Raw genomic sequence first — 55,314 nt, forward strand, 5'->3', positions numbered from 1 at the left:
ATTGTACTCCAAAGCGCCGGCTGTTCGTTAATGCATGCGGAAGGGCCACCGGCAGGATCTCTCAACTTGCCCCTGAGATGCCGTCGGTTGCGCGGTTCTCCCCGAGAGGCTCGGCGTCTACGAACACGCCGGTGCGGGGATAGTATGTAATGCGCGCAATGCCGTTGGCGTCCACAATCTGCCGGAGCACGGCGCGGTCCTGTTCCTTGATGGACAGGCGCACAGATTGGCCGTCCTCTCCGATGAATTCGACGACGAGCTCCGCGGTGCTCAGTGAAGCGAAGCGGCCAGTGGGGCGGTGCTCGTCGAATCCGCTCAGGACGCATGTCTGCTTTCGAGGGCCTTCGAGGGTGTCGGCGGCCGCGCGCGAAGCCTGCAGGCCGCCCGCTGTTGCCGCCGCCGCGCTGAACGCGAGCATAACGAGCACGATGCCGATAGGCTTGATCAGTTCGTATGTTTGGCGGTTCCTCTTGCGGTGCCGTCGGTACAGTAGAAACGTGGCGACGCAGAGCACGAACGTCGCGCCTGCGGCTATCGGCGCGCGGTCGAGCGCGGTAAGGGCACCGAGCGCGACGAACGCCGTGCCGACGTAGCATACGAGGTTGAGCGCGATGATGCCCGCCTCCCGCGCTGCCTTGCGCCGTGCCATGCGTCGCCCCTCCGAGGTGCGCGGACGCGCGCGCCATGGGTCGCGCGCGACGAGTGGCACGAAGCAAAGAACGCCGGCCCCCATGGCCAAAAAGCCCGCGCCGCCGATGCCCTGGTCGACGAGGCCTTGGAATCCCACGGAAGGGGCGAACTCCCCATATATGAGCGCTGCGAACCCCCCGAACAACGCAACAAGGCCGCCTATGGCGAGCACCTTCTCGGCCAAAACTAAATCGGGGCGCAAAAAGGCCATGCGGTTTCATCCTCCCGGGATCGCGCGACGATACGAGATCAGTATAACGCGAGCAGGCGGCCGGCACGCCAGAGCCTTGACGTAGGATCAGGATGACGCGTACAGCGCGTACGGAATCGCGTGACAAGAGGACGCTTTGCAGCGCGCATGCTCTCCTTTGCGCGCAAGGGAGAGCATATGTTCAGGAAAGCTTCCCCATCCTTTAACGAATCTTTAGAAACGAGGCGCATCCTGTTCTCGAAGCTAGAGAAAGGAAAACGAATGGCATATATGCTGGAAACGAACGCGCTCACGAAGACGTTCAAGGGACAGGCGGCGGTCGACCATGTGTCGCTGCACGTGCCGGAGGGCTCGGTGTACGGCCTTTTGGGGCCGAACGGCGCGGGGAAGTCGACGCTGCTTAAAATGGTGTGCGGCATGCTGCGCCCCACGTCGGGCAGCATCGCCTTCGCGGGGCGCCCGTGGACGCGTGCCGACCTCGACGGCATCGGCGCGCTCATCGAGACGCCGCCGCTCTACGACAACCTCACCGCGCGCGAGAACCTGCGCGTGCGCACGACGCTCCTGGGCGTGCCCGAGAGCCGCATCGACGAGGCGTTGGCCACGGTGGAGCTCGCCCATACGGGCTCGAAGCGGGCGGGGCAGTTCTCGCTCGGCATGAAGCAGCGCCTCGGCATCGCGCTCGCGCTCGTGGGCAGCCCGCGCCTGCTCATCCTCGACGAGCCGACGAACGGCCTCGACCCGGTGGGCATCCAGGAGCTGCGCGCGCTCATCCGGTCGTTCCCGGAGCGCGGCATCACCGTGGTGCTGTCGAGCCATATCTTGAACGAAGTGGAGCACGTGGCCGACCTCGTCGGCATCATCGTGGAGGGCCGGCTGGCCTTCGAGGCGCCGCTCGACGCGGGCGTCGATCTGGAGAGGCTGTTCATGGACGTGTGCATGGGGAAGGCGGTGGCATGATGGGAGCCGAAGCGGGAACGTTTCCCTCCGTGTTCAAGGCGGAGGTGCTCAAGGGCCGCCGCAGCGCCCCGCGCAAGGTGGCGCTCATCGCGCCGCTGCCGTTCTGCGCGCTGGGCGTGCTGTCCTCGGGCGTGATCCCGGGCACGGGCGCCATCGGCGGCATCGCGACGTGCTTGTGGAACTACTGGTACGCGCTCATGATGCCGGTGGCCATCGCGCTCATCTGCGCGTCCATCGCGAACCTCGACGCGCGGCAGAAGCTGCGCCCGGTGCTCGGGCTTCCGCTGCCGCCGGCGCGCACGTGGTGGGCCAAGGTGGCCTACGCGCTCGCGCTCGTGCTGGGGGCGAACCTCGTCGTGCTCGCCTGCTCGACGGTGCTCACGGCGCTCGGCGCCGAGGGGCCGAGCTTCGCCGAGGGGCTGGCCGCGGCGGTCCTGCTGACCCTCGCCAGCTCGTGGATGGTTCCCGCCGCGCTCGCGCTGACCCTGCGCTTCGGCACGCTCGCCGGCATCGCGATTCCGGCTTTGGCGCAGGTGGGCGTGGGCATCGCGCTGTGGACGTCGGGCGCGTGGTTCGCGTTTCCCCCGGCCACGACGCTGTGCGCGGTAGCGCCGCTCTTGGGAGTGGCGCCTTCGGGCGTGCCGCTCGAGGCAGGGGACGCGCTCGGCACCTTCGGCGGGGACGCCGTGCTCGGCATCGCGGTGGCCCTCGCCCTGTTCGCGGCGCTCGCCATCGCCGGGGCGGCGTGGTTCTCGAAGCGCGAGGCCGCATGATGGCGCGGGTGACGTTCGCGCACGCGCTGCGCTCGGAGGCTGCGCGGCTGCGCCGCTCGCCCCTCGTGTGGCTCCATGCGGTGTTGGCGACGGTCCTCGGCGGGCTGGCGGGCGCGTACTTCGCGTTCTCGGCCTGGGATTCGCTCATGGGGACCGACGCGTTCTTCCAGCTGCTCGGCGCCGGCGCGCCGCTTTTGGCGGGCATCTCGTGCGGGCTGGCGGCCGACGCGGAGCAGCGGGCGGGCGAGGCGGCGAACCTCTTGGGCGTGTCGTCGCGCAGAAGCGCGCTCGCGGCGAAGATCGTCGCGCTTTTGGGGCTCGGCCTTGCGGCGGCTGCCTGGGCGGCGGTGCTGTTCTGCGCGGCTTTGGCGCTGGCCGGGCGCCCGATGCCGGAGCTTCCGGCCCTCGCGCTGGCCGTGCTGGGCATCGCGCTGGGAAGCGCGTGCTCGTACGCGGTCTTCCTGATCGTGGCGCTGAAGTGGGGGCGCAACGCGTCCATCGGCCTGGGAGCGCTCGGGTTCATCGCCGCGATGGCGCTGCTCGGCGGGCTGGCGAACGGGCTGGTGACGGGAACGCTGTCGGGCGCGCTGGGCGTCGAGGCGGCCGCGCTCGTGCCGTTCGCCTGGCCGTCTCGCCTGGCGACGCTGCCCCTCGAGGCATCCATCGCCTCGGCGATGGGCGCGGCCGGCCAGGCCCGGGCGCTCGCGTCGGCCTGGATAACGGTGGCGCTCGCATGCGTCGTCCTGACGGCCGTCGTGGCAGCCGCGGTGCTGGCCTGCGCGAACCGTTTCGAAGGCCGGCGCGGCGGGGAATAGAGCGTACCCGCTTCGTCCGCATCGTTGCCCGATGCTGGTTGCCGCGGGAGAAATCGCGCTCTTCGGACGACAATGCAGGATCGAGATTCGGGCGGGTACGGAAACGAGGACCCATGTTACACTCGGCGGCGATAGGAAGGAGATCGCGGATGGCGCGGATACTGGCGGTGGACGATGAGCCGGCGATCAGGAACCTGCTTGCGCGCGTGCTGATCAAGGACGGCCACGACGTACGCTGCGCGGCGTGCGCCGAGGAGGCGCTCGCTGCGCATCCCGAGCGCTACGACCTCGTGCTGCTCGATGTGATGATGCCCGGCATGGACGGTTTCGAGCTGTGCCGCATCGTCCGTCAGCGCACGGATGCGCCCATCGTGTTCCTCACGGCGAAGGCCGCGGAGGAGGATGCCGTGTTCGGTCTGGGCGTGGGCGCGGACGACTACATGCGCAAGCCCTTCGGCGCGGCCGAGCTGCGCGCAAAGGTGGCGGCGCATCTTCGGCGCGAGCGACGAGAGCGCACTCATGCGCTCACGTTCGACGATGTGCGGCTTGACCTGGGATCGAGGATGGCTTACGTCGCAGGAGCCGAGGTGGCGCTCACGCCGAGCGAGTACGCTATCTGCGAGTTCTTGGCACGTCATCCCGGTCAGGTGTTCTCGCGCGATCAGATTGCCGAGTCGGCCTTCGGCTGGGACGTCGGTGCGAAAGGAGCATCCGTGCCGGTGCACGTGGGCAATCTGCGGGCGAAGTTCAAGGAGCGCGGTGTCGATCCGCTGCGCACGGTGTGGGGGATGGGGTACGCATGGAATCTGTAACGAAAGTGCGTTGCGACGACGCTGGCCGTGCGTCCTTTTGGTCGGGCATGGTCGATCCTGCCGCAGCCCCGGATTCCAAGGCGGCGGGCGCGAAGCGCGGTCTGCGTTTCCCCCTGAGCGCGCTCATCCTACGCTACTTCTTCTATGTGCTGGCGGTGACCATCGCGCTCGCGCTGTGCGTGTACATCGCATTTGGTCTGCTCTTGGAGACGGGCGTCGCGTATCCGGCCAACTACGGCGACACGATGCTCGCGGAGACATCGGAACGTCTCGCCCCGCTTGGTTCGAACGACGTGGAGGCGATCGATGGTGCGGTACCGTCGAGCTTCCGCTGGGCTGTGTTCGCGGCAGACGGTGCGTACGTAGCCGGAGATGCGTCCGAGAGCACCCAGGAAGCGATGCACGCCGCTGCGTTTGATGGCTTGTCCGTCGAGTACGGGGCGCTCAGTACGACCCGTTATGATCCGGTCGAACTGGCTGACGGATCGGTGTGCGTGCTGATGCACGACTATCTGCCTCAGTTCGTATCGAAGGAGGTGCGTGATGCGCTGCCTAACCCGCAGAACCTGCTTCTCGCCTTGTTCGCCCTGCTGTCGCTCGTCGCGCTCGTCGGTATCGCCGCGCGTGCCTCGCACGTGCTGCAGCGGAAAATGGATCCCCTCGTCCGGGCTGCAGGGCGCATTGAGGATCGAGATCTGGATTTTGACGTGGGCAGCAGCAACGTGAAGGAGATCGACATGGTGCTCGCGGCTATGGAGCGCATGCGAAGCTCACTTGAGGAATCGCTCGATGCACGCTGGCGTTCAGAACGGCGTCAACGCGACCAGGTGGCTGCGCTCGCTCATGATTTGAAGACTCCGCTCACCGTGGTGCGCGGCAACTTGGACATGCTTTTGGAAGAAGACCTGGGCGTGGAGGCGCGTGCATGCGCGATCGATGCGGCCGCGGGCTGCACTCAGATGCAGCGGATGCTCACGGCGCTTCTGGAGGTGTCTGTCGCTGCGGATGATCAGGACAAGGACGGCAGGATCCGATCGAAGCTGGCACTGCGTCCGTTCGCGGCCGATATGTGCAGACAGGCCGAGGCGCTTGCGGCGACGGGGCGAGTCAGGCTCTCGTACAACGAGCGTGCGCTACCGGAGAGCGTTCCAGGTGACGAGGAGCTGCTCGCGCGCGCTGTCATGAATCTTGTGGCGAACGCCGTGGATCATGCGCCTGCAGACTCGACGGTCGAACTCTCTTTCACGGTCGAGGATCCGGCAGCGCCAGCTTACGATGAGCCGGCGGATGAGTATGGCGGGAACGGCGGCGCGGGCGGCAGTGTTCAGGTAGAAGGGAGCGCAGTCCGAACGCACGGAGCTTCCGATTCCGCAATGCTCTCAATTCGCGTGAGAGACGAAGGACCCGGCTTTTCGGCGCAGGCCCTCGTGCATGCCGTCGAGCGCTTTTGGCGCGGAGATTCGGCACGTACGGTTGGCGACCATAGTGGATTGGGTCTGTCCATTGCGGCCTCCATCGCGCAGCGCCATGGAGGAAGGCTCGATCTGGCGAACCGAGAGGATGGAACAGGGGCCTGTGCGACGCTGCGCATCCCCCTCGTGCAGTCGATACCGGCGTAGCCGGGCATTCGGATCAGACGCTGCAAGCACTCCGACTCAACGCCGTATGATGATTTCGCGAAGCGCAGCGATGAGCTTCTCGTTGTCGGCGCGCGTGCGAACAGCCACGCAGAAGAACCGCTCGTCCAGACCGGTCGTGCTCTCAAGCTTGCGGATGAGGAAGCCGGCGAGTTGAAGGCGACTTGCCAGCTCGTCGGTGCTCGAGACGCCTAGATCGAGATCCGATCCGCCGTCGAAGGTGCACATGACATAGTTCGCCTCGGCGGGAAAGATGTCGATGCCTGGAATGAGGTTAAGCATGCACTGCATCCAGGGGATCTCGGCGTCTAGGAACTCGCGCGTTCGTTCCAGGTGCTCGGTCTCGGCGAGTGCAAGCTCTCCTATGACCTCGGCGAACATCGGAACGCCGGAACTGTCGTAGAAGCGCGCGATCTGAGCGATGGTATCGGTATGGGCGATGCAGTAACTCACGGGAATGCCCGGCATGGCGAATGGCTCGCAGAGCGATCGCACCACGATGAGGTTGCGATGCTCGGACACGAGCGGCACCATGCTCTCCCCGCCGAGCGTGAGTTCGATCGAGCGCTCGTCGACTACCACCCAGGTGCAGGACTTCAGATATGCGAGAAGCGTCGGCACCGGCAAGAGGCGACTTGTCGGGTATCCTGGATTGGCCAGCACAGCCGCGTCGAATTCGATGCCGCAGCGCTCGGCGGCCGAGGGGTCGGGCACCACGAAGCCTGCAGGGCTGGCGATGTCCACGACGCGGTGCCCGGCGTTTCCTGCGGCGAGGGCGTACTCGACCGGTCCCGGCACGGCGACGCCCACGGTGCAGGGCTGATAGGTTTGAGCGACGGCGCGCACCATGTCGCCAACGGTGGAACCCACGAGAAACGACCCGACGGGAAGCCCGAACTTGCGTGCGAGCACGCTTCTGAGCGCATGAGCCTCGCGATCGGGAGGGTAGTTCAACTCTCCGGCCTCCAACGCGCACTTCATAGCCTCAATAAACGAGGGAGGCGTGCCGAGTGGATTGGCCGTGCCTGAGAAGTCTATCCAGTTCATCTCAGTGCGGAGCTCGTAAGGAGGGGAGAGCAGCTGCTCAGGCAGTGCGGTCACGCAGTCGCGCACGTTGGGACGCGCATCGGCTCGCATCGTCTCTCCTTTCCGGCATGTCCTTGTCGGACCGCAGATGAGCTCGATGTCTGAACCGGAGGGATGTTCCAGCTAGCGGGTGTGCGGTCTCGCTTGCAATGCTCACGCCCCGGAAGCGGGACGAGAATCCATATCCTAGCACAAATTGGTTGCATGCGAGCCGCGCATGGTAGACTTATTCAGGCAATGACCGATAGATTTCAGCATACGCGTTTCGAAGAACCTGCCGTCGGCGGCGGGCTGCCGCCGCTTGATCCCTGGGAGGGGCCCGCTATCCTGCTCGTGGATCTCGATGCGTTTTTCGCTTCGGTCGAGCAACTCGACCATCCTGCTTGGCGCGGCAAGCCCGTCATCGTGGGGGGCGATCCCGACAAGCACGGCGTGGTATCCACGGCATCCTACGAAGCGCGCCCCTTCGGCGTGCGAAGCGCCATGCCGTCCTCCACGGCCAAGCGCCTCTGTCCCGATGCCATCTGGACGCATGGGCACTTCGACCGCTACCGCGAGATGTCCGATGCCATTATGGGAATCCTTCGTGCCGAAACGCCGCACGTGCAGCAGGTGAGCATCGACGAGGCGTTCCTCGATGTCACGCCAACCGCGGTGAACCGCGAGCATCCGGCGCGGGTGGCAGAGCGCATCCAGCGCCGCGTGGAGGAACAGGGCGTGACGTGCTCGATCGGCGTTGGCACGTCGAAGACTATCGCGAAGATCGCCTCCGACATGGACAAGCCGCGGGGCTTGACCTTGGTGTACCCCGGCGGCGAGCGCGACTTTTTGGCGCCGTTGCCCGTGCGCACGATGAGCGGGATCGGCGCGGCGGCCGAGGAGAAGCTGAGATCGCGCGGTATCTGCACGCTCGGGCAGCTGGCCGACGCCGACCTGCGCATGCTCGAGCGCGTGTTCGGCAAGCTGGGGCGCGTGATGCACGTGCGGGCCAACGGCGGCGATGACGCGCCTGTCGAGCAGGACGACGAGGTGAAATCGGTGTCGAACGAGATGACGTTCGCTCATGACCTCACGAAACGCCAGGATGTGGAGGCGGCTATAGCCACCATGGCTGCGAAGGTAGGCCGGCGCCTGCGGCGCAAGGGCCTCCGCGGCCGCACGCTGGCCCTCCGCGTAAAGTTCGACGATCTGAGCGTGCGATCGGTGCAGCGACAGCTGATCGAGCCGAGCGATGACGAGCTGGCGTACACGCCCCTTTTGTACCGTATGATAGACGAGGTATGGCGGCCCGGTACGCCTGTGCGGCTCATCGGCGTGGGTATGAGCGGCTTCGAGGAAGAGGGTGCTGTGCAGGAGAGCCTGTTCGACGTAACCGAAGCCGCACCGTCGACAGGCGACGTTGAGCCTGTCGTGCGCGACAAGTGCAAGCGTCGCGGTCTCATCGAGGCAACCGACCTCGTGAAGAATCGTTTCGGCGAGACAGCCGTCCGTTTCGGACGCGAGCTGCGCAACGAGGAGAACACGACCGGCTCGTCCAGCAAGAACCCGGCGGATTACAAGTAAGAGAAGCATCGCAGGTTGTTCCCCAAAGCGAAGCCGGTCGCAAGCCCCCCCAGTTTTCAGCCTGCAAACGACGAAGGGAGGCCAACGGGGCATGCCTCGCGCAGTTCCGCACGAGCCGAAGCGTCCTGTGGACGCTTCGCGCGAGCTCAGGACTGTCCGAGCACGGCATGCCCTGCCGGCCTCCCCGGCAGGTTAAATCAGGTGGAAAGAGCCTAGCGCTTGTCGGCCAGGAAGAACAGGGCCATCGTGCCGGGACCGGAGTGCGCGCCGATGACGGGGTCGACGTAGTTGATGACGACTTCTTTCACGCCGAAGCGCTCCTTCACCTGATCGGCCACGTACTCGGCCTCCTCCAGGCAGTCGCCGTGCGTGATGAACACCATCTGGTTGTCAATGGGTTGGACGGCGCTCTTCTCCATATGGTCAACGAGCGCGTTCAGAGACTTCTTGCGCCCGCGCACCTTTTCGAGGGGGATGAGGTGCCCATCGTCGTCCACGTGCATGACCGGCTTGATGTTGAGCATGGTGCCTGCCCAGGCTGCCGTCTTCGATACGCGCCCGCCGCGGAACAGGAACATAAGGTCGTCCACCGTGAACCAGTGGGCCAGGTGCAACTTGTTCTCCTCCACCCAGTCGCGCACCTCCCCGATGGTGGCGCCGGCGCGGGCGCGCTGCACGGCGTGCCACACGAGCAGGCCCTCGCCACCGGAGGCCGCCAGCGTGTCGACCGCGTACAGCTTGCGCTCGGGAAATTCTGATGCAAGGTCGCGAATAAGCAACTCAGTGGCCTCGAACGTGCCGGAAAGCCCGCTTGAGAAACCGAGGTACAGGATATCGCGCCCTTGCTCCAGAAGGCCGCGCATGAGCGCTTCAGAGTCGGCCAGGTTCGGCAGCGAGGTGGTGATCACTTTGCCCTCGCGCATCATGGTGTAGAACTGCTTGAGGTCGGTGTGCCGACCTTTGAGATAGCTCTGGTACTCCTTGCCGTCCACCATGAAGGTGAGGGGCAGGATATGCAGCCCGAATTCGTCGATCATCTCCTCGACGAGGTTGCTGCTCGAGTCGGTGACGATTTCAAAATCCATGTCGTTCCTCCGATGTGCGGGGCCGCCGCGAAAGGGCGCCGTGGTTACCTTCTAAAGTATACCTATTTCCCTGCAATTTCTTGTGTCGCATTTTTGAAATGTGGCTGAGGGGAGGGGAATATGCCCCTGGCGCGCGTGCAATCCGCGCACAATCGCATATACTATACAGGTTTGAATCGGAAACGCCCTGAAACTCATGCACAGGATGAAAGGTACTCACAACCGTGGCGAACAGTTACAAGGAAACGATGAACCTGCCCAAGACCGACTTCGCGATGCGGGCGAACCTGCCCGAGAACGAGCCGAAGCGCCTCGCGAAGTGGGAGGAAGAGCGCATCTACGAGCAGGTGCTCGAGAAGAACAAGGACGGCAAGCCCTTCATCCTGCACGACGGCCCCCCGTACGCCAACGGCCCCATCCACATCGGCCACGCCTTCAACAAGATCCTCAAGGACTTCGTGAACAAGTCCCATGCGCAGCGCGGCTTCTTCACGCCGTACGTGCCGGGTTGGGACTGCCACGGCCAGCCCATCGAGCACATGGTGGAGAAGACCCTCGGGCCCGAGAAGATGGCGAAGATCGACCAGCCCACGCTGCGCCGCCTGTGCCGCGAGTGGGCCGAGAAGTACGTCGACGTGCAGCGCGAGGGCTTCAAGCGCCTCGGCGTGAACGGCGACTGGGAGCACCCCTACCTCACGTTCACTCCGAACTACGAGGCGGGCAACGTCGAGGTGTTCAAGAAGATGTACCTGGACGGCTCGGTGTACCGCGGCCGCAAGCCCATCCACTGGTGCAAGCGCTGCCACACCGCGCTCGCCGAGGCCGAGATCGAGTACTCCGACGAGACGTCGCCGTCCATCTTCGTGAAGTTCAAGATGGACCTCATGCCCGGCATGTTCGAGGCCGCCGGCGCGACGGGCGACGCCTACGTGCTCATCTGGACCACCACGCCCTGGACGCTGCCGGCGAACACGGCCGTGTCGCTGGCGCCCGACGCCGACTACGTGATGGTGCAGGTAGCGGGCTCCAACATGATCATGGCGCGCGAGCTGGTGGAGCAGGTGGCCGAGATCGCGGGCTGGGAGTCCTACGACCTCGTGCGCGGCGCGGACGGCGAGCCCGTCTCGCTCAAGGGCCGCGAGTTCACGGGCCTCACCTACACGTGCCCCATCCGCCAGGACCTCAAGGGGACCATCATCTATGGCGACCACGTCACGCTCGAGTCGGGCACGGGCGCGGTGCACACCGCCCCCGGCCACGGCCAGGACGACTACCTGGTCGCCCTCGAGTTCGACGTGCCGCTGCTCATGCCGGTGGACGACAACGGCGTGCTCACCGACGAGGCGGGCCCCTTCGCGGGCCTCGACGTGGACGAGGCGAACCCGGCCATCATCGCGTGGCTGCGCGAGCGCGGCACGCTCGTGGCCCAGAAGGAGATCCTGCACAGCTACCCGCACTGCTGGCGCTGCCACGAGCCGGTCATCTTCCGCGCCACCGACCAGTGGTTCGTGTCCATGGACAAGAACTCGCTGCGCGAGAACGCCCTCGACGCCATCGACCACAAGGTGGAGTGGATCCCCGCGTGGGCGAAGAACCGCATCGGGTCCATGGTGGCCGACCGCCCCGACTGGTGCATCTCGCGCCAGCGCTCATGGGGCGTGCCCATCCCCGTGTTCAAGTGCGCCAAGTGCGGCAACACCGTGGCCACGGCCGAGACGTTCGACGCGGTGATCGACCTGTTCTACCGCGAGGGCGCCGACGCGTGGTTCACGCACGATCCGTCCGACTACCTGCCGCGCGGCGTGAAGTGCGAGACGTGCGGCTGCACCGAGCTGACCCCTGAGAAGGACATCCTCGACGTGTGGTGGGAGAGCGGCGTGTCGCACACCTCCGTGCTGAAGCACCGCGAGGCCGAGGGCCTGCGCTTCCCGGCCGACATGTACCTCGAAGGCTCCGACCAGCATCGCGGCTGGTTCCAGTCGTCCCTGCTCACCAGCATGGGTGCCTACGGCGTGCCGCCGTACAAGTCCGTCATGCACTGCGGATTCACGATGGACGCCGAGGGCAAGAAGATGTCGAAGTCGGCCGGAAACGGCGTCGACCCGGCGGACGTCATGGCGAAGAGCGGCGCCGACGTGCTGCGTTTGTGGGTGGCTAGCGTCGATTACTCCCAGGACGTGAACATCGGCGACGAGATCCTCGAGCGCACGAGCGAGGCGTACCGCCGCATCCGCAACACCTTCCGCTTCCTGTTGGGCAGCCTCGACGACTTCGACGACGAGCGCGACGTCGTCATGGATTGGGACGCCCTCGAGCCGCTCGACCAGTGGGCGATGGTGCGTACCCGGCACCTGCTGGCCGACGTGGACGCCGCCTACGACGCCTACAAGTTCCACTACGTGTACCGCGCGGTGTACGACTACATCGTGAACGACCTGTCGGCCGTGTACATGGACGCGACGAAGGACCGCCTCTACTCCGAGGCGCCCGACTCGCCGCGCCGCCGCGCCGTGCAGACCGTGCTCATGAACATCCTCGAGGTGCTCGTGCGCGTGTTGGCGCCGGTGCTCACATTCACGACCGACGAGGTATGGGAGCACTATCCGCGCGCCCTGCGCGAGCGCGAGGGGCGCCCGTCCAACGTGCAGCTGGCTGGTTGGCCGAAGATGTCCGACTTTGCGCCGGCGGTGCCTGCCGGCGAGGGCGAGCGCATCGCCGAGGACTTCGGCGTGGTGATGGGCGTGCGCGAGGTGGTGACGAAGGCGCTTGAGGACGCGCGCGGACAGAAGGTCGTGAACAAGAGCCAGGAGGCCGCCGTGACCGTGACGGCGCCGCGCAGCGTGCTCGACGTGCTGGAGCGCTACGACGCCGCCGCGTTCGAGGAGCTGTTCATCGTGGCGTCGGTGGCGTTCGTCGAAGGCGGGGAGCTGTCGGCGGCAGTGGAGAAGACCGACGCCGAGAAGTGCCCGCGCTGCTGGAACTACCGCGCGCTCGGCGGCAACCCGAACCATCCGGATGTGTGCGAGCGCTGCGGCGACGCGCTCGACGCCCTCGGCTATGCGGAGGGCGAGTAGCACGTGGAGCAGGCAAACGCCATAAAGTCGCACCGTGGACGCGCCGCGTTGTTGTTTGCGGCCGTCTTCGTCGTCTGGCTCGCCTTCGACGTGGTCACGAAAGGTTGGGTCGCGGGCGGGTGGTCGGAGGGAGAGCTCGTCACGGGACCCATCCTGGGCCTCGTGCGCTTCCATCTCGTCCATAACACGGGCATGGCCTGGGGCATGTTCGGCGATTCGACGTTCGCGCTGGGCGTCATGTCGCTTGTGGTGTGCGCGATTATGGTCCTGTACCTGTTCGCGTTCTCGCCGAACGCCGGCAAACTGGAAATCGTGGGGATCGCGCTTGTGGTGGCGGGCGGCATAGGTAACGCGCTCGATCGCTTTACGCTCGGTTACGTGGTGGACTTTATCGAGCCGGTGTTCATCGACTTCCCGGTGTTCAACGTGGCCGACATCGGCGTGACGTGCGGATTCGTTCTGTTTCTTGCAGGCATGCTGCTTTCATGGCATCGCGGCGATCGCGCGGATGCCCAGGCTGCGCCAGGCCCCGGGGAATCCGACGCTCGATGACGCGCCTTTTGAGCCATATCGTCGACCCTGCTGACGCGGGGCTGCGCCTCGACGCGCTCCTCGCCGCGCGCGGACTGTATCCCAGCCGCAGTGCGGCCGCTCGGGCCGTGGACGAGGGAGCCGTGTACGTCAACGGCTCCACGGTGCCCAAGAAGCACGCCGTGACCGCAGGCGACACCATCGTGTTCCAGGTAGAGAACGCGCCGACGCCCGGGCCTGTGGCGGGGCAGCCTATCGATCTCGATATCCGCTACGAGGACGAGCATCTCATCGTGTTGTCGAAGCAAGCGGGTCTCGTGTGTCATCCGTCCGTCGATCACGACGACGGCACGCTCGTGAATGCGCTCATCTATCATTGCGGCGCGGATAATCTGTGCAACGTGCAGGGTCAGGATGATCGCCTGGGCATCGTGCATCGGCTCGACCGCGACACCACCGGGCTTATGCTGGCGGCGAAAGACGATGTGACCGGCTCTGCCCTCATGGCCGATATTCGCGACCGCGCGGTCGATCGCCGCTACTTGGCGCTCGTTCACGGCGTGATTGCGCATGACACCGGCATGATCGATGCGCCCATCGCGCGTTCCGCCTCCGAGCGCACGCGCATGGCCGTGCGCGACGCGCCGTCGGCTCGCGAGGCGGTCACGACGTTTCGCGTGCTCGAGCGCTTCGAGCATGGATCACGCGACGACGGTTACACCCTCGTCGATTGTAAGCTGTTCACGGGGCGTACACATCAGATCCGCGTGCACATGGAATACGCGAAGCATCCCCTCGTAGGCGATCCGTCGTATACGGCGAACGCACCGAAGGATCCTACTGCTGATCTTGGACTCGCGCGACAGTTCCTCCACTCGTTCCAGATTACCTTTGTCCATCCCGTCACGGGGAAGGAGATGCATTTCCTCGATGCGCTGCCCGTTGACCTTCAAGATGCGCTCGACAGCCTGGCTTCGCGCAGCTTGGGACGCACCATGGCGGGCGAGGAAATGCTCGAACTGCTGAGGGGGCGGACCGAGGCCGGGGCAGGAGAAGAAGGCTGACTCCCTGTCTGAGAGACGCTCGCTGCTCGGTTGCTTTCGTCAATCTCTGCCGTACACGCTCATGTTCTGCATGCGGGATTGGAGGTAGTCGTCGGGAAAGTGCTCATCGAAGAACAGCTGCTCCCAGGTGGTTGCCGGCACGCCGATGGCACGCTGGCTTTCTCGATCAAGCGCGAGCAGCGTCACGACCACATCGAGAGCCAGGAATATGCTCAGAGCACCTGTGAAGAGGCGGGCGGCAAGGCTCTTTGCGCTCACGTAGGCGAAAACGTTCTTGATGGCGGGAAGGACCGTGCGTACCCATACGAGGCCGAGCAGTCCCCACATCACTCCGAATGCGAAATTCGTTCGTCCATGAATGGATCCGAAGGTGCCATCGTAGTTCCAGGCAACCGCGCCCCAGAGCTCCTCCATCATAAGGCTCGCTGAGTATTCGATAACTGAACCCAGCAGCATGGAGACCAGGAAAATAATGAGGTTGTGCGAATGGTAAAACCGGTTGAGGAAGGCGGTGAGCGCTACGGCTGCCACGCCATAGATAGGCGAGAAGGGCCCCCACACGAGCCCTGCCCGGCTTTCGTAGCCGCCGTACACAATGGCATGGAACACCGTCTCTACGACAAGGCCGAATACGCATCCCGCCACGAAGATCCAGAACAGCGTGAAGTAGTCGATGCGAAGATAGCCACTATCGGGTTTGACCTGCTCTTTGACCTCCTGGCCGAGCTCCCTGAGAACGCCGGGCGATGACTGGACGTCAAAGGAAGAAGCGCCGTCTCGATCCGCCTTTCGTCTGCTGATAGGCAAAGAGCCGTGCGGCGCATGCCCCGCCGCCGTTTTTTTCGGTTCTTTCCCCATTCGCCTGCCCTCCGATAAGCCAATGGGCTAAACTATATCAGATTTTGAGAGGCGGAATCCGACCTTTCGTCCTGTCCCTGTTTCTGGAAGGTGATGGTCTACGTGGCTGCGAGGGATCGCTGCGGAGTACTCCTCGTGAACACGGGCACGCCAACGGAGCCCCGTCCGCGTGCCGTGCGGAAGTATCTTGCAAAGTTCCTGATGGATCGCCGTATAGCTCCTATGAATCGCGTCGCGTGGTGGTGCATCCTGCACGCAGGCATCCTGCCCAAGCGCGGGAGGGCATCGGCGGAGAAGTATGCGCGGATATGGACCGAGGAAGGCTCTCCATTCACCATCGTCCATACCAGCCTCCAGGCAGGACTCGCCGATGTTCTCAAGCAAGAGGGGTTCGATGCCGTGGTTCGCTGCGGCATGAGTTACGGCGAACCGGCGGTGACGGATTGCGTGCGCGAGCTCAAAGAGGCGGGCTGCACGCATCTTGTTGTGCTGCCGCTGTACCCCCAGAGCGCCTATTCGACGACGGGGGCGGTGTCTGATGGTGTACAACGCGCGCTGCGTAAAACGCGCTGGGATGTGCCATGCGATTTTATCGACAACTACCACGACCATCCGACCTACATTGGCGCCATAGCGGCTTCGCTGCAGCATGCGGGCTTCCGCATCGATTCCGATGACAAGGTACTGTTCTCCTACCACTCGATTCCGTTGAACGATATCGAAGCGGGCGATACCTATGAGCTGCAGACCGGTGCCTCAAGCCTGCAGATTGCCGGCGAACTCGGTATCGATCGCACCCGCTGGACCATCGGCTATCAGTGCCGCTTCGACAAGAACCGCGAATGGCTTTCGCCCTTCACCCGTGATGTGCTGTCGCGCTGGGCTGAAACGGATGCGCCGCGGGTGTTTCTGATATGTCCGAACTTTGCCGTGGACTGTCTCGAAACGCTCTACGATATAGACTATGAACTGAAACCGCATTATTTGGAGCGGATTGCAGCGGCAGGACGCGAGCCCGGACAGGAGGCGCTCGTGTACGTTTCCTGCCTCAATCGGAGCCGCGCACACCTCAAGGTGCTTGCCGATGTGGTTCGACCGCATATGAAAGGGGGCCGCAATGGCCGATATGACCGGTGAAGCAGGCAGCTCGCAGCAGGGTTCTGCACAGAAGACGGTGCTCGTGGGTGTCACGGGCTGCATTGCCGCATATAAAACCTGTCTGATCGTGCGCGGACTGCAGAAGGCGGGTGTTCGCGTGAAGGTGGTCATGACGGAGCACGCGACCGAGTTCGTGGGTCCGGCAACCTTTCGCGCGCTCACGAACGAGACGGTGGGCGTCGGTTTGTTCGACGACCCGTCCGATCCCATTCATCACGTTTCGCTCGCCCAGGAAGCGGATGCGTTCCTTATCGCGCCGTGCACGGCGAACGTCATTGCGAAGATTGCCAACGGCATCGCCGACGATCTTCTGACGACGACCGCACTTGCTGTCACGGCGCCGCTCATCATCGCGCCGGCCATGAACGTGAACATGTACGAGAACGCCGCGACACGGTACAACATCGGCAAGCTGCACATTCGCGGAGTCCGCATCATCGAGGCGGGCGACGGCTACTTGGCGTGCGGCGACGTGGGCAAAGGCCGTTTGGCTGACGTAGACGACATCGTTGCGGCCACGCTCGACGAGCTGGGGATGTCTCGCGATCTGGAGGGCCGCCACGTGATGGTGACAGCTGGACCGACCGTCGAACCTATCGATCCTGTGCGCTATTTGACGAACCACTCGTCGGGTAAGACGGGCTATGCAATCGCGCGCGCCGCGTCCTTGCGCGGAGCCGACGTCACCTTGATATCGGGCCCCGTCCCTTTGCCGGCGCCTGAGGGAGTTCGCCTTGTTCCGGTGCGTACGGCCCTCGATATGATGGCGGCGGCTGAAGCGGCATTTCGCGACGCGGATATTGCGGTGTTCGCTGCGGCGGTGGCCGACATGCGTCCGAAGAAAGCAGCCGAGCACAAGCTGAAGAAAGGGGTTGCCGATGCCGAGCTGGGCACGATCGAGCTTGTTGAAAACCCCGACATTCTCGCCACGCTCGGTGCGCGCAAGGAGCACCAAGTGGTTGTGGGCTATGCAGCGGAGACGCACGATGTGGTAGGGAACGCACAGAAGAAGCTTCTGGCAAAAAACGCCGACTTCGTGGTGGCCAACGATGTGAGAGAAGGCCGTGCGTTCGGAGCCGATGTCAACGAGGTGCTATTCGTAGATGCGGAAGGGGTTGAAGAACTGCCCCTCATGACGAAGGAGCGCCTGGCAGATGCCGTGCTCAACAAAGCGCTTCAGTATCTGCGCTGATACAGGCGGCTTGACGCGTCGCACACGTCCTGCACCGCGGGGTTGATGCGGTATCTGCGCGTGAGCGTATCAGGAGTCTTCTTCTTCGAAATCCTCCGTGTCCTCCGCGCTAGGATCCCATTTGAATTCCGTCGTGAATTCGATAAACGTCTCCACCGCTCTCGTCTTAAAGGCGCGTTCCTTGTAGACGAGGCAGATCGGATGGAAGTCCTTCGGCACGTCCGAAAGGGGTACTGCCACCAGATTGATGAAAGGCGCGAGACCGAGCGTATTGAGCACGAGTCCCACCGAATCGTTCTCGGAATCTACGAGCGCGCCCAGCGAGATCTCGTCGTCAGCATGCGCGGCGGCTTTCAAGCCTGCCGCATCGAGATGACGGGCGACTTCCGTTCCGATGGGCGTTTCCGGCCGGTAGGTGATAATGGGGCAGTCATGAGATGCGAGCTCTGCGAGCGAAAGGCTTTCACGCGAAGCGAGCGGGTGGTTGCGGTGTAACAGCGCTACGAGCGACTGCGAGAGCACGGGTACGAAGGTGAGACCCGGGCGGTTCTCGACGTAGGCTGCGAATGCGAGTTCGTAGCGGTCGCGCTCCAGATCTTCAAGGAGGGGCAGGGTGAGACCCTGAAACAGGTTCACGGTTAGGCCGTCGCCGTAGGATGCTCGGTAGGCGCGCATCAGAGCGGGAAGATAGCTATCTTGGACAGTGTAGACGGTGCCGATGTCGATAGTCCCGGTCAAAAGCTCTGCCTGTTCGCGAGCTCGCTCAACGCCTTTGTCAAGCGCATTGAGCGACTCGATAACCGCGGCTTCGAATTCGCGGCCGTACTTTGTGAGCTCGACGGTCCGCCCCTTGCGGGCGAACAGTGGAACGCCGAGCTCGCGCTCGAGGTTTGCCATGGCATTTGAGAGGGTGGACTGGGCGATGAACAGCTCGGCAGCGGCCTTCGTATAGTGCTGCAGCCGCGCAAGTGTCCTGAAATAGTACAGTTGCGAAAGGTTCATGCCGCCTCCTCCGTTGTTCGTCACCTACATCGCCTGCAAAGACGAACTGTGACTCGAACCGTACCCACTGTATCATAGGCCATGCGGGTGTCCGGGCAAACGGAGACATCGGTAAAAAAACAGGATCCGCAGGAAGTTTCTGCGGATCCTGTTTTCATGAGACGATCGCGTCGGCGAATTAGAACTGGTAGTTCAGCCTTCCGCCGCGGTTCTGGCAGCCGCGCGCAATGGTGATGCGCTGGACGTTAGGAGCGCCCTCTTCCAACCACATGGCGCGTGCGTCGCGGTAGAGGCGCTCGACCGGACCGTAGGGGCAATCCTCGAAGTAGCCGTCGCCACCGAAGATCTCGAGCATGCCGTCGGAAACGATGCGCGTCGTGTAGATGGAGAACAGCTTGCAGATGGCGGCCTTCTCCTCGATGTCGATGCCGTGCGGGTCGGCGTCGAAGTCGCGGGCGAAGTCGTAAACGAGCGTGCGCAGAGCGTGGGTGTAGGTCTGCATCTCGGCGATCTCGCGCTTGATCATCTGGCGGCTGGCGATGGGCTTGCCGAAGGTGATGCGGTCGGCGGCGCGCTTGAGGCTGAGCTCGAGCATACGCTGAGCCATACCCAGGTTGGAGCAGGCGATATGCACGCGGGAGACGGAAAGCGAGTGCATCGCGATCTCCATGCCCTGGCCCTCCTCGCCGAGCAGGTAGATGGGATCGAGTTCGACATCATGGAACACGAGGCCTGCGTGGCCTGCGCCGCGGCAGCCCATCATGTGGGGCATCGGAACAATCTCGAAGCCGGGGGCGTCGTTGGGAACGAAGAAGGCCGAGAGGCGGGAATCCTTGTCGGAGTCGAGGTCGGTCGCCGCGATGACGTAGGTGAAGTCGCTGCAGTCCGTGTGGGAGATGAGCCACTTCTCGCCGTTGAGGACGTATTTACCGTCGGCGTTCTTGACGGCGGTGGTGTGGATGTCGGCACCGGTGCCGCCCGTCTGCTCGGTGATGGCGAAGTTGCAGTAGATAGTCTTGTCCTGGAACTTGTCCATGTACTTGGCCTTGAGCTCCGGCTTGCCGTAGTCGTCGAGGATGCGCCAGTTCATATCGGCCGCATGATGCAGGTGCATGCGCATGCCGCCCGGTCCGCGGGAGAACTCTTCCTGCACGCGCAGGATCTCAAGTTCGTTGAGGTCCCATCCGCCGTACTCGCTCGGCATATAGAAGCGGTACAGATCGTTGTCGCGGGCAAGATCGTAGAATTCCTGCGGGAACTTGTTGGAAATCTCGATCTCCTTCTGCATTTCCTCGAACGGGCCTTCGGCCAGCTCGCGAATCTGCTCCAGATAAGCCTCGAACTGCTCGTCGGTGATCTTGGCGTTCGGATTCATAGCGCTCCTCCGTCTCTCGTGCCCGCTCGGCGCCCTCCGCCGTGCGCGGCGTTTCATTCATTATGCGACTTGAAAGGGGAGGATGTCCAATTCACATTATAGCTGATTCGGGGGTAAATCGATCGATTTTGCGAATGAAACTGTTTGCGGGATCGATGGTGGGACGAATGCAAGAGCTCCTACGAGCCGGCAGAGGCCGTGTCGGGCGACTCGTAGGAGCATACTGGACGAGGCGGCTTACAGGTTGCGGAACCGATACTTCTGGGGATCTGCTTTGACCGCTTCTTTGTTCTTCGGATTCATCTTCAAGCGGCCCATGCGGCCATCGTCGGTTATGGTTCCGAGCACCTGGTTGCGGTTCTCCATCTTGATCTGCGTCTCGAAACACGTGCCGTCGATGGAGGAGAGCATCGCCTCTTTGGTGAGCCTGAGACCGAAGGGCGAGGTGGTCTCGCACAGATGGTGCGCGAGTGCCACCGCTTCGGCCACTGCCTCATCATCGGGAACCACCTTTAGTCCGAAACCCCAGCTGTGCAGTGTTTCGGCGTCGAAGCGGTCAGTGGATGAGAGCACGCGGTATGCCCGCTCGTAGCCGATGATTTTCGGAAGGTAGAACGAGCCGCTCATATCCGTTCCCGTGAGTCCGATGGCCAGGTAGCCTGCGTTCATCTTGAAGGACTCGCCCAAGATGCGCATATCGCAGGCGCAGGCCAAGGAAAGGCCTCCGCCCACAGCATAGCCTTTGAGCGCGCCGATGATGGTCTGCTCGCAGCGGTGCATGTAGACAGCCTGATCGGAGCAGATACGCTGCATGATGTAGTACATGTACTGCGTTTCGCCCATGTCGTCGGGATGCGGCAAAGCGTGGTCATCCAGGTTGAAGCCTGCGCAAAAAGAGCGTCCTTCTCCGGTGAGCACAATTACGCGGCAGTCCTTGTCCAGGCGTACTTTGAGAAGGAAGTCGTTGAATTCGCTCATCTGCAGGTAGGACATAGCGTTCAAGTTGCCCGGATCGTCGAACGAACAGATGTAGACCGGCCCGTCCTGCTCGATCTTGATCTTCTCGTAGCTGCCGTAGTCGAATGCTGGAAGATGGTACTGATCCTGATAGACGCTCATTCGGTCTCCTTCTCCTCGTATGTCTGTCCCCCCCCGGCCGCTGTTCTTCATCTCTCCGAACCGGTGCGACGGCATTGGGGCTTGGGGGCGCCCCTGCTTCATCCATAGTAGGGCGGCCGACAAGGCGCGGTCAATGCCCATGCGCGCTAGGTTGTACCCTGCGCGCATGGGCATTTTCAACACGGCTATCATGCTGTCCGCAGCAGATCGATAGGCCCGCTTGTGCGGCTGGCTGCACAAGCGGTACCTGCGCTTCTTGCGCTTCCTGCGTCGTTTTTCCAGCCTCTTCGGACCGTCGGCGCCTTCTCTCCGGTGGATCTTCTCCCCGAGTTCCCCAGAGTGGTTCTCGAGCTGAATCCGCGAGCAGAAAAGTTGTAAAAAGGGGTTACCAAAGCGTTGGAAACCGCCTATACTGCCTCCAGTCCTTTAAAAGCGGTACAGAGAGACCGACAAGGTAACAACCACCAAGCGCTCGCCCGGAAAAGAGCGCGCGGAGTCGAAGCCTTTGTCTGTCGCGGAGGCTTTTTTCATGCCCGGCGACAGGCGCCTGCGAGGCGGGGGAGCGCGAAGGCGCGAACCGCACGACGGGATGAGGGTCGCCTGTACCATCCCGAACGGAAGGGGTGGGTGCATGACCGACACCGGCACTGTCAAGACCGTCTGCATGGACGCGGACGAGATCGAGCGGTCGTTGACGCGCATTGCGCATCAGATCCTCGAGGCGAACAAGGGCGCGGACAACATCGCGCTCGTCGGCATCGTGACGCGCGGCGATTTGCTCGCCAAGCGCCTGGCCGAGAAGATCGAACAGATCGAGGGCACGAAAGTGCCGCTCGGCAAGCTCGACATCAGCTTCTACCGCGACGATTTCGCGACGCATCTCGCTCCCGAGGTGCACTCCACCGACATCTTCTTCGATCTCGACGGCAAGGACATCGTCCTCGTGGACGACGTGCTGTACACGGGCCGCACCATCCGCGCCGCGCTCGACGCGCTCATGGACATCGGTCGCCCGGCCACGGTGCAGCTGGCCGTGCTGGTTGACCGCGGGCACCGTCAGCTGCCCATCCGCGCCGACTTCGTGGGCAAGAACGTGCCGTCGGCGGCGGACGAGAACGTGCGCCTCTTCCTGGAGGAGACGGACGGCACGACCGAGGTCGAGATTCTGGAAATCGCACCGGGCTCCCGCGCGGGTTCGGCACCGCTGGGAGGTGAATAGGGCATGGCCTTCAATCACAAGCATCTGATCGATATCACGGAGTACTCCGCCGAGGACATCATGACCGTCCTCGAGACGGCCACGCGCTTCAAGGAAGTCAACGAGCGCCGCATCAAGCAGGTCCCCACGCTCAAGGGCGTCACGGTCGTGAACATGTTCAACGAGCCGTCCACCCGCACGCGCTCCTCGTTCGAGATCGCCGAGAAGCGCCTCTCCGCCAACAGCCTGAACTTCGGCGGCAGCTCCACCTCCACGGTGAAGGGCGAGAGCCTCGTGGACACGGTGGAGACGCTGTGCGCCTACAAGATCGACATGATCATCGTCCGCGACAAGCACGCGGGCGTGCCCCGCAAGATCGCCGACGTCTCCGGCGCGCACGTCATCGACGCGGGCGACGGCAAGCACCAGCACCCGACGCAGGCGCTGTTGGACCTGTACTCCATCTGGGAGGTCAAGGGCGACCTGGCCGGCCTCAAGGTGGGCGTCGTGGGCGACATCGGCCACTCCCGCGTGTGCGGCTCGCTGATCCCCGCGCTCAAGATCATGGGCTGCGAGGTCACGGTCATAGCACCCCCCACGCTCATGCCGGCGCGCCCCGACATCCTTGGCGCCGACCATGTGACCACGAAGCTCGACGAGGCGCTGCCCGACCTCGACGTGGTGTACATGCTGCGCATCCAGCGCGAGCGCCTCGAGGGCGCGCCGTACCCGTCGCTGCGCGAGTACAACATGCTGTACGGCCTCACGAAGGAGCGCGAGCCCCTCATGAAGCCCGACGCCCTCATCTGCCATCCCGGCCCCATCAACCGCGGCGTCGAGCTGGACAGCTACATGGCCGACCATCCAAATCGCTCGGTCATTCTCGATCAAGTCTACGCCGGCATCCTCACGCGCATGGCGGAAATGTATCTTCTTCTGGGAGGGAGCGAAGATGGCCTTACTGCTTAAGAACGCCCATGTGATCGACCCGCAGGTCGGTCTGAACGAAACGGCCGACATCCTCGTGCGCGACGGGAAGATCGTCGAGATCGGCCAGAACCTCGCGATGGAGAAGGGCGTCGAGCGCGACCTGGGCGGCAAGATCGTCGTCCCCGGCCTCGTGGACATCCACGTGCACCTGCGCGAGCCCGGCTACGAGACGAAGGAAGACATCGCGTCCGGCACGCGCGCCGCGGCCCACGGCGGCTTCACGGCGGTGTGCTGCATGCCGAACACGAAGCCTGTCATCGACAACGCGGTGGGCGTCGAGTATGTCAAGGCCCGCGCTGCGGCCGTCGGCAAGTGCCGCGTGCACGTGGCCGGCTCCTGCTCGCAGGGCCTCGCGGGCGACACGCTGTCCGAGATGGGCGACATGGTGGCCCACGGCGCCGTCGCCTTCACCGACGACGGTCGCGGCGTGCAGGGCGCGGGCATGATGCGCCGCGTCATGGACTACGCCGCGCAGTTCGACCGCGTGGTGATGAGCCACTGCCAGGACGAGGACCTCGTCGGCGCCGGCCAGGTGAACGAAGGCGTCGTGTCCACGCGCCTCGGGATGCTGGGCTGGCCGGCGGAGGGCGAGGAGATCCAGATCGCCCGCGACATCGCCATCTGTCGCCTCACGGGCTGCCCGCTGCACGTGCAGCACCTCACCACCGCCCGCGGGCTCGAGCTCGTGCGCGCCGCGAAGGCCGAGGGCCTGCCCGTCACCTGCGAGGTCACGCCGCACCATCTGTTCCTCACCGAGGACGCCATCGGCGACGACTACAACACCTTCCTCAAGGTGAACCCGCCGCTGCGCACGGCCGACGACGCCGCCGCGCTCGTCGAGGGCGTGAAGGACGGCACGGTGGACGCCATCGTCACCGACCACGCGCCGCACAACGACTTCGAGAAGAACGCCGAGTTCGAGCTGGCTCCCTTCGGCATGATCGGCCTGGAGACGTCGCTCGCGCTCGTCATCACGAACCTGGTCGCGCCCGGTATCATCAGCTGGGAGCGCGCCGTCGAGCTCATGGCTGTGCGTCCCCGCGAGATCCTGCGCGTCGAGCGCGTGGCGCTCGAGCCGGGCGCGACGGCCGACCTCACGGTCATCGACCCGGACGCCGCCTGGACGGTGGACGCCGCCGACTTCCTCTCGAAGGCCGTGAACTCGGGCTTCATCGGCGCCGAGCTCACGGGCCGCGCCACCGACGTCTACGTGGGCGGCTACGCCACCCTCGAGGACGGCGCGATCGTCGAATAGCGGGAAGCACGCACGTCGTTTGCGACTCGCACGCCCTGTATGGAACCAAGGCCCGCGCCGGCATTTTCGACGCGGGCCTTCTCGTTTTCCTGCCTAAGAAGTCACAGTTTTGACCGCTCTGAAGCTTTACTTGCATGTATCGGAAAGGCTCTCGAAAACGGTTCCTGAAAAGTCCCAGGTTGCAGGCTTACGTACGCATAGTGGCCTGGCATCAGCTTCTCGGGACCGCGTTTCGACGCGCGAAAAAGCTTCAGAGCGGCCAAAACTGCGACTCGCACATCCGTTTTTGAACGTACCAGACGCGCCGGACGGGGGTTGAGACGGCCTACAACGTTCCCGCTCTCTCGTCAACACGCGAGCTGCTCGCTTTCCTCGCGCGCAATCCTTCGCTCGGCGGCGCTGGCAAGCTTGCGCGGGCCATGGCGTATATCGCCGACTGTTCGGCTTCGCCGCGCGAGACAAAACAGGCGCTTGTTTTGGGATTGCCTCATCGCTACGGTGGATACGGCCTTGGCATTCCGCACATGAACTTCGAGGTGAAGGCGAATCCGGCCGTGCGAGCGATGACGGGCAAACGCAGCTTTCGCCTCGATCTATGTTGGCCGGGTGCGAAGCTCGATGTGGAATACCAAAGCCGCTTCTCGCACGAAGGCGAGGCTGCACGCCTCAGCGACTCTCGAAGGGCGAATGCGCTTATGGCTATGGGCTGGACTGTTGTTGGAGTCACGAACGAAGAACTCGACAGCCTCGCTGCCACCGACGCGATCGCGAACACGATCCGGCAGCAGCTGGGAAAACGTGCTCAGGTTCGCACGCCGGATTGCCATGCTCGCAAGCTGAAGCTTTGACGGCAGCTGGGACTTCCCGCAGGACGCATGTAAAGATTCGACGATCTATTCACGGAAACGCTCAAGGTCGCCATATAACCGGATGCAAGCGCTTGATTGTCGGCTTATTTTTATAAGTCATTAGATAATCAAATCCGAAGGGATGTAAGCTTAGGAGCGATTCAAGGGTCTTAGATGTCGATAATGATGCTGGAACTTGAAGCGCCCGATCACAGATGCTCCGGGCGCTTCGCTGGGCGATCGGAAATGTGGGGTCAAGACGGTCGAGTTCCCGAATCCGATCCAACGCGGGCATGCTCGACGTGACGTTCAGACATTCGCGCTGGGAGGGGCGGAAGAGGAGGCCTCGGCCGTTTCGCGGTTGGCGATGATGTGGTTGATCACCACGAATACGGCCAGGAGCTTTTCGATTTGACTCTCGTCCAGAATTTTGATGTCGTATACGCCGTGCAGCGACACGATATGGCGATGCGCAGTAGCCAGCACGCGCTCCTGCGCGTCAACGATCTGGAATTCGAACGCCAAGATGCTGCCGCGCAGCTGCCAGCCCAATTCGGGGATGTCGATGATGTCCTTAATGTGGAAAAGTTGCTCGGACAGTTCGAACGAGGCGCCATCGGCCATATCCACGAAGTACTTATGATGGATGGAGACGGCTTTTGCGTGGATGGATGCGATCTCGTTGCCGTCGAGGTCGGTGATATGCGTCTTGTCGTGGAGGCTGATGGGCTTTCCCGATACGTGGTAGACCGGTTGGTCGTCGTCGTCGAGAATGTCCATCTTGTGGTGGATGGAGACGAGCTTCGATTTGATGTGTAAGTTCATGGTGAGCTCCTTGCTCATTCCGATATCCGGTGCATTTTACACATGGAGCATAGTAGTCGAACAGGCATGGTTCGTGCGGGTTGGCGAGGGCCATGAACCCAATTTTGAAACGCGACGTGAGACGATGACAGAAGGCGTCTCTGTTCCCGATACTCTCGGTAAAGGGCGACGGTAAAGCGGAGCGATGCCTACCGCCAACCTTTCTTGGAATTGCATATATAATGCCGAATACCATAAAAAAATGCATTTCGTCATGAATATACATGATTGAAGCGTATACTATGAAGCAACCTTTAAGGCGGTACGGAGAGACCGACAAGGTGCGCAGCATAGCTTTCCCAGGATAACGTGCGCCTTTGTCCCCGACGAAGGCGTTTTTTCGTATATGCTGCCCGAGCGGAAGGATGATTTTGAGCGAGATAGCGAACAAGCTCTTGGAGGGCACGTCGAAGCCCGCGCCCCGGCCGGCGGCGCTCGTGCTGGAGGACGGCGCGGTATTCCGCGGCACGGCGCGCGGCGCTTCCGGCGAGGTGTACGGCGAGATCTGCTTCAACACGTCGCTCGAGGGCTACCTGGAGGTAATCACCGACCCGTCCTACGCCGGACAGATAATCACCATGACGTATCCCCAGATCGGCAACTACGGCGTGAACCCCGAGGACGCCCAGGCGGACGCGCCCGCGCTGCGCGGCCTCGTGGTGCGCGACATGTGCGCGACGCCGTCGAACTGGCGCAGTGCACAGAGCCTGCCCGACTACCTGCGCGAGCACGACGTCGTGGCCGTGGAGGGCGTGGACACCCGTGCGCTCGTGCGCCACGTGCGCGACTGCGGCGCCCAGCGCGCGGTGCTCTCCACCGTCGACGTGGACGAGGCGAGCCTCTTGGCGAAGGTGCGCGCGAGCGAGCCCCTCGTGGGGCAGAACCTCGCCGCCACGGTGTCGTGCGAGAAGGCGTACGCCGTGGGCGCAGGCGACCTGCCCGCGAGCCATGCGTTCGCCGTAGCGCCCCCCGCAACCGCGCGCCACCGCGTGGTGGCCTACGACTGCGGCGCGAAGCGCTCCATCCTGCAGAACCTCGTGCGCTCGGGCTGCGAGCTCACGGTCGTGCCGTGGGACACGCCGGCGGCCGACGTGCTGGGCATGGCCCCCGACGGCGTGTTCCTGTCGAACGGCCCGGGTGACCCCGAGGCCGTGGAGGGCACGTACTCCCAGGTGGAGAAGCTTTTGGGCCAGGTGCCCGTGTTCGGCATCTGCCTTGGGCACCAGATGATCGCGAAGGCCGCCGGCGCCGGGATCGAGAAGCTCAAGTTCGGCCACCGCGGCGGCAACCATCCCGTGATGAACCTGCTCACGGGCCGCGTGGAGATCACGGCGCAGAACCACGGCTTCGGCCTTCTGTTCCCCAGCCTGGGCGCGCTCGTGCCGGAACTCTCGGGCGGCTTCAAGGGCCATGAAGACGACCTGCGCTTCTGGGCGCGCTCCGGCGTCGCGCCGGTCGTGGACAACGAGCGCTTCGGCCGCATCCGCCTCACGCACGTGAACCTCAACGACGGCACGGCCGAGGGCGTCGCCTTCCTCGACATCCCCGCGTTCAGCGTGCAGTACCATCCCGAGGCCTCGCCCGGACCCACCGACGCACACTACCTGTTCACCGCCTTCGGTCGGCTTATGGATTCCGCCGTTCTGACGAATGGCGGAGCAGCCGACGCTGCGGCCACGTCTGGCACCCCACCTTGCCCTTCTGCTGCGGCTGGACGGACCGAAGTCCAGTCCAGCCTTGCATCGGGGCAATCCGGGGCACCAGCCGCGCCCTCTCTGACTTTGCCCGACCCGTGGGAATGCGCTAGCTACCTGGACATCGACATCGCCGCCGACCGCCTGGCTGGCTGGACGTTCGGCGAGCAGGCTGCCACCGTGGCGGGGGCGGAAGGAGGCTCCCATGCCTAAGCGCACCGACATCAACACCATCCTCGTTATCGGCAGCGGCCCCATCGTCATCGGGCAGGCGTGCGAGTTCGACTACTCGGGCGCGCAGGCCTGCAAGGTGCTGAAGGCCGACGGCTACCGCGTGGTGCTCGTGAACAGCAACCCCGCCACCATCATGACCGACCCGGGCCTGGCCGACCGCACCTACGTGGAGCCCATCACGCCCGAGTTCGTGGAGCAGATCATCGCGAAGGAGCGCCCCGACGCGCTTTTGCCCACGCTCGGCGGCCAGACCGGCCTCAACACGGCCGTCGACCTCGCGCGTGCCGGCGTGCTGGAGAAGTACGGCGTTGAGATGATCGGCTGCGACCTGGCCGCCATCGAGCGCGGCGAGGACCGCAAGCTCTTCAACGAGTGCATGGCGGAGCTCGGCATCGAGACGTCGCGCTCGGGCTACGCCTACTCCCTTGCCGACGCCGAGGCCATCGTGGCCGAGCTCGGCTACCCCGTGGTGCTGCGCCCCTCGTTCACGCTCGGCGGCGCGGGCGGCGGCATCGCGCACGATCCGGCCGAGCTGCACGAGATCGTGGGCCAGGGCCTGGAGCTGTCGCCGGCCGGCGAGGTGCTCGTGGAGGAGAGCATCGAGGGCTGGAAGGAATACGAGATGGAGGTCATGCGCGACCATGCCGGCAACGGCATCATCGTGTGCTCCATCGAGAACTTCGACGCTATGGGCGTGCACACGGGCGACTCCATCACGGTGGCCCCCGCGCAGACGCTCTCCGACGTGGAGTACCAGCGCATGCGCGCCGCGTCGCTCGCCATCCTGGAGAAGATCGGCGTGGAGACCGGCGGCTCCAACGTGCAGTTCGCCGTCAACCCCGACAACGGGCGCATGATCGTGATCGAGATGAATCCCCGCGTGTCGCGCTCCTCGGCGCTCGCGTCGAAGGCCACCGGGTTCCCCATTGCGAAGGCGGCGGCGAAGCTGGCCGTGGGCTACACGCTCGACGAGATCGTGAACGACATCACGAAGGCCACCCCGGCGTGCTTCGAGCCGTCAATCGACTACTGCGTGGTGAAGGTTCCGCGCTTCGCGTTCGAGAAGTTCCAAGGCACCGACGACACGCTGTCCACGCGCATGAAGGCCGTGGGCGAGGTCATGGCCATCGGCCGCACGTTCGAGGAGGCGCTCGGCAAGGCCATGCGCTCGCTCGAGAACGGCCGTGCGGGCCTGGGCGCAGACGGGAAGGACGCGGGCCTGCCGGACGGCGAGGCGTTCGACGACCTCGTGGCGCGTCCCACGGCCGACCGCGTGTTCTACCTGGCCGAGGCGCTGCGCCGCGGCTGGACGGTGGAGCGCGTATGCGCGGCCACCGGCATCGACCCCTTCTTCATCGCGCGCATGGCCGACATCGTGCGCGTGCAGGAGAACCTGCGCGGCATGCACCTCGACGAGCTGGATGCCGACGCGTTCCGCCTGCTCAAGCGCATGGGCCTCTCCGACGCGCAGATCGCGCACCTCACGGGCTCCGACGAGCTCACCGTGCGCACGTGCCGGAAGCTTCTGGGCGTGAGGCCGGCGTTCAAGACCGTCGACACCTGCGCGGCCGAGTTCCCCAGCTCCACGGCCTACCACTACAAGACCTACGACGCCGACGAGACCGAGGTCGCGCCGAAGACGCGCAAGCGCGCGATGATCCTGGGAGCCGGTCCGAACCGCATCGGCCAGGGCATCGAGTTCGACTACTGCTGCGTGCATGCGAGCTACGCGCTTGCCGAGGCCGGCTTCGAGACCATCATGGTGAACTGCAACCCCGAGACCGTGTCCACCGACTACGACACGTCCGACAAGCTCTACTTCGAGCCGCTCACGTTCGAGGACGTCATGGACATCGTGGACGTCGAGTGCCCGGACGGCGTGGTGGTCACGCTCGGCGGCCAGACGCCGCTCAAGCTGGCGAACGCGCTCGCGGAGGCGGGGGTGCCCATCATGGGGACCTCGCCGGAGGCCATCGATTTGGCCGAGGACCGCGACCGCTTCAGCGCCATCCTCGACGAGATGGCCATCACCTACCCGGCCGCCGGCATGGCCTCCACCTACCAGGAGGCCTGCGTCGTGGCCGACCAGATAGGGTTCCCCCTGCTCGTGCGCCCCAGCTACGTGCTGGGCGGGCGCGGCATGGGCATCGTCTACGACGGCGCGCAGCTGGAGAAGTACATGGCCGAGGCCGCGAAGATATCGCCCGACCATCCGGTGTACCTCGACCGCTTCCTCGAGGGGGCGGTGGAGGTGGACCTCGACGCGCTCTGCGACGGCGAGGCGGTGTACGTGGGCGGCGTGCTCGAGCACATCGAGATGGCCGGCATCCACTCGGGCGACTCGGCCTGCTGCACGCCGCCGTTCGCGCTGTCCGAGGCGCTGGTGTCGCAGCTGCGAAGCGTCGCGCGCGACCTGGCGCTGCGCCTGGGCGTGGTGGGCCTCATCAACATCCAGTTCGCCATCAAGGACCAGGTCATCTACATCATCGAGGCCAACCCGCGCGCCAGCCGCACCGTGCCGTTCGTGTCCAAGGCCACCGGCGTGCCGCTGGCGAAGATGGCCGCGCGCATCATGGCGGGCGAGAAGATCGCCGATTTGGGCCTGCCTCCCGACGACCGGCGCCTCGAGCACTACAGCGTGAAGGAAGCCGTCATGCCCTTCGGCCGCTTCCCCGGCGCGGACACGGTGCTCGGCCCCGAGATGAAGTCCACCGGCGAGGTCATGGGCATCGCCGGCAACTTCCCGGCCGCGTTCGCGAAGACGCAGCTGGCCATCAGCTACGCGCTGCCCGAGGGCGGCACCGTGTTCATCAGCGTGTGCGACCGCGACAAGCGCGCCATCGTGTCCATCGCGCGCGACATCGTGCGCCTGGGCTTCAAGGTGGTGGCCACGGGAGGTACGGCCCGCGCCCTGCGCGCGGCGGGCGTGGACTGCGAGGAAGTGAAGAAGGTGCACGAGGGCGCCCCCAACGTGCTTGACCGCATCGCCGCTGGCGAGATAGCGCTCATGATCAACACGCCGTTCGGCCATGCCACGCGCGCCGACGGCTACGAGCTGCGCCTCGAGGCCGTGAAGCACGGCGTGACCCACGTCACGAACCTGGCCGGCGCCCAGGCCATGGTTGCCGGCATGGAGATGGCCCGCGCGAACGGCCTGTCCGTCGTGGCCCTGCAAGACCTGCCCCAGTGGGGGTAGGGAGACGCGGATGACCTATTGCCGGCAGCTTCGCTCGTCAGCAGCTGCCGGCACCACGCATGGAGCTTGTCATACAGCACGATCGGTGGAAAGATATCTATAAAGATATCTTTAGGGAGGTGCGTGGATGTCAAGGATCGCCGACAAGGTAACGCAGCTTTGCGCCTGGGGCACGTCGCGTGCCGTCCGCATTCCCAAGGACATGTGCGAGCGCATGGGGATCGATGTGGGCGCGCGCTTGACGATGAGCCTCGGGCATGACGAGCGCGGCTCGTTCATGCTCGTTCGTCCCGAGGAAGCCGAACATCGCGCCTATCGAGATATCCCCTATGTTTCCATGGACGAGCTTTTTGCGGGATACACGGGGGACTACCAACCAGGGGAATGCGATTGGGGCAAGGACGTGGGTGCCGAGGTGATTCCGTGATCCTCGAGCAAGGCGATGTCATCATGGTCGATTTCAACCCGTCGATCGGCTATGAGCCGGCAAAGATCCGTCCAGCTGTTGTGGTGAGCGGTTACGGTTTCAATTCGCGTGCGAACCTGGTTGCCGTCGTGCCGACAACCACCAAGGACAACGGGTACCCGCTTCATTTGCCTGTGAAGTGCTCAGGGCGCTCAATAGGCTTCGCTTGCGTGGAGTTGTTGCGGACCATAGACGTGGGGCGACGTGGGTACGAGTACCTCGGATGTGCGGACGATGAAACCGTGCGCACTATCCTCGCTTCCATTCGGGGAATGCTGGAGCTGCGTTGATCCTTAGCTGTCCAGGAACTCCGCGAGCAGGCGGTCGGGGTCTTCCAGGAAGCGGTGGAGGGCGTCCCATTCCATGGTCTGCTCGAGGCTTACGCGGCGCACCTCGTCCTCGAACTGGTAGATGACCGCCCCCGGCGCCGAGAGCAGGATGGGGGAGTGCGTGGCCACGACCAGCTGCGACCCCGCGTTGGCCAGCCGCACGATCTCGGCCAAAAGCGCCACCTGCCCCAGCTGCGAGAGCCCCGTCTCGGGCTCGTCGAGCACGTAGAACCCCTCGCCGCCGAAGCGGCGCGACACGAGCGTGAGGATGCCCTCGCCGTGCGAGCGGGCGTGCAGCGACCGTCCGCCGAAGTAGCGTTGGTCGTCCTCGAGCGCGTCCATCTCCGATATGAGGTTGAACAGCGTGTCGGAGCGCACGAGGAAGCTGTCGCGCGGCCGGCAGATGCCCTTGAGCAGGCGCACGTGGTCGCAGAGCTCCGAATGGCCGTCGTGCACGGAGAACGTGTAGTTGCGCGAGCCGCCCTCGGGGTTGAGGCCGTAGGCGACGCTCATCGCCTCGAGCAACGTCGACTTGCCGGTGCCGTTCTCGCCGCAGAAGAACGTGATGGGCTGGCCCAGGTCGAGCGCCCGCAGGCTCGCGATGGCCGGCACGTTGAACGGGTAGACGCCCTTGTCGGGAACGTCCGCCCAGTCGATGGCGAGCGAGGTGACGAAGACATCGTCGCGCATGGCGTGCTCCTCTCATCCGCTTATGTCTTTTCGCAAATGCTACTATAGCTCCAAAAGCGCCATCTCGCATGACGCGCGGATAGGCGGGAGGATAGGGAATGAACGGCATCGAAGTTGAACGGCTCGCAGCGGACGATGATCTGGCAGCGGTGGCGCGCGTGTACGTGCGCAGCTGGCGGCACGCCTACCGGGGCATCGTGCCGCAGGACTTTCTCGACACGCTGTCTGAAGGGTTCTGGCAGCTGGGCCTTGAGCAGAGCGTCGATCGCACGTTCGTCGCCCGCGAAGGCGGCGAGATAGTCGGCGTGTGCACCTACGGGCCCGCCCGCGTCGAGGCGTTCGCGGGATGGGGCGAGGTCGTGTCGCTCTACGTGCAACCGGAGCGCATGGGGCGCGGCATCGGCTCGAAGCTGCTCGACCCGGCCCTCGACGCACTAGCGATCGAGGGCTATGAAAACGTCTATCTTTGGGTGCTCGCCGACAACGCGCCCGCGCGCGCTTTCTACGAGAAGCGCGGGTTCCAGCTGCTCGAGCGCGAGAACGCCGTCGAAATCGCAGGCGAGCGCCTGCTCGAGGCCTGCTATGCGAAGGCGCTCGACTGAGCAGCCGCTCATGCGCGTCACGACGCGTGCGGCTCGTCCACGCGCTCCATCAGGTACGCGGCCACCTCGGGGAAGTCGCGGATGACGCGCATGAGCGTGTCGGCGGTGCGGTTCTGGAACACCGAGCCCCTCTCCCAGCGCACGACCGTCTTCGGCCCCGCGCCGATGAGCTTCTCGAACTTGGCCTGCGAGAGCCCCAGACCCTGCCGGAGCTCGCGCACCTCGTCGCCCGAGAGCAGCCCGTTGTCGCGTTTGTACTGGTCGACCGCGCGGCGGTGGATGATGCCATCCATCCCTCCTTCGAGGTAGATTTCGCCGCAGCTGGCGCACAGGCAGTAGTCGGCATCGTCTACGACGATCTGCTCGCCTTTGACGTCCCACTCAATCGGTCCATGGATATCCATGATCTTGCCGCCGCACGCTGGGCATTTCGTCATCATCACCATGCATAACCCCATTCCTTGCACGACATGAGCATGACGGTGGCCACGTCGCCTTCCACGATGAACTTCACGTAAAAGCAGACGGAGACGCCATCTTCATTGTAGTCGCAGCAATACACGTCCGCCCAAGAGCCGTCGTCGCGTCTCGGCTTGAGCGATTTCACGAACTCTTTTTCCTGAAGGGAAAGGATTATGCGTCGCGCGAGGATTGGGCTGAAACCGTGGTTTCGCAGCCAGGACGTGCTCTTCTTCGAAGCGCTGTACCGGCCCTCCCGGACCAACCGTTTCACCTCTGCGAGGTCGTAGCGCGGCTCCTTCCCTTTCATGGTAGCACCTTGCTACCATCTGCAGTATACGGAACGGGCACGCGAATTGCAAGAGGGCTGGGCATGTCGCCACCTCCCTGTCGAAGCACGGCTGTCCCCGAGAGGGTTAGGAGGTCGCTCCAGCCACCAAGAGAACTTATGTACGTATTGTAATACGATTCGAACGATAAGGGAACATATGTTTGTGCATACTATTTGAATTCGAATGCGGACATACGCAGCGGACGACGGGGCCTGCTACACTTGGTTCGTCTCATCGTTTCATATGATTCCCTGACGAGGGCAGCCGTACCAGGATCGCAAAGACGGCGCGTTGCTTCACGGAAGGGAGTTTTCTCATGGCATGGATCGTTCTGGTGGCGTCGGGCGTCTTGGAGGCGGTGTGGGCCACCGCGCTCGGACGGGCGGAGGGGTTCACCAAACTCGTCCCGTCCCTCGTGTTCCTCGTCGCGCTCGTCATGAGCATGGCGGGGTTGTCGTACGCAGTCAAATCGCTGCCCACGGGCACGGCGTACGCCGTCTGGGTGGGCATCGGCGCCTCGCTCACGGTTGTCTACGGCATGCTCTCGGGAACCGAGCCCGTATCGGTGGCGAAGGTGCTGCTCATAGCAGGCCTCATCGCGTGCGTCGTCGGACTGAAGCTCGTTCACGACGCGGGATGACGTCGGGCGATCCTCCGCATTCCCGTCCCTGCGCGGACATCCTCCTTTATACTGGGATCTAAAGGCGTGCCACACCACGACGAGCCGAGGAGATTCGCCATATGGACGACGAGCTGACGTTCTCAACCCGCGACGAGTTCAGGGCGTGGCTAGGCGATAACGGCGAGGCGAGCGGCGGCGTGTGGCTCGTGTTCGGCAAGTCCGGCGGCCCGAAGACGCTCAAGGCGTCCGAGGCGCTGGAGGAGGCGCTCTGCTTCGGCTGGATCGACGGGCGCATGCAGCGCATCGACGACGCGTCCTACCGCAAGTACTTCGCCCCGCGCCGCGCGAAGAGCGTGTGGTCTGAAAAGAACAAAGCGCTTGCGCGCGAGCTCGAGCGGCGCGGCTTCATGGCCGATGCGGGCAGGCGCGCCATCGAGGCGGCTAAGCGCAACGGTAGCTGGGACGCGAAGAAGGCCCCGGACGTCACCGAGGAGGACACGGCGGCCCTCGAGGCGATCATAGTCGGCCACGAGCCTGCGGCCTCGAACTTCCGCGCCATGTCGCCGTCGGTGCGGCGCACCTACACACACGCGTACTTCGATGCCAAGACCGACGCTGGCCGCGAGAAGCGCCTCGCCTGGATGCTCGACCGCCTCGACCGCAACCTGAAGCCCATGTAGGGAAGCGCAAGCGGATCGCGTGTACTACAGGAAAGCCCGGTGCCACCGCTCGTAGAACGAGGCCACATGGTTGTCGGCACAGATGCTCTCCGCGATGCGGCCGAGGCCCGTTTCGATCACGCTGCTCGTGTCGGAGGGTTTGGACACGTGCGGCTCCCGCACCTATTGTGCGATAAAACGAGAATAATTGTACGATTCAACGCTAACCCTTGAGGAACCCCACGATCTCGCGCTCCTGCTCGGCGGTGAGGGCGCCCATGTGGGCGCGGCCTCTCATGAGGCGGCACGTGACGTTCGGGATGATGGCCTCGGCCTGCGGGAGGACGCGCGCGGCGGGGAAAAGGCGGTCGGCGTCGCCCGCCATCACGAGCGTCGGCGCCGTGCAGGCGGCCATGCGCTCGGGGTCGACGTCGGTGGGCATGCCGGCCTTCACCTTCGCATGGTCGATGGTGGCCTTCGCCGTGGCCAGCGTCTCGGCGTCGATGACGTCGGGCGCGCCGGCCATGGGCAGAAGCGTCTTCACGAACCACTCCTCCCGGCGCGTGAGCAGATACATGACCATCGGCCCCATCATGCTCATCGAGTGCCACACCGGCGCGTTCTTGATGCCGGAGGGAACGAACAGCACCGCGCGCTCCACCTTCCCGGGCGCCGCGCACATGAGTTTCGCCAGGATGCCCGCGCCGAACGATCCGCCGATGCAGCGCATGCGTGCGAACCCCAAGGCGTCGATCACTTGCGCGGCCCATTCGCCGTACGCGTAGCCGGAAGGCGGCAGGCACGCCTCGTCGCTCTTGCCGGGATGCCCGATCGTGTCCACCGCGAACACGCGGAAGTCACCGCGCAGCAGGAACGGGGACGTGATGAGGTTGTGCGCCGTTGTCGAGTTGCCTCCGTGGAACGAGAGCAGCGGGACCGCCTCCGGGTCGCCGGTGACCACCACGTGCGTGCGACCGAACGCCGTGTCCACGTAGACATCCTCGAACGGGTAGCCGATGCGGGAGAGCTGCTCGTCGTACAGGCCGAGGACGGCGCGCTTGCCCTCGGCGCTCTTGTAGAGGGATTTCACGGCGCTCACGCCTCCTTCGGCCTAGCCCTCGGAGGGCGGGCGGCCCCGCGCTTGACGGCGACGTCCAGCGCCGCGAGCGCGTCCATCACCACATGGGCGGCGGCGTCTGCCTGGGCTGCGTCCAGGCCGCGCTCGTCCACGATCTCGCGCACGGCCGCCGCGTAGTCGCGCTTGTGCCGCTCGTTCAGCTCGGTCCAGTCCACGTGCGCGAATCCCTCGGCTGCGGCGCGATCGAAGGGCAGCCGCTCCTGCGCCATGAGCGCGGCGATGACGGGATAGCCCGCGTAGCCCTGCCAGTAGGTGGCGTTGTCGTTCGAGGAGTAGGTTCCGCCGTCCTCGCTCCATGCCACCGTGTAGGCTTTCAGGCCGTTCGACGAAGTCACCGTCGCGCGCCGCTCCTCGTCGTCGAGCGACACGCGCCCGTCTGCAAGCGCGCTCCACGCCTCGAATACCTTCGCCAAAGGCGGCATCTTCTCCATCGTCGCTCCCGTTCTCGCGTCGCCTGTCGATGGCAGTATACCCCTCGGCTCCGCGATCCGGCCAAGCCGATGGTAGAATGGCAAGCCGATTCGCCCGACGAGAGGGAAGGGCACCGCCTCGACCGGAGCCCTTCGACGACGCGAGTCCTACGATAGCCATCGAGGCACGCAGGCTTCTGGCCTGCGACGACGCGCGATGACCCGGATCGTGTCTTGCCGTAGCGCGCCGTGTCGTCCAAGCTGGGCGTGAAAGGAGGCGTGCCCTCATGGAACTCGGAGAGAAGCTGAAAGCGCTGCGCACCGAGCGCGGCCTGACGCAGGAGCAGCTTGCGGCCAAGCTGTACGTGTCGCGTACGGCCGTGTCGAAGTGGGAGACGGGCGGCGGCGCGCCGTCCGCGCCGAGCGACGGCGTGCGGTTCGCGAGCGACGCCTCTCATGCGCCAGGAGGGGAGTTCTGCATGTCGCACGCCCCGACGAGCGCGAGCGCGTCCTCCGCCGGATGGGCGTGATCCAGATGGTGCGCGCGCAGCCGGAAGTTCCTCACCGATGCGCTCCGCCATCGTGTGGATGGCCGATGGCGGAACGCGCGCCCGGCTCCCTCTCCAGCGCCCGCATCCCCGCCGCGGCGAGGACCACGCGCTCGCATGCGAGCATTGCGGACACTCCCATGCACTTTCCTTGGCATTTAGGCCTGTCAGATGCGTGCTCTTACGCGCAGATGCTACAATCGGCCCTCGAGAGACGAAGGTGCGCCGCGGCAGCCGGCCGGCGGCGACGGATCGAAAGGTGAGAACGTGGCACTCGTCAACGAGAGGGCGCGCATCCTCGCGAACGCGAAGGTCGGCCCGAACCTCTACCTCATGGAGCTGGCTTCGCCGCGCATAGCGGCGGCCATCGAGCCGGGGCAGTTCGTGCACATGAAGGTGCCGAACATGGAGGCGCACATCTTGCGCCGCCCGTTCTCGGTGTACGCGCGCGACGCGGCCGCGGGAACGCTCGAGATCCTCTACCAGGCCGTGGGCTTCGGCACCGACCACATGACCCGCATCGAGCCCGAGCGGGCCGAGCACCTCTCGGGTGCGGAGCTTATCGGCCCGGTCGGGCGCGCCTGGCAGCCGCCCGCGGACGCCCGCCGGGCGCTCCTCGTGGGCGGAGGCGTGGGTGCGGCCCCGCTCTTCATGCTGTGCGAGCAGCTGGTCGGCGCGGGCGTGCGCACCGACGTCGTGCTGGGCGCGCAGACCGAGGCCGCGCTCGCCTGCCGCGCGCGCTACGAGGCGCTGCTCGACGAGCCCTCGCGCTGCGCCACCGACGACGGCAGCTTCGGCCGGGAGGGCTTCTGCACCTCGCTCGTGGAGGAGGCGCTGGTGGAAGCCGCGGCCGCAGGCGAGCCGTACGACTACCTGGCCGTATGCGGCCCGGAGCCCCTCATGAAGATCGTTGCCGGCATGGCCGCGGAGGTCGGCGTGCCCTGCGAGGTGTCGATGGAAAAGCGCATGGCGTGCGGTATCGGAGCCTGCTTGTCGTGCGTGGTGGACACGGTGGACGGCAAGAAGCGGGCGTGCGTCGACGGCCCCGTGTTCGATGCGCGGAAGGTGGTGTGGTAGATGGCGACGATGGGCGCGGGTCCGCGTACGACGGCCCCCACAAGCGTGCGCATGGCCGTGAACCTGGGCGGCCTAGAGATGAAGAACCCAGTCACGGTGGCGTCGGGCACGTTCGCCGCCGGGCGCGAGTACGGCGATTTCGTGGACGTGGCCGCCCTCGGCGCGGTCACCACGAAGGGCGTGTCGCTCGCCGGCTGGGAGGGCAACGCCAGCCCTCGCATCGCCGAGACGCCCTCGGGCATGCTCAACTCCATCGGGCTGCAGAACCCCGGCGTCGCGCACCTGAAAGCGCACGACCTGCCGTGGCTCGCCGAGCGCGGTGCGACGACGATCGTGAACGTGTCGGGCCACAGCTTCGACGAGTACGTGCAGGTGATAGAGGCGCTCGAGGACGCGCCGGTGGACGCCTACGAGGTGAACATCTCGTGCCCGAACGTGGACGCGGGAGGCATGACCATCGGCACGTGCACCTCGAGCGTCGAGGAGGTCGTATCCCGGTGCCGCGCGGCCACGAAGCGACCGCTCATCGTGAAGCTCACGCCGAACGTCACCGACGTCGCCGAGATCGCTCGCGCCTCCGCAGCCGCCGGCGCCGATGCGCTCTCGCTCATCAACACGCTTCTGGGCATGGCCATCGACGCCGAGCGTCGCCGCCCGCAGCTCGCGCGCGGTGTGGGCGGGCTGTCGGGCCCCGCTGTCAAGCCCGTGGCGCTGCGCATGGTATGGGAGGTGCACCAGGCGGTCGACGTGCCGCTGCTCGGCATGGGCGGCATCTCGAACGCGACCGATGCGGTGGAGTTCATGCTGGCGGGGGCCACGGGCGTGGCCGTCGGCACCGCGAATTTCGCGAATCCGCACGCCACGGTTGAAATCATCGACGGAATAGCGCAGTATTGCAAGAGGCACGGCGTGGAAGACGTGCAGGAGCTGATAGGAGCGTTGGAATGGTGAACTCGTTCGAAAAGATCCCCGCAAGGGAGCGCGTGATCGTCGCGCTCGACTGCGATATAGAGGAAGCCTTCGACCTCGCCGATCAGCTGCAGGACAAGGCATCGTGGATGAAGGTGGGCATGACGCTGTTCTATGCGAACGGCCCGGCGATCGTCTACGCGTTGAAAGAGCGCGGCTTCAAGGTGTTCCTCGACCTCAAATTCCACGATATCCCGCACCAAGTCGAGGGCGCGGCATATTCCGCGGCTCACAGCGGCGCGGATATGCTCACCATGCACACGGTTGGCGGCGTGGATATGATGTCGGCTGCTCAGCGCGGCGCGGAACGAGCGGCAACCGAGTATGGACACGACGTGCCCGCCACACTTGGCATCACGGTGCTCACCAGCATGAATGATGCCGCCCTCGCCGAGACGGGCGTAAGTCGCGCCATGGCTGATCAGGTGGTGGTGCTCGCCGAGCAGGCCAAGCGCGCAGGCATCTCCGGCGTGGTGGCGTCCCCGCAGGAGGCCGCGCGCCTGCGCGAGATCCTCGGTCCCGACGCCTATATCGTCACCCCGGGCGTGCGCCCTGCGGGCAGCGATCGCGGCGACCAGAGCCGCGTGGCCACTCCCGCGCAGGCGTTCGAGAACGGCGCGTCGCACATCGTGGTGGGCCGTCCCATCACGCAGGCCGAGGATCCCGCAGCCGCGTTCGAAGCCATTGCGGCCGAATTGTAGCCTTGGGACGTTGCAGAGGAGTTAGGCCTGATCGGGCGTTGTTGGTGACGATTAGGCGACGAAAAGCCGTCGAATGCCCCGACGCCTTCTAAAATGTGGTCGCGGCGCTGAAATTTTTTATGATTTGTGGTAATCGACAAGGCGAAACAAGTGAGAGCGTGATAGTATCACGGCATCGCTTTAGGAACAGAAGGAGATAAACACGATGGCTATTCCTCAACTCAGCCCTGAAGAGCGTCAGGCAGCTTTGGAGAAGGCGAAAGCGGCCCGCATCAAGCGCGCCGAGGTTCGGGATGAATTGAAGTCGGGCAAGCTTACCCTCGACCAGGTTCTCAAGATGAAGAACGATCCCGTTGTTGGCCGCATGAAGGTGTCCACGCTGATCGAGACGCTTCCCGGCTACGGCAAAGCCAAGGCTGAGAAGATTATGAAGGAACTCCAGATCGCCGAGAGCCGCCGTCTGCGCGGTCTGGGCGAGCGTCAGCAGACCGCTCTGCTGGAGCGTCTGGGCTAGTCGTTCCGGCATGCGTAACGGCAATCTGTTCGTTATCTCAGGGCCATCGGGTGCCGGCAAGGGCACGCTGGTGGCCCGACTTGTGAGCGAGGTTCCCGACGTGTGGGTATCGCGGTCGGTCACCACGCGCCCGCCCCGCTCGGGCGAGGTCGACGGAGTGCAGTATCAGTTCCTGACCGACAAGGAGTTCGACCAGCTGATCGCATCGGACGGCCTGCTTGAATGGGCGACGTACAACGGAAACCGCTACGGTACGCCTCGGGCAACGGTGGAGGAGCATATAGCTTGCGGCGAGCAGGTTGTGCTGGAAATCGACGTGCAGGGGGCCTTCCAGGTACGGGAAAAACTGCCTCAGGCTCGGCTCGTCTTTATCGAGCCTCCTTCGCTTGAAGCGTTGGAGATTCGCCTACGGGGACGCGGCACGGAGTCCGACGAGGCCGTTGAAGAGCGCCTGGCGGCTGCAAGAGTAGAGCTTTCCCGCAAAATGGAGTATGATGTACGGCTTGTAAACGACGATTTGGATGAAGCCGTCCAAACACTGGTTCGTTACGTCAACGAACAAGCCGAGAAAACGCGAGGTTGATTCGATATTATGAGCATCATTGAACCGAAGATCGACGTCCTGCTCGACCAGGCCGACAATGACCGCTTCCTGCTGTGCGCGCTTGCATCGAAACGCGCCCATGATATCAACGATATGATGAGAGGCCAGCGAGATCGCGCCATCCAATTGCAGACGGCTGTCGAGATCGCACGGGCTGCCGACAAGAAACCGTTATCGCTAGCTTTCGACGAGATCGCGCGCGGCGAGGTTTCATACGATCCTGAATCTATCGACGTGAAGAACCATTAAGGTTCCGCCGCTCGAAGAACGGCGGAACTTGCCGACGCTGCGAAACCCCGAGGCATTCGGCTTTGGCGCTTTTGCGCTTGCCCTCGCGTGCGGAAGCACGCTTGGCCACGCAACGCGGCAATCCTGAAAGCCTCGGGGTTTCTCGCTGGCTTGCCCGCCAATCTGCGCGCTTGTTTCGCGCTTTGCGCACATCGCGCGACCGACGCGGCCGATGCCTGCGCTCGCGCGAACCGTTCGAACCTGCGAATCCGAGGAACTTCCATGACTGATTTCCAACGCATCATCCTCGTCCACTACCACGAGATCGGACTCAAGGGCCATAACCGCGCCTCATTCGAGATGCGCCTGCTCAAGAATCTCGAGGCATTGCTCGCGCCGTTTCCCGTTGTGACGATCCATCGCATCGCGGGGCGACTCCTCGTGTTCTTACGCGAGGGGACGGACTGGGAAACAGCGAAACTCGTCTCCGATGCGATCGGCGGAATACCGGGCGTCGCACGCGTGTCATGCGGCTTCAAGTGCGCGCGCGAGTTGGACGTGATGGCCGAGGCGGCACTGGTCGCGTTGGCCGAAGCGGGCACCTTCGCCACGTTCAAGGTTGCGGCTCGCCGCAACCACACCGACTTCGCCACAGGCTCGATGGACATGAACCAGATCATCGGCGCTGCGTTGTGCGAAGCTTATCCCAACAAGCAGGTGCGGATGAAGAACCCCGATGTCACCGTGGGAGTCGAGGTGGTCCAGAACGCATCGTACGTGTACGCCCGCTCGCTTCCAGGCATCGGGGGCCTGCCGGTGGGCAGCTCGGGCAAAGTTGTATGCCTTCTATCTTCGGGTATCGACTCGCCCGTAGCCACCTGGAAGCTCGCGCGGCGCGGCGCAGTATGCGTTGGCGTGCATTTCTCGGGTCGTCCGCAGACTTCGGACGAAAGCGAGTATCTTGTCGACGACATCGCGCGCGTACTCGAACGAACGGGGTGCATTGCGCGCGTGTACACGGTGCCTTTCGGCGACTACCAGCGCGAGATCTCGCTCGCGGTGCCACCCGAACTGCGCGTGATCATGTACCGCCGCCTCATGTTCAAGGTAGCGGAGACAATTGCGCACCACGAGCGCGCTGGCGCGCTCGTCACCGGCGAGAGCCTGGGGCAGGTTGCCTCGCAGACCCTTGATAATATTCGCTGCACCGATGCCGCGGTGGAGCTACCCGTGTTTCGCCCGCTGATCGGCACCGACAAACTGGAAATCATCGCAGAAGCCGAACGGCTTGGCTCCTTCGAGATATCTTCGCAGGATGCTCCCGATTGCTGTACGCTGTTCATGCCCCGCGCACCCGAGACCCATGCGAAGCTCCCCGTTGTTCTCAAAGCCGAATCCTCGCTGCCTATCGAACGCTGGGTGGACGAAATCGTCGACGCAGCCGAGGTTCGCGACTACGCCTGCCCTGCATACAGAGGCAAGAAGAGGGCTTGACGAACTGCTCGCACGGACCAAGGTGCAGGAAAGGCGTTTCGCCGCGCATCCGATTCGACATATCGGATGTTCGTTTGGACCGCGCAACGGCGTAGGCGTCGAGCGTGAAGACCGCATCGGATTCATGTTAGGAATACGTCGGATCACGCCGCTTCCCATGCAGAACGCACGTCATCTACCTGCGAGATGACGCTGGTATGCTGATCTCCCGAAAAACGATGGGGAGGTCGGTTATGCCGTTTGCGAAACAGGCTCTGTCATGGCGGTCGAAGGCGCATCTGGACGGTGTTCGCCTGCCGGTGCTTGTGGGGATCACTGCGTTGATCGTCCTCGTGCTGGGACTGGCATGCGCTTCTTTGCTGCAAGCCGCCTCATCGCATGGGTTTGCCGTGACGCGCGCCGACGAGGAGCAGAACGCGGACGAGGCGCCGATCGATAGCACCAATGAGATGGCTGCGCGCGTATTCGTGCACGTGGGCGGCGCTGTAGTTCATCCTGGAGTGCAAGAGCTCGAGGAGGGCTCGCGCGTCCAAGACGCCGTAGAGGCTGCAGGGGGATTCGCTGACGGCGCGGCGCGCGATGCGCTCAACCTTGCGCGCGTCCTCCAAGACGGCGAGCAGGTGGTGGTGCCCACCGAGGAGGAGCTGACGGCATCCGTATCCCCCTCAGCCGAAGTATCGGCAGCGCCTGCGGCGCGCGGGCGAATCAACATTAACACGGCAACGGCCGAGGAATTGGATGCGCTTCCCGGGATTGGCCCTGCGACGGCTGAGAAGATCGTGGCCGATCGCGAGGCCAACGGTCCGTTCTCCACCATCGAGGATCTCAAACGCGTTTCGGGAATCGGCGACAAGAAGTACACCGAACTCGCTGATTCTGTATGCGTCGGCTGACGCGACTCGGCGGTTCGCTTCCCATTGCGGAGGCTGAGCTTGCCGACGGCGTCGGAAGGGGATGTGTATCGGCCATGCCCCCTCGTCCGTCGTTGCCGCCGCTTTTGGGATGCGCGCTTTCTCAATGGGCATCGTGCGCGGCGGTCTTCTCAGCTGCTGCGTCGTGGGATGTGCGGATATGCATCGGTGGAGGTGCTATCGCAGCGCTCGCGACGGCAGTCGCTATCGCGGCTCTTTGGAGGCACCGTGCCGTACAGGCGTGGGCTGCACTCGCAGGAGCCTTGTTGGGGGTTGCGTGCGCGCTTGGGTGCGCGGCCGTTCAGCACACCGAGTCCCGCAATCTCGAGGACGCGCCGAGTCGCGTCCGATTCGAAGCGCTTGCTGACGGCTCGCGAAGCATGTACGGATCGTCCGTTCTCGCCCGGACAGAGCTACCCTCCGGTGTGCATGCTATCGTGCTCGTCAGAATCTCCGAGGATGATATTGTGCGCTATGGCGAGGTGTTTGAGGCGGACGCTTCGCTTGCGGTTCCGTCGGGATCCTCGGCCGCATACTGTTGGAGACAGGGAGCCGTCGCCACCGCCCGGGCGAGCGACATCTCCCTTGTCGAGCGTCACGATCTTCTTGGGACGCTTGTGGGGCTTCGTAACAGGGTGATCGACGCGTTGGCCGATCTCGACGCAGGAGATGGTTCCGCCGTCCTTGCGGCGCTCGTGTGCGGGTGGCGCATTCCACTTGAAGAAGGGGAGGTTTACGAAGCTTTCAAAGTCACAGGGCTCGCGCACCTGGTTGCGGTATCCGGAGCGCACTTGTCCATTGTTTCGGCCTTTATCGCAGGCGCCCTGCGCCTTATGAGGGTGCCTCGCGTTCCGGCTATGGTCGTGCAGGCGATACTGCTGCTCTCCTATCTCGTTCTTGCTGCGGCGCCTCCCTCGGCCGTGCGCGCAGCGGTGATGGCTTTCGCAGGCATGCTATCATTCGCGGTTCGACGCAGACCGGCGTCGCTCGGCGCGCTTTCGGCGTGTATGCTGGGCTTCGTCGCTTTGGAGCCGACTGCTGCATTGTCCGTCTCTTTCGCGCTTTCTGCTCTCTCGACGCTCGGCATCGTGGTGTTTTCGGGGTTGTGCTCATCGTGGATAGCGGACCTTGTCCCCGTGCTTCCTCGCATAGTGCGCGAGGCGCTCGCGCTTACCGCTGCGTCGAGCATTACGGCTGCGCCTTTTTCCGCTTCGCTGTTTTCGATGCTGCCACTCGTCGCTCCGCTCGCTAACGTGGTCGCCGCGCCCCTGTTTCCACTTGTCTGCGCAGGTGGTCTGGTCGCTGCGATGGGATCGCTCATAGCACCCGCGGCGTCGGCTCCGTTGTTGGGGGTCGCGTCGACCGGTGCCGCCGTCCTGACGGGAATCGTGCACTTTCTTGCGAATCTTCCCCATGCAAGCGCGCCCGTCGAGCTTCCGCTTCTGTTCGCGCTCGGGGCTACCGCCGTGCTCGTCGCAGTCCTCTGGACGGCCTGGCCGCGCCCGCGTCCTGCCGTTGCTGGGGCTGTGTTCGGCACGACGCTCTGCATCGTCGTGTTCGCCATAGCGCTCGTCCCGCGCATGGCAGGAGACGAGATTATCATGCTCGATGTCGGCCAGGGAGATGCATTCGTTGTGCGCAGCAATGGAGCGCACGTGCTCGTCGACACCGGTAACCAAGAAGGACTTTTACGCGAAGCGCTGGCGCGTCATGGCGTTCTCAGCCTCGATGCAGTCGTCGTCACGCACGGAGACGACGATCATATGGGAGCGCTCGCCTCCTTGAACGGCGTGGTGGAAGTAGGGTGCGTACTGTTGGCCGACGACGCCTTGTCCTGCCCATGCAATGCGTGCGCGCGCCTCCGCAAGGCAGCGTGCGACCTTGTGGGAGACGGAGGCGTCAAGGGACTCGGGGTGGGGGATCATGTAGTCGTCGGGGCTTTCGATCTGTCCGTTGTATGGCCCGAGGAGTTCACGGACGAGGGCGGCAATGCCGATAGTCTCTGCCTGCTCGCCGAGGCCGATGCTGACGGCGACGGATCGGGCGATTGGACGGCGCTGTTCGTGGGCGATGCCGAACGCGATCAGCTGGCGCAGCTCGTTGAAAGCGGCCGCGTCGGCAAAGTCGACCTGTACAAAGTGGGGCATCACGGTTCCAAGAACGCTCTCGACAACCGGTTGGCCGATGCGCTCTCGCCAAGCATCGCGCTTGTGAGCGCGGGGGAAGGAAACCGCTACGGGCATCCCGCCCCCGAAACCGTTGCACTGCTTGAGGACACAGGGGCGCTCGTCATGCGCACCGATATCTCGGGGGATGTTTCATGCAGAATAGAGGCCGATCGGATAGCGGTTGAGACGCTGCGCTAGAATGGGGGCATGGCTATGAATTCCAAACAGGACGCACTGCTGCCCGTCTACCTTGTTGTAGGCGAAGACGCGCTCAAGCGCGATACCGTGATGCGGCGTCTGCGCGCGCGCCTTTCATCTCTGGGAGATCTTTCGTTCAATTCGGATGAGTTTTCCGGCGATATCGCGCTTGGTTCCGATATTGTGGCCGCATGCAACACGGTGCCGTTCGCAAGCCCGGTCAGGCTCGTCGAGGTTCGCGCAACCGACAAGCTGAAAAAGGCCGATGCGGAGGAGATCGTCTCCTACCTCGACGCTCCGAGCGACACAACGGTGTTGGCGCTTGTAGCGGAGAAGCTGCCGAAAAACACCCGCCTGTACAAGGCGGTCGCCAAACATGGCGCATCCGCTGTTATCGACTGCGCTCCGGTCAAACACTACCAACTGCCGAAGATGGTGCGCTCGATGGCTGTCGGGCACGGCGTGACGCTCACCGAAGGTGCCGCTGCGAAGTTGGTCGAGCTGGTGGGGGAGGATACCGTCCGTCTTGACGGTGAGGTGGGAAAGATTGCGCTAGCTCATCGGGGCGCAGATGCGGTTAACGAACATGAGGTTGTCGCTTTGGTAAGCCGCACGGCCGAAGTGAAACCTTGGGAATTCGTCGACGCCTTCTCCGCGCGCGATGCGCGCAAGTGCCTGTTGTATATGGGACGCATGCGCTCCGAGTCTTCGTACGCTCTCCTTGCCCGGTGCACGACGCGCCTGCGCGAACTCGTCTGCGTTCGCTCGCTTATCGATCGCGGCGATCAGCGCGGCGTGGCCGCTGCCCTCAAAAGACCTGACTGGCAGGTAAAAAATCATGTTGCTTGGGCGCAGGGGTTCACTGTCGAAGAGTTGCGTTGCGCGCTTGTGTCCGCGCGCGACACCGAGCGGGCCATGAAGAGTGGCTCCGATGCGCAGACCGCCTTCCTCGAGTGGATGCTCGCCGTTGTCGCGCACCGCGATTCGGTATAGAAGCGCCGCTGCTTGCCCGCAGCTCGCTGTTCGGTTGTCGAGTAAGAGGAAACCGTCGAACCCGCTGGATGAGGACGGCGTGATTTCACAAGCGCGCCCGGTACGCGAAAAGGCCCCTTGCGGGGCCTTTTCGCTCTTGATATGCGGAAGGATCGCGGGGCGATCTCCGTTCGAAAAAACTATTCGGCTGCTTCCTCGGCTCCTTCGGCCTCCGCAGCGGCCTCGGCCTTGGCGGCTTCCTCGGCTTCCTTTGCCTTCCGCTTCTGGGCGGCGGTCTCTTCCTTGAGCTGCTTCTCGCGGCGCTTCGCCTTCTCCTTTGAAGCGGCTTCCATTTCCGCCTTGCGAGCAGCCTTGCGTTCGGCCTTCTTGGAGCCGGTCTTCTGCTCCTTCTTGGCCGGTTTCACATAGGCTGCGCGGTCGGCGTCGGTGGCTACGCTGTTGGCAAGAGCCATGATGCCGCTCTTGCGATTCGCGGCCTGGTTCTTATGGATGACGCCTTTGCTTGCAGCCTTGTCCATGAGGCGGCAGGCTGCAAGTGCGGCGGCGTAGGCCTCGGCACCGTTGCCAGCAGCCACGGCATCCTTAACGCGACGGGTGGCAGTTTTAAGCTCCGACTTCACCGCGCGGTTGCGCATGCGAGCCTTCTCGTTGGTGATGATGCGCTTCTTCTGGCTCTTGATGTTCGCCATAGGTGTTCTTTCCTCCAATGAATCACAAACCTGACTTTGCGAAGCCTTCGGGCTCCTCGCGCATCCGGCGCTCATGCTGCCGCGGGCGTCCGATAGCTCGCGCATGCGATCCAAGAGGATCGGCCTCGTACAATAGAGGCGCTATATGCACGCGGAACAGGCGGGATTTCTCTGCTCCTTCGACCTATCGGTCACCCAGCGATCACGAATCGTAAAGCGCAGCCACGTCTGCCGAATCGGCGATGAAGGTTCATCGCGCGCACGTACCGCTGGATACACAATGAGATAGAATACCAAAGGATCGGCACGTTTGCACGACGAATCGCAAAAACACCCATTTTGATCCGCCTCGGGAGGGAAGGCCCCCAGGAAGCGCAGGCTCTCAGTGAAGGCTTGCACGAGGATCGAAGGGGCGTGTCGGCCCGCCTCGATACGCCTGAGGCACGTTCGAGAGAGGCGGGGGACGTCCCTTGCAGCATCCCTATCGATCCCAAGGTTCTGTGGTCAAATGTAAGCCGCTCCGCTGAGTTGCCGGCTTCCGTGGGTTTTCGGCGAGCGCCGCGTTCAGGCGCGGTGCTCGCTGGTAGAATAAGTGCGTTTTCCCCGCAGCGCCAGCATGTCGCATGGCGCTGCACGACGTGAAAGACAGGATATGACCGACCCGAATCTCATCCGCAACTTCTCCATCATCGCGCACATCGACCACGGCAAGTCCACGCTCTCGGACCGCATCTTGGAGCTCACGGGTACCGTGGCCCACCGCGACATGCAGGCGCAGCTGCTCGACAGCATGGACATCGAGCGCGAGCGCGGCATCACCATCAAAAGCCAGGCGGTGCGCGTGGACTACACGGCCGACGACGGTCAGACCTACCAGTTCAACCTCATCGACACGCCGGGCCACGTGGACTTCACCTACGAGGTCTCGCGCTCGCTCGCCGCATGCGAGGGCGCCGTACTCGTGGTGGACGCCACGCAGGGCGTCGAGGCGCAGACGGTGGCCAACGCCATGATGGCCATGAACGCGAACCTCGAGATCATCCCGCTCATCAACAAGATCGACCTGCCTGCCGCCGATCCCGACCGCGTGCGCAGCGAGATCGAGGAGGGCCTCGCCATCCCCGCCGACGACGCCGTGCTCGCCTCCGGCAAGACCGGCGCGGGCGTGCACGATCTGCTGGAGGCCGTGGTATACAACATCCCCGCGCCCACCGGCGACCCCGATGGGCCGCTGCGCGCGCTCATTTTCGACTCGTACTTTGACCCCTACCGCGGCGTGGTGGCGCTCATCCGCGTGGTGGATGGCTCGCTCAAGAAGGGTGACCGCGTGCTCATGATGGCCACGGGCACCGAGGTGCTCGTGGAGGAGGTGGGCGCGCGCCGCCCTGCCGAGACGGCTATGCCGCAGCTCTCGGTGGGCGAGGTGGGATACCTGGTCACAGGGCTTAAAGACGTACGCCAGGTGAAGGTGGGCGACACGATCACCGCCACCGCACGCGGCGTGTCGGAGCCGCTGCCGGGCTACCGCGAGGCCAAGCCGATGGTGTTCACGGGCCTGTTTCCCATCGACGGCGACCAGTACGAGCCGCTCAAGGAGGCGCTCGAGAAGCTGTCGCTCAACGATCCTGCGCTGGTTTGGGAGCCGGAGAAGTCGCACGCACTCGGCTTTGGCTTTCGTGTGGGCTTTCTGGGGCTGCTCCACATGGAGGTCATCAAGGAGCGCCTCGAGCGCGAGTTCGGCCTGGACCTGTTGGCCACCGCGCCGTCCGTGGAGTACCACGTGTACCGGGCCGGCGGCGAGATGATCAGCCTGCACTCGCCGCAGGAAATGCCCGACCCCGGCGAGATTGAGCGCATCGAGGAGCCCTACCTCAAGGCGAAGATCCTCATCCCGCCCGACTACGTGGGCGCGGTCATGGAGCTCACCACCGCGCGGCGCGGCACGTTCGTCACCATGAACTACCTCTCGCCCACCACGGTGGAGATGATCTGGGAGATACCGCTGTCGGAGCTCATCATGGATTACTTCGACAAGTTGAAGTCCAACACGAAGGGCTACGCCAGCCTCGACTACGACTTCGACGGGTACAAGCCGAGCAAGCTCGTGAAACTGGACATCCTCCTGTCCGGTAAGCCGGTGGACGCGCTGTCGTTCATCATCCACAAGGACAAAGCATACGACCGAGGGCGCATGCTCACCGAGAAGCTGCGCGGCATCATCCCGCGCCAGATGTTCGAGGTGCCCATCCAGGCCGCCATCGGCGGGCGCGTGCTGGCTCGCGAGACGGTGAAGGCGAAGCGCAAGGACGTGCTGGCGAAGTGCTACGGGGGCGACATCAGCCGCAAACGTAAGCTGCTCGAGAAGCAGAAGGCCGGCAAGAAGCGCATGAAGAACATCGGCAGCGTGGAGGTGCCGCAGGAGGCGTTCATGGCGATTCTGAAGGTGGACGACTGATGAGCAAGAAAGACGATTTCGATTGGTTGGACGACCCGTTTGACGAGAAGAAGGCCGCACGGCAACCTGAAGGCATGAGCGGCCGCGCAAAGGCGGCGGTGGGCTGCGGGTGCCTCGTCGCCGTCGTGGGCTTCGTGCTGCTCGTGATCATCTCGTTGGTGAATATGGCCGACATCTTGGCGGGTTAGGATGTCGACGAAGGAGAAGCACATGTCGATCGACCCCATCATCGAACTCATGCTCGAACTGCGTTCCGCCTGCTCTTTCAAGGACGCACCCATCGCGCGCGAAGACCTTGAAGCCATCGCGGCCTGCGGGCGGCGGACTCCTTCTACGTACGGCCGTCGAGAAAGGACGTTCGACGCGTTCGACGCGCCGGCGCGCGGCGAGGAGCACGATGCGTGCGCGCTGGGACGCGCAGTCGCCCCTGGCAGAATCAGCGATCACGTAAGACTCGCGGCATGGGCGTAGACGGCATGTTCGATTACTTCCGGCAGCATAGGATCTTGCTGGCGCCCATGGCGGGCGTGAGCGACGAGGCGTTCCGCGCCCTCTGCCGCGAGCAGGGGGCCGACCTCGCCTTCACCGAGATGGTGTCGGCGAAGGGGCTCTCCTACGCCAACGAGAAGACGCACCATCTGCTGCGCCTCGCGCCCGGCGAGGACCAGGTGGCCGTGCAGCTGTTCGGCCATGAGCCGGACACCATGGCCGAACAGGCCGCGTGGATCGAGCAGGAGATGGGGGAGAGCCTCGCCTACCTCGACGTCAACATGGGCTGCCCCGCGCGCAAGATCGTGTCGAAGGGCGACGGCTCGGCGCTCATGAAGGATCCGGCCCTCGCCGCCGCCATCGTGCGCGCCGTGAGGGCGGCGGTGAGCTGCCCGGTGTCGGTGAAGTTCCGCCGCGGGTGGGCGATGGGCGAAGAGACGGCTCCCGAGTTTGCGCGCCGCATGGAGAACGCGGGAGCGTGCGCCGTGGCCGTGCACGGGCGCTTCGCCGAGCAGCTTTACCGGGGCAGCGCCGATTGGGGCGCGATCGCGCGCGTGAAAGAGGCCGTGGCCGTGCCCGTCGTCGGCAACGGCGACGTGCGCTCGGGCGCGGATGCGGTGGCGATGGTCGAGCGCACCGGCTGCGACGCCGTGATGATCGCGCGCGGCGCCGAAGGCAATCCCTGGGTGTTCGCGCAGGCCAAGGCGGCGCTCGCGGGCGAACCCGAACCGCCGGCGCCAAACGCGGGGGAGCGCGTCGCCATGGCGCGTCGCCACGCGCGGCTGCTTTCAGAGCGGGAGGGCAAGAACATCGTGCGCATGCGCAAGCATGCCATGTGGTACCTGGCCGGGCTCCCGGGAGCCTCGGCGGCGCGGGCGAAGATCAACGCGTGCGTGTCGGTGGAGGATTTCGACGCCGTGTTCGACGAGCTCTTGGCTTATGGGGGGTCGTCCGCATGATCTGCTGCTGGAGGGCATGCCGTGCTCAGACAGTCCTCACTTCGCTGCGGAACTGCGCGCGGCACGCCCGCCGACCCCGCCTCACGCTGCTCTTCCGCCATCCTGAGCGAGCGGAGCGAGTCGAAGGATCCGTCTAAAAACAATCGCACTGTTCTCCCGGCGGGAGGAGGCTCCTGGAAGCCTTCGGCTGGGGGGAGGGGGAGGAGACTTGCGTTATGCCCCATGATCCGTACAAGGCTTTGTACCTGCATCTGCCGTTTTGCGTGAAGAGGTGCGCTTACTGCGATTTCGCGACGGCTGCCGTGCCGGCGGACTCGCCGGAGATCGACGCGTACGTCGAGGACCTGTGCCTCCAGATCCGCCGCAAGGCGAAGGAGGGGGAGCTCAGCGCGATCGAGACGGTGTATCTTGGCGGGGGCACGCCCTCGCATGCAGGGCTCTCGCGGTTGTCGATGCTCTTGTACACGCTGTCGCTCTCGATGCGCCTCGAACCCGATGTGGAATGCACGATGGAGGCGAATCCGGAGAGCCTCACCGAGCGCATGGTGCGCGACATTTGGGCGCTCGGAGTGAACCGTCTGTCCATCGGCGTGCAGAGCTTCGACGACGAAGTGCTGCGCATCCTTGGGCGGGCGCACGACGCGGACGCAGCTCGACGCGCCGTCGAGGCCGCTCGAACGCGCTTCGAGAACGTGAGCGTGGACCTCATATGCGGCATTCCCGGACAGTCAACGGAAAGCTTCGAAGCGAGCGTACAGGAGGCCGCGCATCTCGGCGTCTCGCACGTGAGCGTGTACCCGCTTACCATCGAGCCGCACACGCCGTTCGACGCTGCGGTGCTCTCGAACGAGCTGGAGGAGCCTGACGACGACGTGGAGGCCGCGCACATGGAAGCGGCCGCACGCGTGCTCACCGAGGCGGGATTCGCACGCTACGAGGTTGCAAGCTACGCGCAGCCCGGCTTCGCCTGCCGTCACAATATCGCATACTGGACAGGAGTGCCGTACTTAGGGCTTGGCCGCTCGGCCGCAACGATGACGCAGAACGCGGAGCGGCGCATGCGCATGCAGGACGGGCGTGCAACCGACGATCTCGATGCGCGCCAGATGGCCGCCGAGGATCTCATGCTAGGCATGCGCATGTCGCAAGGTGTTTCCGACGCGCAGGTGAAGCAAGCCGAAGCACTCGGCCTCGCAGCGGACGAGGCGTTCACCGAACTTTCCGAGCAGAGCCTCGTAGTTCATGAAAATGGCCGCTGGCGCCCCACCGAGCGCGGATGGCTCTGCGGAAACGAGCTTTACGGCCGCTTGTTCGACTTGGCGTAGAAAGTAGCGCAAGGCGGGGAGGCGGTTCGGAGCAGCGGGCAGCGGGGAACTGTCGAGTTTCTCCACATTTCAGCGCTTTCGTTAGCACTCTCCCGCCTCGGCTGCTAGAATGATGCGTCGGCATCGTCGAGGAGAGGACGGCCTGCCGCACGTCGCCGCCGCGCAGCATGCGCGCCAGCGACGCTCGGGGCAGGATTCGGAGGAGAGAGGAAGGTGGAGAAGCGTGCTATCGGACAGGCGGCAGCGGGTGCTTGCGGCCCTTATCGAAGAATACGTTGCACGCGCTCTACCCGTGGGTTCGCGTACGCTCACCGAGCGCTATCAACTGGGGGTGAGCCCCGCCACTGTGCGCAACGAGCTCTCCGTGCTCGAGGACGAGGGCTATATCGCTCAGCCGCATACCTCGGCCGGCCGTATCCCGACCGATCACGGCTACCGAGCCTTCGTCGACAACCTTCTTGAGACCGATATGGGGAATGACGACGTCCGCTATGCGGAAGTCGTCGACGAGCTGCGCCGCAGCGCGAGCGAGCTCGACTCTCTTTTGGGTCGGACATCGACGGCCCTTACGCGCCTCACAGACTGCCTTTCGATCGTTCTCGCTCCTTCGGTGCTGAATCTGCATATCAAGCAGCTCTCGCTCGTGTCGCTCAATCCTCACCGAGCTCTCGTGGTGCTCGTCACCGAAGACGGCCAGGTGTTCAACCGTCAGATGGAGTTCGCCGAAGAGGTGGCCGCCGAGGATCTCGCGCAGGTTCAGCGTTTCCTGGGCGATGTGTTCACCGGCAAGACGCTGCACGAGATCGAGGACGGCCTCGGCGCGGGGATGGTGGAGGCGTTTCGCGACCCTCTCGTCCGCATGGCGCTCGACGAAGTGCTGTCCTGCCTCCAGGAAAGCTCATCGTCGCGGGCGCGACGGCTCGGGGTGTGCTCGCTTCTCACGAAGCCCGAGTTCAGCCAGTCCCAAGCTCTGCTGCCGGTCATGCAAGTGCTCGAGGACGATACCGTGCTGCTGCACATTCTCGACGACGCGGCTGCCGGCGGGGCGGGGCCCACGGTTCGCATCGGTCGGGAGAACGAAGCGGAGGAGCTGGCGGGCGTGTCTGTGGTCGCCAACCACTACGGCCGGGGCGAATCGGCGGGCATCGTAGCCGTCATCGGACCCACGCGCATGGATTATTCCAAAGTGATCAGGGCGGTTCGCATTGCAAGTTCCGCCTTGGAGGACGTGTAAAAACAATGGAGAGCGACAGGGGGCGAAGCACGTTGCCTTGTCGACGAGGAAAGGTAAGACACGCAGATGGCCAAGGATCTGTACGAAGTTCTCGGCGTTTCCCGAGATGCGACCGAAGACGAGATAAAAAAGGCGTTCCGTCGCAGAGCTCGAGAGCTGCATCCCGACGTGAATAAAGCTGCCGATGCTGAGGATCAGTTCAAGGAGCTGAATGAGGCCTACGACGTGCTTTCGGACCCGCAGAAGCGCAGCGCTTACGACCGTTTCGGCACGATTCCCGGAGCAGCGGGCGGCGGCAGCCCCTACGGCGGCGGTTACGTGGACTTCGAGGATCTGTTCGGCGGCGGCTTCGGCATGGGCGACATCTTCAGCTCGTTTTTCGGCGGGCAGGCTACCGGGCGCACGCCTATGCGCAAGGAAGGTCGTGACATGGGCGTGGGCTTGCGCTTGACGCTTGAAGAAGTCGCGGCCGGCGCCAAGAAGGAGATCGTCTACGATCGTCTGGCCCCGTGTCCCGACTGCGAGGGCTCGGGTCTGGGTCCTGACGGTCGCGAGATCACCTGTCCCGACTGCCGCGGCCAAGGCCGCGTGGTTACCGTCCAGCATACATTCCTCGGCGACATGCAGACCTCCGCCACGTGCAAGACCTGCGGCGGCACGGGGCATACGATCGAGAACCCCTGCCCTGAATGCGAGGGCCAAGGCCGCGTTCCTGACAGGCAGCGGGTGACGGTGGAGGTGCCGGTAGGCATCCGCGACTCGCAGCA

The 55,314-nt window shown here is 64.3% G+C and carries 56 protein-coding genes and 1 riboswitch (1 of these 57 running past the window's edge); of the genes, 40 read left to right on the forward strand and 16 right to left on the reverse strand.

Translation table 11 applies throughout. The features are described from left to right. Window positions 1–61 precede the first annotated feature (61 nt). Window positions 62–901 (reverse strand): hypothetical protein, encoded by an 840-nt coding sequence (locus C2L71_RS04430; RefSeq protein WP_103264563.1) that lies wholly within the window; start codon window positions 899–901, stop codon window positions 62–64. A 261-nt stretch (window positions 902–1,162) separates the two neighbouring features. Here C2L71_RS04430 and C2L71_RS04435 point away from each other — a divergent pair, with 261 nt between their 5' ends. From C2L71_RS04435 to C2L71_RS04455, 5 genes are all read left to right on the forward strand, one after another. Next, window positions 1,163–1,861, forward strand: a complete 699-nt coding sequence (locus tag C2L71_RS04435; protein WP_103264564.1) for a lantibiotic protection ABC transporter ATP-binding protein — start codon at window positions 1,163–1,165, stop codon at window positions 1,859–1,861. After that, window positions 1,858–2,634 (forward strand): lantibiotic immunity ABC transporter MutE/EpiE family permease subunit, encoded by a 777-nt coding sequence (locus C2L71_RS04440; RefSeq protein ID WP_103264565.1) that lies wholly within the window; start codon window positions 1,858–1,860, stop codon window positions 2,632–2,634. The genes C2L71_RS04435 and C2L71_RS04440 overlap by 4 nt, the downstream gene beginning before the upstream one ends. Then, window positions 2,631–3,449 (forward strand): ABC transporter permease, encoded by an 819-nt coding sequence (locus tag C2L71_RS04445; RefSeq protein ID WP_239926346.1) that lies wholly within the window; start codon window positions 2,631–2,633, stop codon window positions 3,447–3,449. Before C2L71_RS04440 ends, C2L71_RS04445 begins: the two co-directional genes overlap by 4 nt. Before the next feature lie 149 nt (window positions 3,450–3,598). Next, the gene (locus tag C2L71_RS04450; RefSeq protein ID WP_103264567.1) at window positions 3,599–4,261 is read left to right on the forward strand and encodes a response regulator transcription factor; all 663 of its coding nucleotides are present in this window, start codon (window positions 3,599–3,601) and stop codon (window positions 4,259–4,261) included. Next, entirely contained in the window at window positions 4,249–5,880 is a 1,632-nt protein-coding gene (locus C2L71_RS04455) for a sensor histidine kinase (protein WP_239926348.1), read from the forward strand. Before C2L71_RS04450 ends, C2L71_RS04455 begins: the two co-directional genes overlap by 13 nt. 36 nt (window positions 5,881–5,916) lie before the next feature. On the opposite strand, the gene C2L71_RS04460 is transcribed toward C2L71_RS04455, so the two are convergent. After that, window positions 5,917–7,035 (reverse strand): pyridoxal phosphate-dependent aminotransferase, encoded by a 1,119-nt coding sequence (locus C2L71_RS04460; RefSeq protein ID WP_103264568.1) that lies wholly within the window; start codon window positions 7,033–7,035, stop codon window positions 5,917–5,919. 186 nt (window positions 7,036–7,221) lie between these two features. Here C2L71_RS04460 and dinB point away from each other — a divergent pair, with 186 nt between their 5' ends. Continuing rightward, window positions 7,222–8,547 (forward strand): DNA polymerase IV, encoded by a 1,326-nt coding sequence (gene dinB, locus C2L71_RS04465; protein WP_103264569.1) that lies wholly within the window; start codon window positions 7,222–7,224, stop codon window positions 8,545–8,547. A 212-nt stretch (window positions 8,548–8,759) separates the two neighbouring features. Here the strand turns inward: dinB and C2L71_RS04470 are convergent, their stop codons facing one another. Next, the gene (locus tag C2L71_RS04470) at window positions 8,760–9,632 is read right to left on the reverse strand and encodes a DegV family protein (protein WP_103264570.1); all 873 of its coding nucleotides are present in this window, start codon (window positions 9,630–9,632) and stop codon (window positions 8,760–8,762) included. A gap of 224 nt (window positions 9,633–9,856) precedes the next feature. Between C2L71_RS04470 and ileS the strand changes: the two genes are divergently transcribed. Genes ileS through C2L71_RS04485 form a run of 3 tightly spaced genes read left to right on the forward strand, consistent with a single transcriptional unit; the run spans window position 9,857 to window position 14,301 of the window. Next, the gene (ileS, locus tag C2L71_RS04475; protein ID WP_103264571.1) at window positions 9,857–12,706 is read left to right on the forward strand and encodes an isoleucine--tRNA ligase; all 2,850 of its coding nucleotides are present in this window, start codon (window positions 9,857–9,859) and stop codon (window positions 12,704–12,706) included. Window positions 12,707–12,709: 3 nt separating this feature from the next. Further along, window positions 12,710–13,258 carry a signal peptidase II gene (lspA, locus tag C2L71_RS04480; RefSeq protein ID WP_103264572.1) on the forward strand — a complete coding sequence of 183 codons (549 nt, stop codon included), beginning with the start codon at window positions 12,710–12,712 and terminating at the stop codon, window positions 13,256–13,258. Then, complete coding sequence (locus C2L71_RS04485; protein WP_103264573.1) at window positions 13,255–14,301, forward strand: RluA family pseudouridine synthase; 1,047 nt, start codon at window positions 13,255–13,257, stop codon at window positions 14,299–14,301. The genes lspA and C2L71_RS04485 overlap by 4 nt, the downstream gene beginning before the upstream one ends. 39 nt (window positions 14,302–14,340) lie before the next feature. On the opposite strand, the gene C2L71_RS04490 is transcribed toward C2L71_RS04485, so the two are convergent. Next, on the reverse strand, window positions 14,341–15,159 hold the full coding sequence (locus C2L71_RS04490; RefSeq protein WP_103264574.1) for a putative ABC transporter permease: 819 nt from the start codon (window positions 15,157–15,159) through the stop codon (window positions 14,341–14,343). 93 nt (window positions 15,160–15,252) lie between these two features. On the opposite strand from C2L71_RS04490, the gene hemH reads away from it, so the two are divergent. Both hemH and coaBC read left to right on the forward strand, forming a co-directional pair. Beyond that, window positions 15,253–16,296, forward strand: coding sequence for a ferrochelatase (gene hemH, locus C2L71_RS04495; protein WP_103264575.1), 1,044 nt, complete (start codon window positions 15,253–15,255; stop codon window positions 16,294–16,296). After that, window positions 16,277–17,509, forward strand: a complete 1,233-nt coding sequence (coaBC, locus tag C2L71_RS04500) for a bifunctional phosphopantothenoylcysteine decarboxylase/phosphopantothenate--cysteine ligase CoaBC (protein ID WP_239926352.1) — start codon at window positions 16,277–16,279, stop codon at window positions 17,507–17,509. Before hemH ends, coaBC begins: the two co-directional genes overlap by 20 nt. Before the next feature lie 69 nt (window positions 17,510–17,578). On the opposite strand, the gene C2L71_RS04505 is transcribed toward coaBC, so the two are convergent. The 3 genes from C2L71_RS04505 to C2L71_RS04515 form a co-directional block, all read right to left on the reverse strand. Further along, window positions 17,579–18,511: a LysR family transcriptional regulator gene (locus C2L71_RS04505; RefSeq protein WP_103264576.1), complete on the reverse strand. Its 933-nt coding sequence runs from the start codon at window positions 18,509–18,511 to the stop codon at window positions 17,579–17,581. A 178-nt stretch (window positions 18,512–18,689) separates the two neighbouring features. Further along, the gene (locus tag C2L71_RS04510) at window positions 18,690–19,886 is read right to left on the reverse strand and encodes an acyl-CoA dehydrogenase family protein (RefSeq protein ID WP_103264577.1); all 1,197 of its coding nucleotides are present in this window, start codon (window positions 19,884–19,886) and stop codon (window positions 18,690–18,692) included. A 237-nt stretch (window positions 19,887–20,123) separates the two neighbouring features. Beyond that, window positions 20,124–21,005 (reverse strand): enoyl-CoA hydratase/isomerase family protein, encoded by an 882-nt coding sequence (locus C2L71_RS04515; protein WP_103264578.1) that lies wholly within the window; start codon window positions 21,003–21,005, stop codon window positions 20,124–20,126. Window positions 21,006–21,636: 631 nt separating this feature from the next. Here C2L71_RS04515 and pyrR point away from each other — a divergent pair. From pyrR to C2L71_RS04535, 4 genes are all read left to right on the forward strand, one after another. After that, entirely contained in the window at window positions 21,637–22,224 is a 588-nt protein-coding gene (gene pyrR / locus C2L71_RS04520; RefSeq protein WP_103264579.1) for a bifunctional pyr operon transcriptional regulator/uracil phosphoribosyltransferase PyrR, read from the forward strand. A 3-nt stretch (window positions 22,225–22,227) separates the two neighbouring features. After that, a complete protein-coding gene (locus tag C2L71_RS04525; RefSeq protein WP_103264580.1) occupies window positions 22,228–23,172 on the forward strand; it encodes an aspartate carbamoyltransferase catalytic subunit in 945 nt (314 codons plus the stop codon). Next, on the forward strand, window positions 23,156–24,448 hold the full coding sequence (locus C2L71_RS04530; protein WP_103264581.1) for a dihydroorotase: 1,293 nt from the start codon (window positions 23,156–23,158) through the stop codon (window positions 24,446–24,448). The genes C2L71_RS04525 and C2L71_RS04530 overlap by 17 nt, the downstream gene beginning before the upstream one ends. A gap of 419 nt (window positions 24,449–24,867) precedes the next feature. Next, complete coding sequence (locus tag C2L71_RS04535) at window positions 24,868–25,296, forward strand: hypothetical protein (RefSeq protein ID WP_187143260.1); 429 nt, start codon at window positions 24,868–24,870, stop codon at window positions 25,294–25,296. A gap of 309 nt (window positions 25,297–25,605) precedes the next feature. On the opposite strand, the gene C2L71_RS04540 is transcribed toward C2L71_RS04535, so the two are convergent. Continuing rightward, window positions 25,606–26,121, reverse strand: a complete 516-nt coding sequence (locus C2L71_RS04540; protein ID WP_157938925.1) for an LURP-one-related/scramblase family protein — start codon at window positions 26,119–26,121, stop codon at window positions 25,606–25,608. A gap of 410 nt (window positions 26,122–26,531) precedes the next feature. On the opposite strand from C2L71_RS04540, the gene carA reads away from it, so the two are divergent. From carA to C2L71_RS04555, 4 genes are all read left to right on the forward strand, one after another. Beyond that, complete coding sequence (carA, locus tag C2L71_RS04545; protein ID WP_103264583.1) at window positions 26,532–28,067, forward strand: glutamine-hydrolyzing carbamoyl-phosphate synthase small subunit; 1,536 nt, start codon at window positions 26,532–26,534, stop codon at window positions 28,065–28,067. Next, on the forward strand, window positions 28,060–31,284 hold the full coding sequence (gene carB, locus C2L71_RS04550) for a carbamoyl-phosphate synthase large subunit (protein WP_103264584.1): 3,225 nt from the start codon (window positions 28,060–28,062) through the stop codon (window positions 31,282–31,284). Before carA ends, carB begins: the two co-directional genes overlap by 8 nt. A gap of 127 nt (window positions 31,285–31,411) precedes the next feature. Further along, entirely contained in the window at window positions 31,412–31,711 is a 300-nt protein-coding gene (locus C2L71_RS11910) for an AbrB/MazE/SpoVT family DNA-binding domain-containing protein (protein WP_123674619.1), read from the forward strand. Beyond that, a complete protein-coding gene (locus tag C2L71_RS04555; protein ID WP_157938926.1) occupies window positions 31,708–32,040 on the forward strand; it encodes a type II toxin-antitoxin system PemK/MazF family toxin in 333 nt (110 codons plus the stop codon). Before C2L71_RS11910 ends, C2L71_RS04555 begins: the two co-directional genes overlap by 4 nt. A gap of 3 nt (window positions 32,041–32,043) precedes the next feature. On the opposite strand, the gene C2L71_RS04560 is transcribed toward C2L71_RS04555, so the two are convergent. Beyond that, window positions 32,044–32,769, reverse strand: a complete 726-nt coding sequence (locus C2L71_RS04560) for an AAA family ATPase (RefSeq protein ID WP_103264586.1) — start codon at window positions 32,767–32,769, stop codon at window positions 32,044–32,046. A gap of 98 nt (window positions 32,770–32,867) precedes the next feature. Between C2L71_RS04560 and C2L71_RS04565 the strand changes: the two genes are divergently transcribed. Further along, complete coding sequence (locus tag C2L71_RS04565) at window positions 32,868–33,371, forward strand: GNAT family N-acetyltransferase (RefSeq protein WP_103264587.1); 504 nt, start codon at window positions 32,868–32,870, stop codon at window positions 33,369–33,371. Window positions 33,372–33,388: 17 nt separating this feature from the next. On the opposite strand, the gene C2L71_RS04570 is transcribed toward C2L71_RS04565, so the two are convergent. Together C2L71_RS04570 and C2L71_RS04575 are read right to left on the reverse strand one after the other, a co-directional pair. After that, entirely contained in the window at window positions 33,389–33,817 is a 429-nt protein-coding gene (locus C2L71_RS04570) for a type II TA system antitoxin MqsA family protein (protein ID WP_239926354.1), read from the reverse strand. Beyond that, entirely contained in the window at window positions 33,811–34,140 is a 330-nt protein-coding gene (locus tag C2L71_RS04575) for a type II toxin-antitoxin system MqsR family toxin (RefSeq protein WP_103264588.1), read from the reverse strand. The genes C2L71_RS04570 and C2L71_RS04575 overlap by 7 nt, the downstream gene beginning before the upstream one ends. Before the next feature lie 250 nt (window positions 34,141–34,390). Then, window positions 34,391–34,455, forward strand: a riboswitch (guanidine-III (ykkC-III) riboswitch). A gap of 23 nt (window positions 34,456–34,478) precedes the next feature. On the opposite strand from C2L71_RS04575, the gene C2L71_RS04580 reads away from it, so the two are divergent. Further along, window positions 34,479–34,802 carry a DMT family transporter gene (locus C2L71_RS04580; protein ID WP_103264589.1) on the forward strand — a complete coding sequence of 108 codons (324 nt, stop codon included), beginning with the start codon at window positions 34,479–34,481 and terminating at the stop codon, window positions 34,800–34,802. A gap of 101 nt (window positions 34,803–34,903) precedes the next feature. Next, window positions 34,904–35,464, forward strand: a complete 561-nt coding sequence (locus tag C2L71_RS04585; RefSeq protein ID WP_103264590.1) for a YdeI/OmpD-associated family protein — start codon at window positions 34,904–34,906, stop codon at window positions 35,462–35,464. Between the two features lie 24 nt (window positions 35,465–35,488). Here the strand turns inward: C2L71_RS04585 and C2L71_RS12395 are convergent, their stop codons facing one another. From C2L71_RS12395 to C2L71_RS04595, 3 genes are read right to left on the reverse strand one after another with little or no spacing between them, the layout of a single operon-like run. Then, window positions 35,489–35,611 (reverse strand): hypothetical protein, encoded by a 123-nt coding sequence (locus C2L71_RS12395; RefSeq protein WP_275664961.1) that lies wholly within the window; start codon window positions 35,609–35,611, stop codon window positions 35,489–35,491. 55 nt (window positions 35,612–35,666) lie between these two features. After that, window positions 35,667–36,533: an alpha/beta fold hydrolase gene (locus tag C2L71_RS04590; protein ID WP_103264669.1), complete on the reverse strand. Its 867-nt coding sequence runs from the start codon at window positions 36,531–36,533 to the stop codon at window positions 35,667–35,669. A gap of 5 nt (window positions 36,534–36,538) precedes the next feature. Then, window positions 36,539–37,012 (reverse strand): hypothetical protein, encoded by a 474-nt coding sequence (locus C2L71_RS04595; RefSeq protein WP_103264591.1) that lies wholly within the window; start codon window positions 37,010–37,012, stop codon window positions 36,539–36,541. 266 nt (window positions 37,013–37,278) lie between these two features. On the opposite strand from C2L71_RS04595, the gene C2L71_RS12515 reads away from it, so the two are divergent. Next, window positions 37,279–37,521, forward strand: coding sequence for a helix-turn-helix transcriptional regulator (locus tag C2L71_RS12515; protein ID WP_425321192.1), 243 nt, complete (start codon window positions 37,279–37,281; stop codon window positions 37,519–37,521). 31 nt (window positions 37,522–37,552) lie between these two features. Here the strand turns inward: C2L71_RS12515 and C2L71_RS12400 are convergent, their stop codons facing one another. Further along, complete coding sequence (locus C2L71_RS12400) at window positions 37,553–37,681, reverse strand: hypothetical protein (protein ID WP_275664962.1); 129 nt, start codon at window positions 37,679–37,681, stop codon at window positions 37,553–37,555. 125 nt (window positions 37,682–37,806) lie between these two features. On the opposite strand from C2L71_RS12400, the gene C2L71_RS04605 reads away from it, so the two are divergent. The 10 genes from C2L71_RS04605 (at window position 37,807) to holA (ending at window position 47,396) form a co-directional block, all read left to right on the forward strand. Further along, window positions 37,807–38,616, forward strand: a complete 810-nt coding sequence (locus tag C2L71_RS04605; protein WP_103264592.1) for a dihydroorotate dehydrogenase electron transfer subunit — start codon at window positions 37,807–37,809, stop codon at window positions 38,614–38,616. After that, the gene (locus tag C2L71_RS04610) at window positions 38,617–39,567 is read left to right on the forward strand and encodes a dihydroorotate dehydrogenase (protein ID WP_239926356.1); all 951 of its coding nucleotides are present in this window, start codon (window positions 38,617–38,619) and stop codon (window positions 39,565–39,567) included. Beyond that, a complete protein-coding gene (gene pyrF, locus C2L71_RS04615) occupies window positions 39,561–40,286 on the forward strand; it encodes an orotidine-5'-phosphate decarboxylase (protein WP_103264593.1) in 726 nt (241 codons plus the stop codon). Before C2L71_RS04610 ends, pyrF begins: the two co-directional genes overlap by 7 nt. Before the next feature lie 205 nt (window positions 40,287–40,491). Next, window positions 40,492–40,800, forward strand: coding sequence for an integration host factor, actinobacterial type (mihF, locus tag C2L71_RS04620; RefSeq protein WP_103264594.1), 309 nt, complete (start codon window positions 40,492–40,494; stop codon window positions 40,798–40,800). Between the two features lie 10 nt (window positions 40,801–40,810). Continuing rightward, the gene (gene gmk / locus C2L71_RS04625; protein ID WP_103264595.1) at window positions 40,811–41,383 is read left to right on the forward strand and encodes a guanylate kinase; all 573 of its coding nucleotides are present in this window, start codon (window positions 40,811–40,813) and stop codon (window positions 41,381–41,383) included. Window positions 41,384–41,392: 9 nt separating this feature from the next. Then, window positions 41,393–41,653: a DNA-directed RNA polymerase subunit omega gene (locus C2L71_RS04630; protein WP_103264596.1), complete on the forward strand. Its 261-nt coding sequence runs from the start codon at window positions 41,393–41,395 to the stop codon at window positions 41,651–41,653. Between the two features lie 261 nt (window positions 41,654–41,914). Further along, complete coding sequence (gene thiI / locus C2L71_RS04635; RefSeq protein WP_103264597.1) at window positions 41,915–43,126, forward strand: tRNA uracil 4-sulfurtransferase ThiI; 1,212 nt, start codon at window positions 41,915–41,917, stop codon at window positions 43,124–43,126. Between the two features lie 233 nt (window positions 43,127–43,359). Further along, window positions 43,360–44,019: a ComEA family DNA-binding protein gene (locus tag C2L71_RS04640; protein WP_103264598.1), complete on the forward strand. Its 660-nt coding sequence runs from the start codon at window positions 43,360–43,362 to the stop codon at window positions 44,017–44,019. A gap of 398 nt (window positions 44,020–44,417) precedes the next feature. Then, window positions 44,418–46,403, forward strand: a complete 1,986-nt coding sequence (locus tag C2L71_RS04645; RefSeq protein WP_239926359.1) for a ComEC/Rec2 family competence protein — start codon at window positions 44,418–44,420, stop codon at window positions 46,401–46,403. A 9-nt stretch (window positions 46,404–46,412) separates the two neighbouring features. Then, complete coding sequence (gene holA / locus C2L71_RS04650; RefSeq protein WP_103264599.1) at window positions 46,413–47,396, forward strand: DNA polymerase III subunit delta; 984 nt, start codon at window positions 46,413–46,415, stop codon at window positions 47,394–47,396. Between the two features lie 179 nt (window positions 47,397–47,575). Here the strand turns inward: holA and rpsT are convergent, their stop codons facing one another. Continuing rightward, window positions 47,576–48,085 carry a 30S ribosomal protein S20 gene (gene rpsT / locus C2L71_RS12405; RefSeq protein WP_103264600.1) on the reverse strand — a complete coding sequence of 170 codons (510 nt, stop codon included), beginning with the start codon at window positions 48,083–48,085 and terminating at the stop codon, window positions 47,576–47,578. 652 nt (window positions 48,086–48,737) lie between these two features. Here rpsT and lepA point away from each other — a divergent pair. The 7 genes from lepA to dnaJ form a co-directional block, all read left to right on the forward strand. Further along, complete coding sequence (gene lepA / locus C2L71_RS04660; protein ID WP_103264601.1) at window positions 48,738–50,540, forward strand: translation elongation factor 4; 1,803 nt, start codon at window positions 48,738–48,740, stop codon at window positions 50,538–50,540. After that, on the forward strand, window positions 50,540–50,728 hold the full coding sequence (locus C2L71_RS04665; protein ID WP_103264602.1) for a hypothetical protein: 189 nt from the start codon (window positions 50,540–50,542) through the stop codon (window positions 50,726–50,728). Before lepA ends, C2L71_RS04665 begins: the two co-directional genes overlap by 1 nt. Window positions 50,729–50,750: 22 nt before the next feature. Further along, window positions 50,751–51,011, forward strand: a complete 261-nt coding sequence (locus C2L71_RS04670; RefSeq protein ID WP_103264603.1) for a hypothetical protein — start codon at window positions 50,751–50,753, stop codon at window positions 51,009–51,011. Beyond that, window positions 51,002–51,988: a tRNA dihydrouridine synthase DusB gene (dusB, locus tag C2L71_RS04675; protein ID WP_103264604.1), complete on the forward strand. Its 987-nt coding sequence runs from the start codon at window positions 51,002–51,004 to the stop codon at window positions 51,986–51,988. Before C2L71_RS04670 ends, dusB begins: the two co-directional genes overlap by 10 nt. Window positions 51,989–52,203: 215 nt before the next feature. Continuing rightward, the gene (gene hemW, locus C2L71_RS04680) at window positions 52,204–53,313 is read left to right on the forward strand and encodes a radical SAM family heme chaperone HemW (RefSeq protein ID WP_103264605.1); all 1,110 of its coding nucleotides are present in this window, start codon (window positions 52,204–52,206) and stop codon (window positions 53,311–53,313) included. Window positions 53,314–53,536: 223 nt separating this feature from the next. Next, a complete protein-coding gene (hrcA, locus tag C2L71_RS04685; protein WP_187143264.1) occupies window positions 53,537–54,547 on the forward strand; it encodes a heat-inducible transcriptional repressor HrcA in 1,011 nt (336 codons plus the stop codon). A gap of 66 nt (window positions 54,548–54,613) precedes the next feature. After that, window positions 54,614–55,314, forward strand: the 5' portion of a protein-coding gene (dnaJ, locus tag C2L71_RS04690) for a molecular chaperone DnaJ (protein ID WP_103264607.1). The gene runs 436 nt beyond the window's last position; only the first 701 of its 1,137 coding nucleotides appear in the window; it begins with the start codon at window positions 54,614–54,616; its stop codon lies off the right edge, out of view.

The organism is Enteroscipio rubneri (genome assembly GCF_002899715.1).
Taxonomy (GTDB): Bacteria; Actinomycetota; Coriobacteriia; order Coriobacteriales; family Eggerthellaceae; genus Enteroscipio; species Enteroscipio rubneri.

What these genes read in the sequence shown, in the direction of transcription:
- C2L71_RS04430 (WP_103264563.1), bottom strand. Translation starts at nt 901, where the DNA reads ATGGCCTTTTTGCGCCCCGATTTAGTTTTGGCCGAGAAGGTGCTCGCC.
- C2L71_RS04435 (WP_103264564.1), top strand. Translation starts at nt 1,163, where the DNA reads ATGGCATATATGCTGGAAACGAACGCGCTCACGAAGACGTTCAAGGGA.
- C2L71_RS04440 (WP_103264565.1), top strand. Translation starts at nt 1,858, where the DNA reads ATGATGGGAGCCGAAGCGGGAACGTTTCCCTCCGTGTTCAAGGCGGAG.
- C2L71_RS04445 (WP_239926346.1), top strand. Translation starts at nt 2,631, where the DNA reads ATGATGGCGCGGGTGACGTTCGCGCACGCGCTGCGCTCGGAGGCTGCG.
- C2L71_RS04450 (WP_103264567.1), top strand. Translation starts at nt 3,599, where the DNA reads ATGGCGCGGATACTGGCGGTGGACGATGAGCCGGCGATCAGGAACCTG.
- C2L71_RS04455 (WP_239926348.1), top strand. Translation starts at nt 4,249, where the DNA reads ATGGAATCTGTAACGAAAGTGCGTTGCGACGACGCTGGCCGTGCGTCC.
- C2L71_RS04460 (WP_103264568.1), bottom strand. Translation starts at nt 7,035, where the DNA reads ATGCGAGCCGATGCGCGTCCCAACGTGCGCGACTGCGTGACCGCACTG.
- dinB (WP_103264569.1), top strand. Translation starts at nt 7,222, where the DNA reads ATGACCGATAGATTTCAGCATACGCGTTTCGAAGAACCTGCCGTCGGC.
- C2L71_RS04470 (WP_103264570.1), bottom strand. Translation starts at nt 9,632, where the DNA reads ATGGATTTTGAAATCGTCACCGACTCGAGCAGCAACCTCGTCGAGGAG.
- C2L71_RS04485 (WP_103264573.1), top strand. Translation starts at nt 13,255, where the DNA reads ATGACGCGCCTTTTGAGCCATATCGTCGACCCTGCTGACGCGGGGCTG.
- C2L71_RS04490 (WP_103264574.1), bottom strand. Translation starts at nt 15,159, where the DNA reads ATGGGGAAAGAACCGAAAAAAACGGCGGCGGGGCATGCGCCGCACGGC.
- hemH (WP_103264575.1), top strand. Translation starts at nt 15,253, where the DNA reads ATGGTCTACGTGGCTGCGAGGGATCGCTGCGGAGTACTCCTCGTGAAC.
- coaBC (WP_239926352.1), top strand. Translation starts at nt 16,277, where the DNA reads ATGGCCGATATGACCGGTGAAGCAGGCAGCTCGCAGCAGGGTTCTGCA.
- C2L71_RS04505 (WP_103264576.1), bottom strand. Translation starts at nt 18,511, where the DNA reads ATGAACCTTTCGCAACTGTACTATTTCAGGACACTTGCGCGGCTGCAG.
- C2L71_RS04510 (WP_103264577.1), bottom strand. Translation starts at nt 19,886, where the DNA reads ATGAATCCGAACGCCAAGATCACCGACGAGCAGTTCGAGGCTTATCTG.
- C2L71_RS04515 (WP_103264578.1), bottom strand. Translation starts at nt 21,005, where the DNA reads ATGAGCGTCTATCAGGATCAGTACCATCTTCCAGCATTCGACTACGGC.
- pyrR (WP_103264579.1), top strand. Translation starts at nt 21,637, where the DNA reads ATGACCGACACCGGCACTGTCAAGACCGTCTGCATGGACGCGGACGAG.
- C2L71_RS04525 (WP_103264580.1), top strand. Translation starts at nt 22,228, where the DNA reads ATGGCCTTCAATCACAAGCATCTGATCGATATCACGGAGTACTCCGCC.
- C2L71_RS04530 (WP_103264581.1), top strand. Translation starts at nt 23,156, where the DNA reads ATGGCCTTACTGCTTAAGAACGCCCATGTGATCGACCCGCAGGTCGGT.
- C2L71_RS04535 (WP_187143260.1), top strand. Translation starts at nt 24,868, where the DNA reads ATGGCGTATATCGCCGACTGTTCGGCTTCGCCGCGCGAGACAAAACAG.
- C2L71_RS04540 (WP_157938925.1), bottom strand. Translation starts at nt 26,121, where the DNA reads ATGAACTTACACATCAAATCGAAGCTCGTCTCCATCCACCACAAGATG.
- carB (WP_103264584.1), top strand. Translation starts at nt 28,060, where the DNA reads ATGCCTAAGCGCACCGACATCAACACCATCCTCGTTATCGGCAGCGGC.
- C2L71_RS11910 (WP_123674619.1), top strand. Translation starts at nt 31,412, where the DNA reads ATGTCAAGGATCGCCGACAAGGTAACGCAGCTTTGCGCCTGGGGCACG.
- C2L71_RS04560 (WP_103264586.1), bottom strand. Translation starts at nt 32,769, where the DNA reads ATGCGCGACGATGTCTTCGTCACCTCGCTCGCCATCGACTGGGCGGAC.
- C2L71_RS04565 (WP_103264587.1), top strand. Translation starts at nt 32,868, where the DNA reads ATGAACGGCATCGAAGTTGAACGGCTCGCAGCGGACGATGATCTGGCA.
- C2L71_RS04570 (WP_239926354.1), bottom strand. Translation starts at nt 33,817, where the DNA reads ATGGTGATGATGACGAAATGCCCAGCGTGCGGCGGCAAGATCATGGAT.
- C2L71_RS04575 (WP_103264588.1), bottom strand. Translation starts at nt 34,140, where the DNA reads ATGAAAGGGAAGGAGCCGCGCTACGACCTCGCAGAGGTGAAACGGTTG.
- C2L71_RS04580 (WP_103264589.1), top strand. Translation starts at nt 34,479, where the DNA reads ATGGCATGGATCGTTCTGGTGGCGTCGGGCGTCTTGGAGGCGGTGTGG.
- C2L71_RS04585 (WP_103264590.1), top strand. Translation starts at nt 34,904, where the DNA reads ATGGACGACGAGCTGACGTTCTCAACCCGCGACGAGTTCAGGGCGTGG.
- C2L71_RS04595 (WP_103264591.1), bottom strand. Translation starts at nt 37,012, where the DNA reads ATGGAGAAGATGCCGCCTTTGGCGAAGGTATTCGAGGCGTGGAGCGCG.
- C2L71_RS12515 (WP_425321192.1), top strand. Translation starts at nt 37,279, where the DNA reads ATGGAACTCGGAGAGAAGCTGAAAGCGCTGCGCACCGAGCGCGGCCTG.
- C2L71_RS12400 (WP_275664962.1), bottom strand. Translation starts at nt 37,681, where the DNA reads ATGGGAGTGTCCGCAATGCTCGCATGCGAGCGCGTGGTCCTCGCCGCG.
- C2L71_RS04610 (WP_239926356.1), top strand. Translation starts at nt 38,617, where the DNA reads ATGGCGACGATGGGCGCGGGTCCGCGTACGACGGCCCCCACAAGCGTG.
- pyrF (WP_103264593.1), top strand. Translation starts at nt 39,561, where the DNA reads ATGGTGAACTCGTTCGAAAAGATCCCCGCAAGGGAGCGCGTGATCGTC.
- mihF (WP_103264594.1), top strand. Translation starts at nt 40,492, where the DNA reads ATGGCTATTCCTCAACTCAGCCCTGAAGAGCGTCAGGCAGCTTTGGAG.
- gmk (WP_103264595.1), top strand. Translation starts at nt 40,811, where the DNA reads ATGCGTAACGGCAATCTGTTCGTTATCTCAGGGCCATCGGGTGCCGGC.
- C2L71_RS04630 (WP_103264596.1), top strand. Translation starts at nt 41,393, where the DNA reads ATGAGCATCATTGAACCGAAGATCGACGTCCTGCTCGACCAGGCCGAC.
- thiI (WP_103264597.1), top strand. Translation starts at nt 41,915, where the DNA reads ATGACTGATTTCCAACGCATCATCCTCGTCCACTACCACGAGATCGGA.
- C2L71_RS04640 (WP_103264598.1), top strand. Translation starts at nt 43,360, where the DNA reads ATGCCGTTTGCGAAACAGGCTCTGTCATGGCGGTCGAAGGCGCATCTG.
- C2L71_RS04645 (WP_239926359.1), top strand. Translation starts at nt 44,418, where the DNA reads ATGTACGGATCGTCCGTTCTCGCCCGGACAGAGCTACCCTCCGGTGTG.
- holA (WP_103264599.1), top strand. Translation starts at nt 46,413, where the DNA reads ATGGCTATGAATTCCAAACAGGACGCACTGCTGCCCGTCTACCTTGTT.
- rpsT (WP_103264600.1), bottom strand. Translation starts at nt 48,085, where the DNA reads ATGGCGAACATCAAGAGCCAGAAGAAGCGCATCATCACCAACGAGAAG.
- lepA (WP_103264601.1), top strand. Translation starts at nt 48,738, where the DNA reads ATGACCGACCCGAATCTCATCCGCAACTTCTCCATCATCGCGCACATC.
- C2L71_RS04665 (WP_103264602.1), top strand. Translation starts at nt 50,540, where the DNA reads ATGAGCAAGAAAGACGATTTCGATTGGTTGGACGACCCGTTTGACGAG.
- C2L71_RS04670 (WP_103264603.1), top strand. Translation starts at nt 50,751, where the DNA reads ATGTCGATCGACCCCATCATCGAACTCATGCTCGAACTGCGTTCCGCC.
- dusB (WP_103264604.1), top strand. Translation starts at nt 51,002, where the DNA reads ATGGGCGTAGACGGCATGTTCGATTACTTCCGGCAGCATAGGATCTTG.
- hemW (WP_103264605.1), top strand. Translation starts at nt 52,204, where the DNA reads ATGCCCCATGATCCGTACAAGGCTTTGTACCTGCATCTGCCGTTTTGC.